This is a genomic window from uncultured Lutibacter sp. (assembly GCF_947495725.1).
Classification (GTDB): Bacteria; Bacteroidota; Bacteroidia; order Flavobacteriales; family Flavobacteriaceae; genus Lutibacter.
Genome location: NZ_CANLZZ010000007.1, coordinates 1 through 57,671, shown reverse-complemented (window position 1 = coordinate 57,671; position 57,671 = coordinate 1). Strand labels below are relative to the sequence as shown.

Genomic DNA, 57,671 nt, shown 5'->3' with positions numbered 1-57,671 from the left:
TAAAAGTTATTGATCGTATTGAAGAACGAGTTGCTAAAGATAAATACTTAGGAACGGATGAATTAAATTCAATTTTAAGAGAAGAAATTGCTGGTTTATTAGCAGAAACAAACGTTGGTAACGATACAGAGTTTACGATACCTGAAGGTAAAAAGCCTTATGTTATAATGGTTGTTGGAGTAAATGGGGTTGGAAAAACAACTACTATTGGAAAATTAGCATCTCAGTTTTCAAAAAAAGGATTAAAGGTGGTATTGGGTGCTGCAGATACTTTTAGAGCGGCTGCAATTGATCAGCTTCAAGTTTGGGCCGATAGAGTTAATGTACCAATTGTGCGTCAGGAAATGGGAAGTGATCCTGCTTCTGTGGCATATGATACGTTAAAATCTGCTGTATCTCAAGATGCTGATGTTGTAATTATTGATACCGCGGGAAGATTGCACAATAAAGTTAATTTAATGAATGAGTTAACAAAAATTAAACGTGTAATGCAAAAAGTTGTTGAAGATGCACCGCACGACGTTTTATTAGTTTTAGATGGTTCAACAGGGCAAAATGCTTTTGAACAGGCTAAACAGTTTACTTTGGCAACAGAGGTTACTTCTTTAGCAGTAACTAAATTAGATGGTACGGCAAAGGGTGGAGTTGTTATTGGTATTTCGGATCAATTTCAAATTCCTGTAAAATATATTGGTGTTGGAGAAGGCATAGACGATTTACAAGTATTTAATAAAATTGAATTTGTAGATTCTTTTTTTAAATAAAGAATTTGTTTTGTCTTAAAAAATATTTTAAAAACCTCTTTTACTGTTTTAGTTTAGGAGGTTTTTTAATTTAAAACTTTGTTAATTTTCTCCCAAAGGTTGTTATCAAACGAAGAAAGTGCAAAGTTCGAATCTTCCGCGCTATCGCCCATTCTTATTATAACTAGTTTTTTGCTAGGAACTACATAAATTTTTTGATCATTTTTACCAAGTGCAGCAAACATATCATCAGGAGCATTTGGAATTAGTTTTCCAGAAAATTCAAATTGGGTTTGGGGTAAATGATAGCTTTCTTTGCCATTTAACCACCATAAGTAACCATAAGCTTTGTTAATTGATTGCGAAGTATTTGTGGCATCATTAAAAAAAGCGGAGTTTACAATTTGCGTGTCCATCCACTTTCCTTTATTTAAGGCTAATAAGCCAAACCGTGCCATGCTGCGAGTGTTACTCCAGTAAACGCTTAAATCACCCGTTTGTATCCAAGTGCCTGTCATTCCAATTTTATCCTTTAAATGAGTTTTAAAATACGTTGAAAAGTCTTCATTAGTAGCGTTTGTAATAATATCTTGTAATTTTACATACACGTTATGGTAAGCCCATCTTGAACCAGCATCTGCCTTATAGATTAAATTTGAAGAAGAAACATTATCACCGTTACCATCGTCTAAACCAGAAGTCATAGTTAGTAAATGACTAGAAGTAATTAAGTGTTCTTTAGAAAGCGGAGCGCTTGTCCAATTGTCTCCTAAATAATTAGAAACTTTGGTATTAATATTAATTATTCCATTTTGTTCGGCGATTCCAATTGTTGTGGCTGTTAGTGTTTTTCCTGCACTTGCCCAATACCAAGGTTTTGTTTCAGCGTGATTATTAAAGTATTTTTCAATGACAATTTGACCGTTATATAATACAATAAAACTTTTAGCATGTGTTTCTTCAAGATAATTTAATAATGGTTGAACTTCTTGCTCGTTCCAATTTAAATCATTTATTGAAATAGTTTCCCAATAATTATTATCAATAGGAGGAAAGTACATTTCTTGTTGATTAATTGGTTGCGAAATATCAGCGTCGGCTTTAGAACAAGCATAGAAAATAAAAATAAGTGTAAAAATGTAATAATAGGTTTTCATACTTTAACAAGGTTATATGTATTTAGACTCAATCTATTTAAAAAGGTTTGATTACTTTTGCAAAAAAATAATATTTAAAATAATTATTTGTGCGTACAAAAGAAAAAAAAGATAATAAAATTAATGTTGTAACACTGGGTTGTTCAAAAAATGTTTACGATAGTGAGGTATTAATGGGGCAATTAAAGGCGAATGACAAAAATGTAGTTCACGAAGATGAAAATGATGAAGGAAACATTGTTGTTATAAACACATGTGGTTTTATTGGTGATGCAAAAGAAGAATCTATAAATACCATTCTACATTATGTGAATAAGAAAGAGCAAGGTGAAGTTGATAGAGTGTATGTTTCGGGTTGTTTAAGTGAACGTTATAAGCCAGATTTAGAAAAAGAGATTCCTAATGTGGATGAGTTTTTTGGAACACACGATTTACCAAACTTGTTAAAAGTTTTAGATGCAGATTATAAACATGAATTGGTTGGTGAAAGATTAACAACTACACCAACACATTATGCTTATTTAAAAATAGCAGAAGGTTGTGATAGACCATGTTCATTTTGTGCAATTCCATTAATGAGAGGTAAACATGTTTCAACACCAATAGAAGATTTGGTAATTGAAGCAACTAAATTAGCCAAAAAAGGAATAAAAGAACTTATTTTAATTGCTCAGGACTTAACTTTTTATGGTTTAGATATTTATAAAAGAAGAGCTTTAGCCGAATTACTAAAAGAACTAGCAAAAATAGATGGAATAGAATGGATTCGATTGCATTATGCGTTTCCAACAGGATTTCCATTAGATGTATTGGAAGTAATTCATAACGAACCAAAAGTATGTAATTATTTAGATATTCCTTTACAGCATATAAATGATGACATTTTAAAATCAATGAGACGTGGAACTTCACATGAAAAAACCACAAACTTGATTAAGGAATTTAGAAAGTCGGTTCCAGATATGGCAATTAGAACTACATTAATTGTTGGTTATCCTGGTGAAACAGAAGAAGCTTTTCAAGAATTAAAGGATTGGGTTCAAGAAATGCGTTTTGAGCGTTTAGGAGCTTTTGCTTATTCACACGAAGAAAATACACACGCAGCAAATTTAGAAGATGATGTTCCTGAGGAAGTAAAACAACAGCGCGTAAATGAAATTATGGAAATTCAGAGCCAGATATCTTGGGATTTAAATCAAGAAAAAGTTGGTAAGGAATTTAAAGTAATTATAGATCGTAAAGATGGAAATGTTTTTGTTGGAAGAACTGAATTCGATTCGCCAGATGTTGATAATGAGGTGTTAATTGATGCCACAAAGCATTATGTACAAATAGGGAAATTTGCGAATATTAAAATTACAGAAGCAACAGAATTTGATTTATACGGAGTACCAGTGTAATTTCAAATATAAACTATAAAAAAAAGGCTGTTTAATTGATTTAAACAGCCTTTTTTGTTTTAATAAAAAGTTGAAAAACTATATTACTCTTGTACCTTTTTACCTTTTTTTTCTCCTTTTTTCTGATTGTTTCTTTTGTCGATCATAGTTTGTAACTCAGATTTAGAAATCTCACCATTTTTATCTGTGTCAATTTTGTCAAACCTTTTAAAAATACTTTGGTTTTTATTTGCTTCTGCTTCCGCTTTGTTAATTGAACCGTTTTTATCAGTATCAAAATTTTTCAATAATTTTTCAGGTGTTGGAGCCGGTTTTACTTTTTTAACAGCGTCTTGTGCGTTTACAGAAATAGCCATCGAGAAAACTCCTGCAAATAAAATTCCTTTAATTAAGTTTTTAGTCATCATATGTATCTTTTTTAATTTAGTTTTTTAATTCAAGTTATTTGAATCTGCATTTAGACTATTTAGAAATTAAAAGGTTTAAATTAGGTTTAAAAATATTTGAAAATAATTTATATAATTTTTATAAATGTTGATATTCAGGGTGTTAAATGTGAATTTTTTAATAAATAGAAGACGTTTTTCTAAAAGATTAAAACAATTGAACGAAAAAAATGCACTTAAAACGGTCTTTGTTTTACAAAAACTATAGTTTAGGTTTTATAATAAAAATAAAAAACCTATCAAGTTTTTAAAACTTGATAGGTATAAATAAATGTTTGAGTAAAAAGAAGAGATTTTTACTTCAAAATTCCTTCAATTTTATCTAATTCTGCTTTACTAAAATTAGTATTTTCTGTAGCTTTTAAACTATCCAAAATTTGTTCAGTTTTACTGGCTCCAATTAATACCGAAGTTATTCTTTCGTCTTTTAAAATCCAAGCTATTGCCATTTGCGCTAGGCTTTGACCTCTTTCCTTAGCAATTTCATTTAACGCTCTAATTTTATCTAATTGCGTATTAATTTGATCCGTTTTTAAATAACGACCATCTTTTACAGCTCTAGAATCTTCAGGAAAACCATTTAAATATTTATCAGTTAACATTCCTTGTCCTAATGGAGAAAACGGAATAGCACCAACACCTTCATTTCCTAATAAATCTAACAAGCCATCTTCAACCCAACGATCTAACATACTATATCTTGGTTGATGAATTAAACAAGGAGTTCCTAAATCTTTTAATATTTTAAATGCTTCAGCAGCTCTTTCTGGTCTGTAATTGGAAATACCAACATACAATGCTTTTCCTTGGCGTACAATTAAATCCAAAGCTCCCATAGTTTCCTCTAAAGGAGTATCGTTATCTGGTCTATGGTGATAAAAAATATCAACATAATCTAACCCCATACGTTTTAAACTTTGATCTAAACTAGCCATTAAATATTTCTTAGAACCTAAATCTCCATAAGGTCCAGGCCACATATCATAACCAGCTTTTGATGAAATAATTAATTCATCTCTATATTTTTTGAAATCTTTCTTCAATATTTTACCAAACGTAGTTTCAGCTGAACCGTAAGGAGGACCGTAATTGTTGGCTAAATCAAAATGTGTAATTCCATTGTCAAAAGCACATTTTAAAAGGTTTCTTGCGTTTTTAAAATCGTCGTTTCTTCCAAAGTTATGCCATAAACCTAGTGAAAGTTCAGGTAATAATAAGCCGCTATTACCAGTTCTACGGTAATTCATTTTCTCGTAACGAGCTTCGTTGGCGATGTATTTTTTCTTTTTACTCATATTCTATATGTTTTTATAAACGTCACTCTGAACTTGATTCAGAGTCTCATACTCACTAAAATTATAATGAGATGCTGAAACAAGTTCAGCATGACGATTTGATTGTTTTTTATTTCAAAGCCTCTCTTAACAATGTAATTGGGTGTTTGCTTTGTTTTTTTGTTCCATCCTTTATTTGATGTCTACAGCTTGTTCCTGCTGCTGAAATTTCAATTTCTTCTCCTAGATTTCTAATTTTTGGAAATAAGGTGTCTTCACCAACTTGCATTGAAACGTTATAATGCTCTTTTTCGTAACCAAAACTTCCAGCCATACCACAACAACCTGTATTTAAAATTGTTGGTTTGTAATTAGTTGGGATATTCAACATTGAAAAAGTCGCTTCGGTTGTGCTTAAAGATTTCTGATGGCAATGTACGTGAATTTTAATTTCTTTTGAATTATTAGTAAAATCAGAAGTATTAATTTTTCCATTTTCAAATTCAGCTTTTATAAACTCTTCAAAAGTAAAAGTGTTTTTAGAAATATTTTTTGCTGAATTTTTATCATCAGCTAAACGAATATATTCATCTCTAAAGCCTAAAATTGCTGAAGGTTCAATACCAATTAAAGGTTTTTCTTCAGAAATAAGATTTTTAAAAATCTCAATATTTTTATCAATTACTGCTTTGGCTTTATCTAAAAATCCTTTTGAAATAGCACTTCTACCACTTTCTTCGTGATTTACAATAATTACCTTGTAACCTAATTTTGTAAGTAATTCAATAGCATCAATTCCAATAGTTACATCGTAATAATTGGTGAATTCATCACAAAATAAATAAACTTCACCGTTTTTAAACTCTTTGGAATGCAATTGATTCACGTTGCTTTTATACCATTTTTTAAGAGTGGTTTTGTACAATTTAGGAATACTACGTTGTGTTGCAATTCCTAATACTTTTTTTGTAATTACATTATTTAATGCAATGTTAGTTATAAACGGAACAATGCTTCCTAGTTTGTTATACTTTACGTTATCTGCGAACAATTTAGTTCTTAAAGTTGGCTTATTAGTTTTGTAATATTGATGTAGAAATTCAGCTTTTAAAGCTGCAATATCTACATTACTTGGACATTCGCTGGCACAAGCTTTGCAACTTAAGCACAAGTCGAAAACATCTTTCAACTCTTCGTAATCAAACTTATTTATTTTGTCCGAATTGGTTAAAAACTCGCGTAAAGCATTTGCTCTTGCACGTGTGGTATCTTTTTCATCTTTTGTTGCTCTGTAGCTAGGACACATAGTTCCTCCAGCAGAAACAGGTTTTCTGCAATCTCCAGAACCATTACATTTTTCGGCTACACGTAAAATCCCTTCACTTTCAGAAAAATCTTGAATGGTTTCAATTTCAGGTTCAATTCTATCAACTTTATAACGTAAACTTTTATCCATTGGAAAAGCATCAACTATTTTTCCTTGGTTAAAAATATTGTTTGGATCAAAAGCTGTTTTTATATGTTTTAGGATCTCATAATTTTTTTCTCCAATCATTAATGGAATAAATTCAGCGCGTACAATTCCATCACCGTGTTCGCCACTAAAACTACCTTTATACTTTTTAACCAATTTTGCAACTTCAGTAGTTATGGTTCTAAAAAGTTCAACGTCTTCATTCTTTTTTAGATTCAAAATAGGGCGTAGGTGAATTTCTCCAGCTCCAGCGTGTGCATAATACACCGCATTTTGACCGTATTTTTTCATCATTTCAGTAAATTCTGAAATGTAATTTGGTAAATCTGTTACTTCAACTGCTGTATCTTCAATACAAGCAACAGCTTTTTTGTCGCCAATAATATTACCTAATAAACCTAAACCTGCTTTACGAAGATTTACAGCTTTTTGAATTTCATTTCCTTTTAAAATAGGAAAAGCATAGCCGAAATTGTTGTTTTTTAAATCTTCAATTAGTTTTTGAGCAAGTTCTTCAACTTCGTTTTTTGTGTTAGCCTTTAATTCTAACATTAGAATTGCTGCGGGATCACCTTCAACAAAATCTCTATTTTTCAGTTGTTCTCGGTTATTTTTTGTGCAATCTAAAATGGTTTTATCCATTAACTCGCACATATAAAGGTTGTGTTGCATTGTAACAACCACAGCTCTCATACTTTCTTCAATACTAGTAAAATGTGCTGCAACCAACATACTTTCAGTAGGAGGTAAGTCATCAAGTTTTAGCGTGATTTCAGTAGTAAATGCAAGTGTTCCTTCGCTTCCACATAATAGTTTACCAAGATTAATATTATCTTCAGAATTGCTAAAAACATTGGTTTCAATTAATTCGTCAATAGCGTAACCTGTATTTCTTCTGTGAATTTCTGGTTTTGGAAATTGGTTTTTTATTTCTTGTTGAATTTCTTCCGAAGAAAGTTCATTATAAAGAGATTTATAAATGTTGCTTTCCAATGAATTTCCAATCTTTTTAGAATTGAATTCATCTTTTGAAATTTCATTAAATATAGCTTCAGAACCATCACTTAAAATGGTTTTAAGTTCAATAATTTTATCTCGTGTAACTCCATATTGAATTGAAGTTGTACCTGATGAATTATTACCAACCATTCCACCAATCATACATCTATTACTGGTTGAAGTGTTTGGGCTAAAAAATAAGCCATAAGGTTTTAGAAAAAGATTTAATTCATCTCTAATTATTCCTGGCTGAACAGTGATTGTTTTATTTTTTTCATCAAAAGATAAAATATTTGTGAAGTGTTTTGAAACATCAACTACAATACCTTCTCCCACACATTGCCCAGCTAATGATGTTCCTGCAGCTCTTGGAATAAGCGTGATTTTGTTTTCAGAAGCAAATTGAATTAGCCTTTTTAAGTCTTCGTTATTTTTAGGAAAAGCTACTGCTAACGGAATTTTTCTGTATACAGAAGCATCTGTAGCATAAATACTTTTATGCAAATTATCGAAAACGAACTCACCGTTTAGCTTATTAGAAAGTATGTTTAAATTTTGTTGAATCACAATAATTTCTTTTGAAAATCAAATATAGAAATTCGCGATTAGAAAAGTGTGTATTTATGACCCTAATTATGTAACCTGTATTCCTTTTTTAATATGTTTTATTGAAATTTACAATTGGAATAGTTGTTGAGGTTTAATCTAAGAAAGGAGGTAAATGCACACCAAATTTATGGTTTCACCATACCAAAAAGTCAACCAAGTTGTTTAAATTTAATGTTTAAAAAACATAAATATTTAAAAATAATTTTATCACTATGAAAAGATTAAAAAACCACCGAAAAACAACCGAAAAACAACCGAAAAACAAACGAAAAACTATTTAGAATTGGAGTTTTATTATTCTCAATTTTAATGTTTACAACAAATTGCGATAAAGAATTAGTCATTTCCGATGAAATTATTGAACAAATAATAAACCAAACTGATACTGAAGTTAAATTCGTTTCATTTGAAGATGCTCCTAAAGCTATAAATGCAATAATATCAATTACTGGTGTTGCTTCTTCAAAAAATGGATTTCAAAGCAAGAGTGTAGATTATAAAAAAGGATTTATTAACCTAAACTCTATTTTAAAAATTAGAAATTATGAAGGTATTACAAATTACTCATTTCAAGTAACGGTAGACAACGCTCCCATAAATGAGTTTTATAATGTTGTTGTAAGTGAATCTAAAAATGGAAAAGTAAAAGATCCTTATATTACTAAATATGTGATTGATGAAGATGCGGTAGCTACTTTTTTAGAAAATAATAGAGATTTTCGTTATTTTAAGGGTAAAAAGCACATAATTCCTTTTAAACGTTTTTTTGATGACCTAGATGGATTATCAAATAAATCAGGAGATATAGACCCTTGTCCTCCTGTTGAAACAACTATCGACAACACATTGTCTACAGGGTTAAATGGAAGTATTCATAATTTATCTCCTACCAATTTTTTACAAATGAATCCTTTAGATTATAATTATGATTATGAGCTTCAACAAGGTGAGAATTTTGAAATTTTTCTAAACAGCTATGATACAAATACAGGAGATCCAACATCACACACCGATATAATAGCAAATCCACAAGTAAATATTGCTTCTTTGGCTCCTACGCTACCTCCAATGACGGTAAGTACGCCTATTCAACTTAACTATACAGGTGTAACATTTGTAAGTGTTACCCGATATACTGAATTTTCTTATGGCAATTCTTCTGGTAGTTGTTATGTTATAATAAATAAAATATATAACAATGGAGCTACTAGTTCAGAAAAAATAGTATTTGAATGTCCTCCAATGGAGCAAAATCTTCATCAAGATAAACCTAGTAAATCATCAAAAGTAACTGTAGATACTGATCCTTGCCCTGACGAAGAAGGAGAAGTTGGAGTGAACCTTCCTTTACCAAATAGATGTCTAAATGGTGGAGTTATGGTTAATGGAGAGTGTGTGGATGCACCTGACAAAATAACCAATTACCTAACTGGAAAAGCTGATTGTGTTTATGGGAAAATGGTCGATAATAACAATAATATTAACTGGATATTAGAAAATTTTGAAGATGGAGACAACCCATCTGATTTTGATTTAATATTTAAAATGTCAAATTCACTTGGAAGCCTTACAAATGCTGCAACGGTTAAGATAGGTAATACTTTTACTATCAAAATTAATGAAAATAGAGCTGAGAATGTAAATACAACTTTAACTATTGCTAGAACAATTATTCATGAAGGTGTACACGCTAGATTAAGAGAATTTGCTTCAAGAGATGAGAGTAATGAAACTAGTTTCCCTGGGGTTTACGACTATTTTAGAAGATTTAAAAAAAATTGGGATCATGAACAAATGGCAGAGCACTATAGAAATACTATTGCAATTGGATTAAAACAGTTTGATAATGGTCAACATTCGGATGAATTCTATAATGCATTAGCTTGGGAAGGATTAGCTACAGAACTGATAGATGAAAATGATCCTACAGGAAATTCAACATTCATTACAGAAGCTTGGGCAGCTGTTCAAAATAAAGATGAAATTTTGAACATTATCAAAGAGCATAAAAAAAATGGAAATAAAAATTGTCAATAATGAAAGTTTATATATTCTTAATTGTAGCATTAATTTATTCTAATACTTTTTCTCAAAAAGTTGATACGCAGTATTTCATGATTAATGAAAAGGATTCTCTTGTAACTAAACTTATTGATTCATCTGATGGGAAAATAAGCGGTTACAAAATAATAAATGAAAAAAAAATTATAAAAAAGGTGAGAAAACCTTCAAATTTGACAGGTGATAATATTGAATATGATGCTTTTGAGGAACTTTTTTTCAGTTTTAACAGAAAAAACGACACAATTGTAAATAAGCATTATATTGATGAGTTAAAAATACTTAAAACAAGTAGAGAATTTTTAAATTTAAATAAAAACTTTGATGAAACAAATACAGAATTTATTTTTATTGAGCCAAAAAAATGCAAAAATTTTATTTTAAGAAAAGTTCGACCAATTATATTTGAATAAAAAATATACCACAACCACGTTTATTAAAAATGCGATTAAATACGAGAAGTTTCATTATTCTAATTTCAATATTGTTATTTGTTTCTTGCGCTACAAAGACAAGAGTTAATCATAAAAATGAAGATGCTTATAATATTATCAATAACGAATTGAGTTTTTTAACAACATCTATTGAGGAAGGAAAGGTTTTTTTAGAAAAACGATTTACCGATTATTTGTTATGGGATTTTGAAGATTTAGAATTTACAAATGATAATTATGAATATCATTTTTTAACTACTTTTTATTCCTTATCAAAAGAAGAATTTGAAAATATTTTTAATGAAGTTCAAATTAATCAATACAAAAAACAGGTTAAGAGAGTGAAATTTATTGATTCTTCTAAATTATCTTTTGAAAATTTAACAATCATTAATTTAGAGGTAAAGACTCACAGAGTTGATTTCTATAATAACAAAAGTCTAATAGTTTTATCTTATCCGGTTTTCACAAAAGACAAAAAATATTCACTTATAAGGCACTATTTAGGCGATTTTCACAGAAATTCGGGGAATGAAGTATTATCAATCTATAAAAAAGTTAATGAAAAGTGGGTAATATTTAAAAGAATAAGTTTAGGAATAGGATAACATGAACCAAAAGCACAAATTTAATAATTTGTGCTTTTCTGTTAAAAAAATAAACTAATAATTTTGTTGCTTTAAGTATTCTAATATTAACATTCAAAAAAAAGCTTTAATTCCAAAACAATCAGATAGAGATAAAATAAAAAATATATTAATAAATGAACAAGGTGGTAACTATAATTCAAAAGGTACAAATTGTAATTAAACCATTTATAATTATTTTGGTAGGAATGCTTTGTTGCAATTCAAATGCTCAAACTAATCTAATTGGAACTTTCTGTATTGATTATACAATGAAAGATTTCTTTAATTGTTTAACATTTCAAAAAGAAAAAAATTTCAAATATAAATATGGTGGTGATACAGGAATGTTTGAATATGGACAGGGTAAATATAAATTTAAAGGAAACAAATTAATCTTAAATTATAATAAAACAGAACCTATTAAAATAGGTTATCATCTTTCGAAAATCTGGACAAATAGTAAAGATTCTATTAATTTAAAGATTAATATTTTTAATTTTGACAGCATTCCACTACCTTCTGTAAGCATAGTTTATAAAGATAGTTTATCGAAATATGGTTATGGTGGGGTTTCAGCAAATGAAAAGGGAATTGCTTCTGTAGATTTAAAAAGAGATAGAACTACTTTACGGTTAACAGTATCACACATTGGCTATAGACAATATGAATTTGAAATAGATAAAAATTATATTTACGATATTTCTATTTTTCTACAAAAAGAGGGTTATGGGTTGCCAATTCTAAATAAAATAGATACTTTGATTATATATAAAAAAAGACCAAAATATTTTTCTGTTAAAAATAGAGATGGGACAATTTCTATTTGGAAAAAATTAATTGATTAATTTCGAACCATAACCAAGGTTCTAAAAAATAGAAAAAAAAGCACAAATTATTAAATTTGTGCTTTTTTATTTAAATAAAGGAAGAATTAAGTTAGTTACTTTTTGTATTCTAGTTTAAGTTACAACACCTGTTCTCCGTTTTTAATGTTATGTTTTGAAGATTTTAATAAAACTACTTCATTTTTAGAATTGTAAATACCTAACACTAAACATTCACTAAAAAAATTAGCAATTTGTTTCTTTTTGAAATTTACAACAGCTGTAACTTGTATACCAATTAATTCCTCTTTTGAATAAAGAGCAGTTATTTGAGCACTTGAATTTTTAATGCCAAGTGCTCCAAAGTCTATTTTAAGTTTATAGGCAGGAATTCTAGCTTTTGGAAAATCATTAACTTCTATAATAGTTCCTATTCGAATATCTACTTTTTGAAAATCTTCAAAAGTTATCGTTTCCTTCATTATTCTTCAATTACAATAAACTCGGTTCTTCTATTTGCTCTATGTTCTGCCTCAGTACATTTAATCCCGTTAGAACATTTATTTAAGAGCTGTGTTTCTCCATAACCTTTACCTATTACTTTGCTAGCATCTATTCCTTTAGAGATAATATAATTTGCAACAGATTTTGCTCTGTTTTCCGATAGTTCTAGGTTGTAATTATCAGAAGCTCTGCTATCTGTATGCGATTTTACTTCAATTTTTAAATTTGGATATTTCTTTAAAGTAGCAACTACTTTTTCCAATTCTGGAATGGCATTTTGGGATACACTAGATTTATCTAAATCAAAATAAATTGGTTTAGTTTTTATCGATTTTTTGCTTTGTACTGTTTCAAAAACTTCTTCTTCAGATAAATAGAATGTTTGGTTTATTGAATTGTTGTAACCAGATGTTGTAGGGATTTCCCAAAGATTATTTTGATAATTTGGAGCCGAAAAAATAAACGAATAAGCTTCTTTACAATCTAATTCAATTAAAAAACTAGCATTATTGCTTAGATCAAGTTCTTTAAAATTAAGCTCACCTTTTAATATGTTTACTTTTACATTGGGAACAGGTAACTTAGTTATTTTATCTAAAATACTTCCTCTCACTATGTATTTGCATTCAAGTGGTTCTAAATTTATTGTTTTTTCAATGTTAGAATTACGTACGTCAGTTGTATTTATTTCAATTTCCGAATTTTTGTAGTTGGTTTTTTCAACTACTAATTTATAAGAAGTATCGCAATCTAGCTGAAATTCAAACTTCAAGTTTCTTAATGTAATTGTTTTAAGTTTTACATTATTTTGAAACAAGGAAATCTGTAAATTGTTTAATTGCTCCTTCGTATGCTCGTCAATAACAACTCCAGAAATAAGCTGATTGCATACAAGTGGCGTTAACGATATGTTTTTGGTAGTGATTGCCTCGTTTTTACCATTTGTTTGAAGCGTTAATTCAAAAGGTTCAAAACCATCTTTTTCTGCAATAAGTTTATAATTTTCATCGCATTTAACATCAAAATTATAGTTGGCATCATTTTCGGTGATTTGAGAATCAATAATTTCATTGTTTTTATACAAGGAAATTTTCACATTGGTTAAAGTGTCTTCATTGTTTTTATTTGAAATAATCCCGGTAATTGATTGGTTACATTCAATAGGTGTTAATTCAAAAGTTTTTGAAAATTCTAAATCGCGTTCGTTAGAAGTGTTTAGTTTTGTTTCAACAGATTCAAAACCAGTTTTTTCTGCGATAATAGTATAATTTTTATCGCAAGTTAATTGGAAACTGATTTGTTTGTCGCTACCAATATTTTGAGTTTGAATGGTTTTACCGTTTAAAACAAGACTTACTTTTACGTTATATAATTGTTCTTTGGTCAATTTATTATTAGCTGAAACAATAACTAATTGATTGCAAACAAGTTGCGTTAACGATATGTTTTTAGTAATAATTGCATCGTTTTTTTCATTCGTTTGAAGCGTCAATTCAAAAGGTTCAAAACCATCTTTCTCTGCAACAATTTTGTAATTCTCATCGCATTTAACATCAAAATTATAGTTTGCATCATTTTCGGTGATTTGAGAATCAATAATTTCATTGTTTTTAAATAAAGTAACTTTTACATTAGTTAAAGCATCTCCGTTGTTTTTATTTGAAATAATTCCAGTAATTGATTGATTACATTCAATAGGAGTTAATTCAAAAGTTTTTGAAAATTCTAAATCACGTTCGGTAGAAGTGTTAAAATCAATTTGGGCAGTTTCGAAACCATCTTTTTCAATTTTTACAGTGTAATTTTTATCGCAATTAAGTTCGAATTTAAAATTGAAATTACTATTTAATTTTTCAGATGCAATAGTTTTATTGTTTTCTAATAATAATATTGAGGTACTTATAACAGGTTCTCCGTTTAGTTTATTTACAATTGTTCCTGATAATAATTGTTGACATTCAGTAGGTGTTAATTCAATATTTTCAATATTTTCAAAATCGAATTCACTTGTTGTTTTTAATTTTATTTCGGTAGGTAAAAAGCCTTCTCTTTTAGTAATTATCACATAATTACTGTTACAATTAGCATCTAAACGAAATGAACTATTTTCATTAGTAGTTACCGAGTCTATAATTTCATTATCTTTAAACAAATTAATAGTTACATCAGTTAATGGTTCTTTGGTTTGTTTATTATAAACAAGTCCAGCTATAGTTTGAGAACACTCAATTTCTTCCAGTTCAATTTTATTCTTAATTTCAAAATCTAGAGTGTCGTTGGTCTCAAATTCAATTTCTGTAGTTATATAGTTTTCTTTTTCAACAGTTATTTTATAGTTTTCGTTGCAATTTAAATTAAAAGTATAGTTTGCATTTTTATCAGAAATTACAGCTTCAATAAGCTCATTTTCATTATTAAACAATGAGAGTGTAGCGCCTTTAAGAATTTTTTTTGTTTTTTTATTTAAAACAATTCCGCTAATTAATTGGTTGCATTGTATTTCCTTTTCGGATAATTTAAATCCATAAATATCTACATCTCCTTTTCCTTTTTTTCTATTAGAGGTAAAAAAACCAGTGTTGTTTGAGCTGTTAACAACAAAGGCAAAATCATCATTTTTTGAGTTTATTGGTTCTGGCAAAGCGGTGGCTTTTTGAAATTCACCATTTTTAAAATCACTTTTAAAAATATCTAAACCTCCTTTAGCATTATGTCCATAAGACGAAAAGTATAGGGTATTATCCTTATCAATAAAAGGGTACGATTCGGATTGAGATGTATTTACATTTGGACCTAAATTTTTAGGTTTTCCATAAGTTCCATCATCGTTTATATCAACTACGTAAATGTCGGTATTTCCATATCCATTAGGCATATCTGAAATAAAGTATAGTTTTTTACCATCTTTACTTAACTCTGGTTGCATTATTGAGTATTCTTTGCTATAAAAAGGTAGTTTAACAAAATTTGATACTTCTAAATTATTGTTAACGTTTGCTTTTACAATATGCAATTTTTTCCACTCTGCAGAGTCTTTTCTACCTGTAGTATTGTAAAAATTATTCCAAGTAAAATAGGTTGTTTTTAAATCCGAAGTAAAAGTGATATCCGAAACATAAAACATATTATTTATATCGTTGGTAAATCTATTTGTTTGTATTAAATCACCTTCGTCATTAATTACTGCTCTATATAAATCAACAAACATTTGTCTATTGTTTACTCTTCGGTCTTTTTTAAAGTTTTTATCATTACTTGTTTTTTTTGATGATGCAAATAAAACTTCGTTTGCATTTAAATATGTAACGCCCAATTCGGCGTATTTCGAATTTATAGACGTATTAATTATTTCGTATTTAAATTCCTGAGAAAATAGTTGAAATGATAAAAATAAAAAGACGAATAAGGTTGTTTTTTTCATAGTATAATTAACTATTTTTTTAAAAGTTTTTCAAACACCCAAGCAGGGCCAATTAATAAAAATTGTAAATCCTTAAAAAAGGAAGGTTTTTTTCCTTCTAATTTATGTCCATAAAATTGACCAATCCAGGCAATTACAAATATGAATAATGAGGTGTAAAATAACGGTAATACATTGGATAAGAAATAGTTTCCTACCAAACATATTATTGAGAAAGTTAACATTCTTACAAAAACAGAAAACGATAGCTGTATATAAAAAAACATTGTAATAAGTAATACTAAAGCTGCCCAATTTTCAATAAAAGGATTGTTTATATTTAATAAATTAGAAATTCCATTTGAAGGAATACTCATTAACAAACCTACAATACTAAAAAATATTGCTGGTACACATATATAATGAATCAATTGGTTTGTTTCGTTTAGATGACTTTCAGAATATTCTGTAAACCATTGGTCTTTAGTTCTCATAATTTTGTTGTTAACACTCGTTAACAATTGTTAACGTTTTTTTAAGTTCTTTTAGTATTATTTATAGCATTTTTGTGTTGATAAATTAATAAAAGTAATACTACCTAACAAAGCTAAAAACAAACCAATATATGTTAAACATTTTTAATAAAAAAAGATTTTTAATACAATTAATAATGCTTGTGTTTATTATGCAAGCTTCCTATTCACAAAGTATAAAAGGCATTGTTTTAGATGAAGATAAGTTACCTCTAGAATTTGTTTCAGTTGCATTATTGCAACCTCAAGATTCTTTGTTGGTAAAATATACCTCAACAAATAGCGATGGAAAATTTGAAATGTCGGGATTTAAAGAGGGGAAATACTTAGTTCAAATTTATCTTATGACATATCAAGCAGATCAAAGAATTGTATCTATTAATAATACGGAATTGGATTTAGGTATTGTTTCTTTAAAAAGAGAAGTTAATCAATTAAATGAGGTTACAATAAATGCAATTGTTCCAATTAAAATAAAACAAGATACTGTTGCTTTTAATGCTAAAGCATTTAAAGTAAAGCAAGATGATAATGTTGAAGATTTAATTAAAAAACTACCAGGAGTGCAAATTGATACGGATGGTACCGTAAATGCTCAGGGTGAAGATGTGCAGAAAATTTTAGTTGATGGTAAAGAATTTTTTAGTAATGATATGTCTATTGCTTTAAAAAACCTAAATGCCGATGCTATTAAAAGTGTACAAATTATAGATGAAGAAAGTGATGAAACAAGAACTACAGGAGTAAAAGATGGCGAGAAAACGAAAATTATTAACCTTGTTTTAAAAGAAGGGAAAAAATCGGGTTATTTTGGTAAAGCGGGAGCAGGTATTGGTACTAACGATAGGTATCAAACTAATTTTGATTTAAATAGGTTTACAAAAAACTCTCAGCTAGCATTATTTGGAAAGTTAAACAATATAAATAATACCGGAGCAACTGTTTTTAGAAGAGATGGAAGTATTGGAGGAAGTAATAGCGGTTTTTTAACCACTGGAACAGCAGGAGCAAATTATAACTATGAGTTTAAAAAAGATTTAAATTTTAATATAGATTACTATTACGGTTATTCAAATAGGGAAGAGGACGAGTCTTCAAACAGAACCGAATTTACCGAAGATTTATTTTTCACTTCCAAAAGAGATAATACCAATGAAAACATATCCAATAATCATAATATTAATTTTAGCCTAAGAGATAGAACCAAAGAAGGTGAGTATATGGAATTTAGGGGGAAATTTAAAAATGATGTAAGAGAATCGGACACTAATAATTCTACCGTATATTTTGATGAATATAATAATGAAGAAACAACTAGTGAAAGAATAACAAGAAGTGATGATGATAGAAATAATGGGAGCTTAAATTTTAATTTGTCTAAGAAGTTAAATGACAAAGGAAGAAATTTACGAGTTAGAAGTGGTATTTCGTTTAATGATAACAGTGATATGAATTTTCAGGATTCGTCAAATAAATTTAATATAACAGATAGTGAAAATTTTTCTGAAACTGAAGAAATTACAACAAGAAATGAGAATAATAAAGCGCTAAATTATAATGTTTCTGTAAGATTTATGGAGCCAATTATTCAACATCATTTTATTAGTTTTTCTACAAGTGTAAATAATAATAATAATGACGAAGATGTTGAGCAAAACAAATCAATAAATGAAATTGAACAAGATCCCTTTAAATTTCAAATAGATTATGATAAAAATATATTTCGAAATCAATTAGGATATGTGTTTAGTAAGGATAAAATTCAGTTATATGTTTCTGGAGCTATAGAAAATCTAAAGCAAAATTTAGATTTAGACAATAGCGTTGTAATAGATAATAAATATTCTAATTTTTTACCAAAAGCAATGTTTAATTACGAATATAAGAAAGGTAAACGAATTAGAATTAGATATGAGAAAGATGTTGTTTTACCAAATTTAAATCAGGTTACTCCAGTAATTAACGATTTTAATCCATTATTTATATCGGTTGGAAATACAAATATAACTCCGGAGAAAGAAGATGATTTCACTGTTATGTTTATTTCTCACGATTTTCAAAAAGCAACCAGTTTATTTTCATTTATTGGATACACAAAAACTACAAATGCAATTGTTTCGACCCGAACAATTTTTGATAATTTTAAAAGAGAATCATCCTTTGAAAATTTTGGAGAAAAATCAACTCTTCGAGGACGATTAAGCTTAAGTAAAAGAATTAATAAAATAGGACTAAGGTACTCTTTGCGTGGAGGAGCAAATTTTTCGGAATATACAACTGTAATTAACAATTCGTATAATGATACCGATAGCAAAAGTTGGGATATGGGAATTAGCCTTAGTAACGAAAATAAAAATAAGGTTGATTTAACGGTTGGTGCAAATTATAATTTTAATAAAACATCATATTCGTTACAAGATCAAGATAGAGATTATGTTAAGCAAAATTATTATACAAAATTAGATTGGGATTTAACAAACAGTATAACATTTGATACTCAATTTGATTATTCATTATATACCGATAATAATTTTGATTCACAAACAATTCCTATTTGGAATATGGGAGTAGAATATGCATTTTTAAAAGGAAAAAGAGGAAACTTAAAACTTCAAGTATTTGATATTTTAGATAAAAATTTAGGAATAGAAAGAACAAGTTCTGATAACTATTTTGAAGAAACGTTTCAAACTAATTTAGGAACTTACGCTATGCTAAGCTTTTCTTATAGTATTAAACCTCCAACTGGAAAAAGTAGTAAAAGAGGAGGAGACTCGGGCAGAAGAAGATATCACGGAAGACGACATTCTTAGTTTTTAATCCACTGTTTTGCTTGCATTAAATTGTAAATGTGAGCAAAATGGTGATTACAGTGCCAAGCATAAATTCCAATATTTGTTTTTAAATTAACAGCATTATTCCCCTCTGGATGAATGAATTCTCTTTTTAATTCTTCTTCAGATAATCCTTTTAGTAAATAAACCCATTTTGCGTGTAAACTCGCTAATAAAATTAGTGATGGTTCAATTGGTCCTGATTTACTATCGAATATTTCTCCCCATTTTTCTTCAAAATAAGCTTTAATAATAGGTTTATCTTCAGTTAGTGTCCATTTAAATCGAATATAACTATTTATATGGCTATCTACACAATGATGAATTACTTGACGGATAGTCCAACCGTTTTTTCTATAACAAGTATCTAATTGATTATTTGATAAGCTTTTTACCAACAATTCTAATTTGGATGGAAACTCCTCTAATACAGCAATCCACTCCTTTATTTGTTTGCTTGAAATGTGTTTAGGAATTTTGGGTTGCCCAATAGGATATTTTAGTTTTTCAATCATTTTATAGTTTTGTCGTATTTTTTAATAAACTTTTTAGCACTTTTATTTCCAGAATCTAACGACAAGGATTTTTTATAAAATTCAATTGCTTGTAAGGTGTCACCACTAACTTTTAAGGCATCTCCATAACTATCATAAACATTGGAACTGTTTGGGTATAATTCTATATTTATTTTGAAAATATTTTTTGCCATTTCAATTTTTTTATTCCTTAGCGCTTTATAGCCAAGTGAATTAAAGTTTTTTTCATTTAAAGATTTATCTAAAGAATCCTTTTTTTGTATTGCCAAATAACCTTCTAATGCTTTTTCAAAATTGTTTTCATTTAAATATTCACTAGGTATTTTCTCAAATTTACTTAGCTTTCTAAATCTATGTTTAACGGTGTCAATATCACTTTTTGGTACAAATTCTAAATATTGAATTGATGTTTCTGAGTTTTTAGCAAAGCTAATTTTTTCATTTATTTCCTTAACAAAGAATGTGTTTTTATCAAGTTTCAATGGAGAAATTTTAGTGGCTCCACGCCATTTTAAAAACATTTCAGAATCCTCAAAATAAACTTCAATAATTTCATCAGAATTGTATAAATATTTTCCAGTTGTGGTTTTTATAAACTCAGGACTATTTGTTAAATTAGTACACGAAGTTAAGTGTAGAATAACAATTACTAGTAATATTAGTTTAAATTTCATAGGATTATTATTAAAAATGTAAATATAAATAAAACGTCTAAAAGATATCTTTTAGACGTTTTTAAATGGTATATGTAACAGTTAATTAACCTAATTTACTAATTTGTTGAAGCTTTTTAGGGTCTAATATTTCAATATTTCGATCGGAAACTTTAATTATTTTTTCTTTGTTGAACTTTGAAAGGGTATTTATTACACTTTCTTTAGAATAGCCTAACATATTAGCAAGTTCTTTTCTAACCATTGGGATTACAAAAGAATTTGATTTATAGATTTTGGCAAAATCGAGTAAAATAATTGAAAGTGCACCATCAATATTTTTTTGTGAAAGAGTTGTAATTCTATGAAAAATTCCATTTGAAACTCCTGACATATGTTTAATTAAATTTAGGGCAAAATCACCATTGTTTTTAATAAAACCTTCAAATATGTTTTTATTAATAAAACTAACTTTAGTTTTTTCTAAGGCAGTTGCAGTAAAATCAAAATTTTCAAAAGCGAAGCAACATATAATCCCTATAAATGAATGTGATTCTACTAAACCAACAGTGTAAGGCTCACCATCATTTATTATTTCTAATTTAACCAGCCCTTCATTTAAATATAAAATATTGTTTACTTCTAAACCACGTTTAATAATTGTTTCTCCAGGTTCAAATTCAACATCGACTTTATTTTTAACTAATTCGTTTTTCTCATCATTAGTTAATTTATTTAGACAGCCTTTTGCGTCTAAAAATGTATATTTAAAATCATTCTCTTTTTTCAAAAAATCGGGCATAGCATTAAATTTATTATAAAATTACATCTACAATAATGTAAAATTACATCATTAAGTATAAAAAATACCCATTAGGAATCTTTTTTTTCACAGAGCTTAGTAACTAATTTTATACAAAGATTAAAGTTGATTTATACTTAAAGAAATAAGATGGATAAGGTTTAATTTTAGTAAAGGTTTGTTTAACTTTATTTTGTTGATTATGAGAGATATAGCTTTAAAATCGTTAATTATACTTCCAGTAATAGCATTTGTTGATTACATTTTAATGATTGTTGTTGGTTGTACAAGTTGTTTGTTTGGGTTGTCAAATAGTTTTTATCAATGTACATTTTGTACTATAGGTAAAATTGTACTTATTTCTTCTATTTTGGGATTTATTATTTATCTATTTTCTGATATTTGGAGATTATATACAAGTAAATTACAAAATTCTTAATTCGGATTATTTATTAAAATTATCCATTAAACTTCTTTAGATACTTTTTTAAGTATTTTATTGTTTATCAAAAAAAAGCATTGATATATATCAATGCTTTTTTACTTGTTTTATGTAATAATAATATTATTTCACTCCAACTAATTCTACATCAAAAATAAGTGTAGCATCTGGAGGAATAACACCACCTGCACCTTGACTACCGTAAGCCAGGTTTGAAGGTATCACTAATCTTGCTTTATCTCCAACTTTTAATAATTGAATTCCTTCATCCCAACCAGGAATTACTTGTCCAACACCAATTGTAAAATCTATTGGTTGTTTACGTTGGTATGATGAATCAAAAACTTGTCCGTCTATTAATTGTCCTTTATAATGAACCGAAACCATACTACCTTTAGTAGCTGGTTTTCCATCACCATTTTGTAATATTTTATAACGTAAACCGCTTGGAGTTTCATCGTAACCTGCAGCAATTTTATCCATTGCTTCTTTAACTGCTTTTTTTGCTTCCTCTTCTCTTTTTGCTCTAGATCCTTCAAAAACTCTAAACGCTTCAACAGCGTTAAATTTTTCCGCAGCCTCACCAATTCTTATTATTTCTAAAGATTCTAAAACATCATTTTGAGCAATTGCATCAACAACATCTTGTCCTTCAACAACATTTCCAAATACTGTATGTTTGTTATCTAACCAAGGTGTTGCAACGTGAGTAATAAAAAATTGACTTCCATTTGATGCAGGACCAGAATTTGCCATAGATAAAATTCCAGGACCACTATGTTTTAATTCAGGATGAAATTCATCGTCAAAACTGTAACCAGGAGATCCAGTTCCTGTTCCAAGTGGACATCCACCTTGAATCATAAAATCGGCAATTACTCTATGAAATTTTAAACCATCATAATAAGGAGTTCCTTGTGGTTTAGATCCGTTTTCTAAATTTCCTTCTGCTAAAGCAACAAAGTTACCAACTGTTCCAGGAGTTTTTTCAAATTCTAAGTTTACTAAAATAGCACCTTTTGAAGTGTTAAATTTTGCGTATAATCCGTTATTCATTTTCTTAAATTTTATTGAACGCAAATATACATGCTTTCATTTGAAAAAAAGAATAATAACCGTTTTATGTGGTAATTGATAACTGTTAAAAAACAGATTTTTAATTATTTAGAAATAATTAATTTTATTTAGTTTCGGCAACAATAATTGTAGAATTAGTAATATTGTCTATTTTAGAAGCATCGCTAGTTAATCCGCAGCCTTTGGTAGATTTACATGATGTACTTAATAGCACAGTAAATGTAATTGCAGCGATATAAATTGTTAATTTTTTCATCTCTAATGGGGTTTTGTTAGGGTTTAAATATACTAAAAAATTATGAAGATAATTTGTTTAACGTGTATATAATTAGTTCTTCTATAGGTTTGTATGGGTTTTTACTAAAAGTTCCATTGGCTCTATTTGCAATAATAGCATTCATAGAACAAGCGTTATGACCTAATAATTTTGACAAACCATATATAGCTGAAGTTTCCATTTCTAGATTTGTAATTTTTACTCCATTATACTCAAAATTGTCTATTTTACTATTTAATTTTGGATCTTGGAGCGGTAATCTTAAAACCCTTCCTTGAGGTCCATAAAAACCAACTGCAGTTGCTGTTACACCTACAAAAACTTCATCACTAACTAGTTTTTTTTCTAAGGTTTCACTATTTTTTACAATGTATGGGCGGGCTTTTCTTGGGCTCCAATTTGTGTGTTTTATAAAAGCATCTTCAAAATCAGCTTCTAAAATATGTTCACAATCATAAGAATGTAACATTCCATCAAAACCTAAACCATATTTTGCTAACACAAAACTATCAACATCAATATCATTTTGTAATGAACCAGAAGTACCAATTCGAACTATATTTAATGAAGTATGCTCTTTTTTTAGTTGTCTTGTTTCTAAATCAATATTAAACAAGGCATCTAATTCATTCATTACTATATCAATATTGTCGGGTCCAATTCCTGTAGAAATTACCGAGATTCTTTTGCCTTTAAATAATCCGGTTATAGTTCTAAATTCTCTTTTCTGCGTTTCAAATTCAACAGAATCGAAATGTTTGGATATTTTTGGAACTCTATTTTGATCACCCACAAAAATAATATCTTGGGCAATGTTTTCAGGTTTTAAATTTAAGTGGTATACACTACCATCAGGGTTTAAAATAAGCTCTGAAGCTGCAATTTTTCTCATAACTAACCGCCTACGCGTTTTATATTATAGCCATCCTTTTTTAGGATTTCCATTATTTTGTCTCTAAATTTTCCTTGTATAATAATTTCCCCATCTTTTACACTACCACCAACTCCACATTTTTGTTTTAACATTTTACCTAGAGTTTTTAAATCAACTTCAGATCCTTGAAAACCCGTAATTACTGTTACTGTTTTACCGCCTCTTCCTTTATTAGAAAAATGCGCTTCTAAATGTTGCTGATTAGGTTCTAGTGTTTCCTCATTTTCATTCTTGTCATATTCAAAATCATTGTTAGTGGAAAAAACAAATCCACCCAAATCTTCTAAACTATTTAACTTTTTTTTACCCATTTTATTATTATATAACGTTTAGTAAAATTAATTAATTTGAAACTATTTTTTAATTTTATTCCAAATAAATATTAATGCGGCTAAAAGTTCAAAAACCAATCCTATTGCCATAATTAAGTTAGCTTGAGGGTTATTCGCAATTTTTAAAATTGCACCTGCGATTATTAAAAACACTCCAAATGTAAATACTGAAATTACTTTTTTTGAAATCATTTTATAAGTCCTAGTTCTTTTAAACGTTCATTTAAAAATTCACCAGCGGTTATATCTTCATAAACTTTTGGATGCGTATCATCAATGCATTCAGGTAAACAATTTAACGACATTTCGCTAATTGGATGTGTAAAAAACGGGATTGAATATCGTGGTTTGTCCCATTCTTCTCTTGGTGGGTTTACAACTCTATGTATTGTTGATCTTAATTTGTTATTTGTTAACCTTTCGAGCATATCACCAACATTTACTACTAACTGTTCGGGTAAAGCGGTAACAGCAATCCATTCTCCTTGTTTGTTTTGCACTTCTAAGCCCGATGCCGATGCACCCATTAAAAGTGTAATTAAATTTATGTCACCGTGTGCCGCAGCTCTAACCGCTCCTTTTGGCTCGCCTTTAATTGGAGGGTAATGGATTGGACGTAAAATACTGTTTCCGTTAATTACATACTTATCAAAATAAGTTTCTTCCAAACCAATGTAAATAGCTAGAGCACGCAAAACATAAATTGCTGTTTTTTCTAAATTTTTGTAGGCGTCCATTCCTACATTATTAAAATTTGAAACCTCTTTTACAAATACATTTTTAGGGTATTCAGCTTTTAGTTTCTCATTTCCTGCTACTTCCTGACCAAAATGCCAGAATTCTTTTAAATCACCTTCTTTTTTTCCTTTAGCACTTTCTTTTCCAAAAGAGGTATATCCACGTTGGCCTCCAATTCCTTCTATTTCATAAGATTCTTTAATTTTTTGAGGTAAATTGAAAAAATCTTTAACTTTTGCATATAAATTATTTGTTAAATCATCTGATAAAAAATGACCTTTTAAAGCTACAAAGCCAATTTCTTCGTAGGCTTGCCCAAGTTCTTTAATAAATTTTTGCTTTTTTTGTGGGTTTTCAGATAAAAAATCTGATAAATCAACACTTGGTATATTTTTCATAATTTATAATTTGATTATTAAAAATAACAAAAATTATTTGAATTTATTTATTATTGGAATGTTGTAACTTAATGTATAAATAAAACCTATACCTAAATCATTGGAAAATACACGATTAAAACCTGGAACATATAAGTTTTTAAAGTTATTAGGTTCTTTTGTACTTATCATTTTATTAATACTTATTTGTACGCCTAAATACAAATTGTTTAATGTTTCAACTTTCATTCCGGTAACAAATTCGATCCAATGCGCATTTAAATCTTTAAATTCAGTTCCAGATTCAATAGGTGAAGCTAAAAAATAATCCCCGTAAGCATTTGGAGTGTAATTGTTTAATGTTTGGTCGAAAAAGCTAAAAGCATAACGAGCTCCAATGAAAATTTCATTTTCCATTCCTTTCCAATTATCATAAGCATTATAATTAATACCTAGTTTAATAAAGGAACCTTTGGTTGAAAAATTCATATAGTCTTCCTCAGTTGTTACATCGTCAAAACCTAATTCTACAGCAGCATAGTAATTGGTAGCAACTTTAATGTCTCCAACTATTGCAAATCCTTTAGAATCTTCATCTAAATACGATTTAAGAGGTTTACTTAAATCAACTCCAACTCTAATTCCGTAACTAACTTTTGTTTTAACAGTGTCCTGCACTTTTTCTTCTTGGGAAAATGCAGTAAAACTAATTAAAAGACTAATGGAAAATATTAATATGCGATAAGGTATCATTGTCTATAATTGTATTAGTAATTGCAAACCCTTTTATCCAATGGTTTGTAGTGCTTTCTATTTCTAAATTTTCAAAAATTGTTTTGTAACCACAAGATCTTGATACAAAAATATCTTTTCTTTCGTAAGTAAAACTAATAGTATCTGAAGTTCCGCCTGAAGAAATTTCATATTTGGTGAAATTTTCATTAAAATCTAATGGTAAACTTATGGAGTCTTTTGAAGTTGAAGTAAATGATGTAATTAAGGCTTTATTTAAAGCTTTTATACTGTCAATTTCTAAAGTTTTTATGATTGTATCATTTTGAAAATCAATAAACTTTAATACTAAATTGGGTGTTGTATCTTCTAAGCAAATATCGTCTTTTTCACAGCTAATGGAAAAAAGTATACTAATAACAACTAAAAAAACTAATTTTCTCATACCTATTTTAATTCTAAAAGTACCACATTTTCAACGTGATGTGTTTGTGGAAACATATCAACGGCTTGTGTTTTAATAATATTATAATTGTCTTTCATTAAAGCTAAATCTCTTGCTTGTGTTGCCGAATTACAACTTACATAAACTATTCGTTTTGGTGAAATTTCTAATATTTTTGCAACAACATTTTTATGCATACCATCTCTTGGCGGATCTGTAATAATTACATCTGGTTGCCCGTGTTTAGCAATAAATTGATCATTAAAAACGTCTTTCATATCACCAGCATAAAACTCAACGTTTTTAATGTTATTAAATTGTGCATTTAATTTTGCATCGGCAATTGCTTCTGGAACCGATTCTACACCAATTACTTTTTTTGCTTGTTTAGAAACAAATTGAGCAATAGTTCCTGTTCCAGTATAAAAATCGTAAACAACTTCATTTCCCGATAAATTAGCAAAATCACGTGTTATTTTATACAACTCATATGCTTGCGTAGAATTTGTTTGATAAAATGATTTAGGACCAATTTTAAATTTTAATCCTTCCATTTCTTCAAAAATATGATCTTTACCTTTAAATAATATTATATTTTGATCGTATAAAGTATCGTTTCCTTTACTGTTTATTACATATTGTAAAGAAGTAATTTCAGGAAATTTTTCAGATAAAGCATTTAATAATCCTTCGCGTTTTTCCTTGTCTTCCTTAAAAAACTGAATAACAACCATTATTTCTCCTGTTGAAGAAATTCGAAGCATAATAGTTCGTAATAAACCATCTTGGTCTCTAGGGTTATAAAATTCTAAATCATTTTCAATCCCGTAATTTTTAATAAAATTTCTTATGTCATTTGAAGGGTCTTCTTGTAAATGACATTTTTTAACATCTAAAATTTTGTCCCACATTCCCGAAATATGAAACCCGCAAGCATTTCTATTGTCAATTTCTTCTTCAGAATTGATTTCATCTAAAGTAAGCCATCTACTATTTGAAAAAGAAAATTCCATTTTATTTCTATAAAAATAAGTTTTTTCACAACCTAAAATAGGAGTAACTTCTGGTAATTCTAAATGACCAATTCTTACCAAGTTGTTTATTACTTCATTTTCTTTGTAAGCCAATTGATGTTCATATGCCATATTCTGCCATTTACAACCACCACAATGTTCGAAATGTTCGCAAACGGGCTCTGTTCTTTTTTTAGAATATGTATGAAATTTAATTGCCTGACCTTCATAATATGCTTTTCGCTTTTTACCTGTTTTTATATCTACAACATCCCCAGGAACTGCGTTAGATAAAAAAATTACACGACCATCAGGTGCTTTAGCAACGGTTTTACCACGTGCCCCAGCATCAATAACTTCAATATTCTCAAAAATAAGTTGTTTTTTTCTTCTCGCCATTTTGCAAATGTACCATTTTACAACAAAAAATCACATCTTAAATTCAGCACCTTTTTTATTTTATGTTATACCAATAAAAATTACCTTTGCTGCACTTAAATTTAGATATGGCATTAATAAAATCAATCTCGGGAATACGAGGTACAATAGGAGGTAAAGTTTCAACAAATTTAACCCCAATTGATACTGTTAAATTTGCTGCAGCTTATGGGATGTGGCTAAAAGCACAAACAAGTAAAAAAGAGTTAACTGTTGTAATTGGTCGCGATGCTCGTATATCGGGTAAAATGGTTAGTAGTTTGGTAAGTAATACATTGGTTGGATTAGGTATAAACGTAAATGATGTTGGTTTATCAACAACACCAACTGTTGAACTTGCCGTAACTTTAGATAAAGCGGATGGAGGAATAATAATTACCGCTAGTCATAACCCAAAACAATGGAACGCGTTAAAATTACTCAATGGAAAAGGTGAGTTTTTAAATGCAAATGATGGAGAAAAAGTATTGGAAATTGCAGAAAACGATGCGTTTGATTTTTCTGAAGTTGATGATTTGGGTAAGTATAGAAAAAAGCAAGGTTATATAAATAAACATATTAGGGAGGTTTTAAACTTAAGCTTGGTTGATGTTGAGGCAATTAAAAAAGCCAAATTTAAAGTGGTAGTTGATGCTGTCAATTCTACAGGAGGAATTGCGATTCCGGCTTTATTAGAAAAATTAGGAGTTGAATGTGTAGAACTTTATTGTGAGCCAAATGGACACTTTCCTCACAACCCAGAACCTTTAAAAGAACATTTAACAGATATTTCAGAACTTGTAGTAAAGGAAAATGCCGATTTTGGAATTGTTGTTGATCCTGATGTAGATAGGTTAGCAATTGTGAATGAAGATGGATCTATGTTTGGAGAGGAATACACATTAGTTGCCTGTGCAGATTATGTACTAGGTAAAACAAAAGGAAATACAGTTTCTAACTTATCATCTTCAAGGGCTTTAAGAGATATTACTGAAAAACATGGCGGAACCTATAAAGCAAGTGCCGTTGGAGAGGTAAATGTTGTAGAGCTTATGAAAGCTACCAATGCCATAATAGGAGGAGAAGGTAATGGTGGAATTATTTACCCAGAATCTCATTATGGAAGAGATTCTTTAGTAGGTGTTGCATTATTCTTATCGCATTTGGCAAATTTAAAAATGAGCTGTAAAGAGTTAAGAGATAGTTATCCTAGCTATTTTATGAGTAAAAATAAAATTGAATTAACTCCGGAAATTGATGTTGATGCTATTTTAGAGCAAATGGCTACAAAATATTCTAAAGAAGATGTAATTACAATTGATGGTGTTAAAATTAATTTTGAAACCGAGTGGGTACATCTTAGAAAATCAAATACAGAACCTATAATAAGAATTTATACAGAAAGTACATCGCAATTAAGTGCAGACGAATTGGCTGTTAGAATAATTAATGAAATAAAAGAGATTTCAAAATAAAAGTTATGAAAAAAGTTATTGCAGTATTTTTTATGCTGTTTTCTGTTGTGTTTTATTCGCAAAATGAAACTGAAGAAATAAAAAAGATTGATTACCACGATTCAAAATCAAATAAAGGGAAAATGTTTGTGTATTGGGGATGGAATAGAGGTCATTTTTCAAATTCAGACATCACTTTTAAAGGAGAGGATTATAATTTTACATTAAAGGATGTGGTAAGTGATGATAAACCAAAACCATTTGGTATTTACTATTTTAAACCTGATGAAATTACCATTCCACAAACAAATTTTAGAATTGGATATTTCTTTAAAGAAAATTATACTGTGGCATTAGGCGTAGATCATATGAAATATGTAATGCGCAACAATCAAACAGTTAATTATAGTGGAAGTTTACCTGCTGGAAGTGAAATTTATACTTCAACAGGAAATGTTATCAATTTGTCGGAAGATTTCTTAACCTTTGAACACACCGATGGCTTAAACTATGTTAATGTTGAAGTTAGTAGATTTGATAATTTAGATAATTGGTTAAAATTCCCTATAAAAAATATAGATATAAATTTAACTGAAGGTGTTGGAGTAGGTGTATTGTACCCAAAAACTAATACAAAATTACTGGGTAAAGAACGTTATGACCAATTTCATGTATCGGGTTATGGAGTTTCGGCTCACGTTGGTTTAAATATTACTTTTTTTAAATGCTTTTTTATTCAGTCTAATATAAAAGCTGGATATATAAACATGGGAGATATTAGAACTACAGCAAGTACTTCTGATAGTGCAAAGCAACATTTTACATTTTTTGAAAATATGTATGTTTTTGGAGCTAGATTTAATATTTTAAAATAGGGGTGTTAATTGGTGTAATTCTCAATAATAAAGAATGATTTAAACTTATATGGATTTGTTTTTAGGAGCTTTATCTTTATGTTTAAAGCGTCTATGAGTCCAAAAATAGTATTCGGGTTGTTTGGAAATATGAGCTTCTAATTTGTCTAAATAAATATCTGTTAATTCATAATCTTTATAAGATTTTGCATCATTTGTGATTAAACTAAAAGTGGTTTCATAATATCCTCGTTTTAATTTTTTTGTTTCAAACAAAATAATATTTAAGTCAAACCTTTTAGCTAGCATTTCTGTACCTGTATGGATTGGAACTTTTACTCCGAAAAATTCCCTCCAATAAAAAGTTTTTTTCAATTGAGGAGATTGATCACTTAATAAACCATAAATGGCTTGGATGTTATTTTTATGGTTGTAATTTATTTCAGAAATTGTTTTAGAAGTTGATATTAAATTTACACCAAAACGTGATCTAGATTTTAATATTTTATTATTAAAATAAGGGTTGCTTATTTTAGTAAATGCGCCATAAGTTTTGTAATTAACAGAAGAATCTAAGCCTAAAATCCATTCCCAATTAGCATAATGCGAACCTGTTAAAATGGCACTTTTTCCATCTTTAAAAACCTCATTTAACAATTCGGCATTTGTATAAGTGTAATGTTTGTCTAATGTTTTTTTTGAAATGGTAAAAGATTTAATCATTTCCATAAAAATATCAACAAAATGACTCATCGATTTTCTTCTAATTTGTTTTATTTCTTTATCCGTTTTCTCTGGAAATGCAAGTTTTATATTGTCATAAACTACTTTTTTTCTGTAACCTACTACGTAATATAGCAGTAGAAAAATGAAATCGGAAATAATATATAGTAAACGAAATGGTAGTATTGATAACAACCAAATTAGTGGGTAAACAAGTATGTAAGTTATAAAATTCATAATATAAGGATGCAAATATCGTATTTAATTTCTTAATCAGTAAATAACTTTAAAACCATTATCATCATTTTTTTTATACATTCGCTAATATTAAAATTAAGATTAAATGAATATTGATAAAATACTGTTGCTTTTAATTGCCATTAATGTAATTGCTTCAATAAAAGGATTTGGTGATCGACTTTTTTTTGAAAAATTTAAATTTCAAATAGGAGCGATAAATAGAGGTGAAAAAATAAGGATGTTAACTTCTGGTTTTTTACATGTAGATTATATACACCTTATTTTAAACATGTATGTATTATATATTTTTGCTCCAATTATTATTATAAAATTGGGAATTATAAAGTTTTTAATACTGTATTTTGGAAGTTTAATTGCAGGAAGTGTACTAACTTTAACCTACCATAAAAATGAATTATATTATAGTGCTGTTGGAGCTTCAGGAGCAGTAGCCGGAATTATCTATGCTTCAATATTATTAAACCCTAATATGAGTTTAATGATGTTTCCATTACCAATTCCTATTCCTGGTTATATTTTTGGTATTGGGTATTTGTTATATTCTATTTATGGAATGAAAAAGCAACTTGGAAATGTAGGCCATTCGGCACATTTAGGAGGTGCAATAGGAGGTTATGCTTTAATGTTATTGGTGTATCCTCAAGTTTTTTCAATAAGTTTATCAACTGTAATAATTTTAGGTGTACCAATTGTTTTACTATTGTTATTTGGGAACAGATTGAAGTAAATTTAATGCATAAAAAAAGCCAAACATTTGTTTGGCTTTTTTTTTGAGCGAGAGACCGGGCTCGAACCGGCGACAGTCAGCTTGGAAGGCTGAAGCTCTACCAACTGAGCTACTCTCGCAATTGGTGATGCAAATATACAATCCTTTTTTACTTCTGCAAACCTTTTTTTAATAAAATTAAAATATTTTTAAGTAGTGGAATCCTAACTTTTTATATCCTTCATTTTCATAGAAAGCATGGGACTTTACGTTATGAATGTACGTGTTTAATTCAGTTGCTTCAAAACCAATACTTTGGCCGTAATTATATATCCATTTAAATAGAATTTTACCCAATCCTTTGTTTCTATATTGCTCTGTAATTATAACGTGATCGGGTTCAATAACTTTTCCACAATAATGCCTGGTTAAAAACCAAAGCCCCGAAATTCCAACTAATTTATTAAAATGGAACATTCCAACACATTTATAATGTTGTGTTGCCATATCTAGTAATCTTATTTTTAGAATCTGTTTCTCAATATTAGGGTTTAGTTCTTCTACTAAAGGAAGGGCAATTTCAATTTGCTCTTTTGGAATTAATTTAATTTCAATGTTTTCCATTTAAATAGTAAATTAGCATTGTATTGATCAATTATAGGAAAATATTTTTGAATATGCCATAGCCTATTTCGGAATATTTTTTTTATTAATTTATTATACAAGTATAAAAAAAATTAAAATGATTGAAATAAGAAAAATAGAACCTCAAGATACTTACCAAATCAGAAAAAAAGTGTTAAGGGAAGGTATTCCATTACCTTTTGAATTTAATGGCGATTTAGACAAGGATACCTTTCATTTGGGTGCTTTTAAAGATGCTAAAATAATTGCGGTTTCGAGTTATATGAAAGCTAAAAACAATAACTTTCGAGGAACTCAATACCAGTTAAGAGGAATGGCAACTTTAAAGGAATTTCAAGGTTTAGGTGCAGGGAAAATAATGATGCATAAAGCATATGAAATTTTAAAAGATTTACACATTGATTGCTTGTGGTGTAATGCGCGTAAAATTGCTGTTGAGTTTTATCAAAAGCAAGGAATGAGTACTTTTGGAGAGAAATTTGATGTAGAGTATATTGGCGAACATTATGTAATGTTTAAATATTTAAATGAATGATAAAAAACTTGTTACTTTTTTTACATATACTACTAATTTCTAATTTGTTTTCACAAGAAAAATATTCTTTGGAAGCATTAACTGGTCTTGGAGGTATTGAACTTGTAGGTGATGTAATTAAGTTACAAAAAGATACTTATGAAGCATTTCAAAAAATGCAAAATGCTGCAAGAAAAGATGGTATTGAAATAAAAATTGTTTCGGGTTATAGAAGTTTTAAAAGTCAGAAAAGTATTTGGAATAGAAAGTATAATAAGTATATTTCTCAAGGATTATCACCAAGACAAGCAATAGAAAAAATTATAGAATATTCAACAATACCAGGAACTTCACGCCATCATTGGGGAACAGATATTGATGTTATTGATGGTTTGGTTCCTATTCCTAAATCAATTTTATATGAGAAAAATTATGCTGAAAACGGGATTTATTCAAAATTAAAAAAATGGATGGATAAAAATTCTGAGCGTTATGGATTTTATTTGGTTTATAATTCTAATATTGAAAGAAAAGGATTTAAATACGAGCCTTGGCATTATAGTTACAAACCGCTTTCTGGAATAATGCTAAAGGAATATAAAGAAATAGATTTAAAAAAGTTTTATGCCAAGTTTAAACCTAAAGGTTTTTTGTATTTTAACGCTGGCTTTCTTAATAAATACTTTCAAGAGAACATAATGGATATAAATCCAAGTTTACAATAGCTAAATTTAATAGTTTATCCAAAAAATATATTAAATTTGTACATGGTTGATAAATAGGACTTAGTCTAATTTGTCAATATAGCTAACCCCAATCTTAATTTATGTTTAAGAATATTGTTTTTTTATTTTTGCTTCTTATAGCAATAAGAGGTAATTCTCAATCATTGGGATCGGGAATAGATAATAACCATATTTCCAAAACATTTGTATTAGACTCCATAAATATTTCAAAGTTATTAAATTTAGGAAGCTCTTTTTATAGTAAAAAAAAGCTCGATTCTTCTTATATATATTATAAAGAAGCGTTGGAAAAGGCTAAAAAAATTAAATCTAGTGAGCAAATTGCTGAAAGTTTATATTGGATTGCGATTTATTTTGAATTAACAAATGATTATAAAAATGCAATACTAAATTATAACAAGGCATTAGAAGAGTATTTGGCTTTGGGAAACTTAAAATCTGTAGCTAATATTGAAAATTATATAGGATATAATTATTATAATTTAAATCAGGAGGATAAAGCTATAGAGTATTATTTTAAATCATTAAAAACATATCAAAAAATTGGAAATAAAAGTGGAGTAGCGGCAAACTTTGTTGATATTGGAAATTTGTACTATGGTTTTGAGAATTACAATTTTGCAAGGAAATATTTAGAAGACGCCTTAAAGATATATAAAGATTTAGAAGATAATTATGGATTATCTGCTTGCTATACAAATCTTGGAAATGTAAGTTCCGATAGTGGAAATTATAAGGAAGGAATAGATTACTACAACCAATCAATTGAAATTGAAAAATTATTGAATGAGGCTGATTCTTTCGCAACAAACTTTAATAATATTGGAGATTGTTATTTGGCTATGGGTAATTTTAAAAAAGCTGAAAATTATTTCTTAAAAGCATTAGAAATTGCATTAGAAAAAAAGGATAAAGGTTTATTGGAAATAATTTATTTAAACCTTTCTGAATTAAATAATTTGACAAAAGATTATAGCAAGGCTATTTTTTATGGTAATAAAGGGCTTGAAATAATAAAAAAAACAAAATCGTCTGAGGTTGAATTAAAAATTTTAAATAATTTATCCTTGGCATTTGAAAATTCGGGAAATAAATTAAAATCTTTAGAACTATTAAAAAAACACAAAGTAATAAGTGATAGTCTTAAAAAAATTGAAAGAAGTAAAAAAGTTCAATTATTTCAAGCATTAAATGAATTAGAAAAATCGAGTTTTAAAATTGATGAACTTTCGGAATTAAGTAAATTAACTCAAATTAGACTTGAAAATGAGAAAAAAGTTACTTACGGATTAATTATCTCAATGTTAATATTTGCGTTTTTAATTGTTATTCTTATTTACCAGCAAACTTCATTAAAAAAAGCATACAACTTATTAGAATTCAGAAATCATCAAATTAGTAAGATGAATGAAGAGATTAAATCTCAAGCCAATAATTTAAAACAATTAAATAAAACTAAAAATAGGTTTTTTTCTATTATAGCACACGATTTAAAAAATCCATTTAATTCAATTAAGGGTTTTGCGGTATTATTAATTGAAAATATAAATATTTATGATGAAGAAAAAAGGTTAAAATTTTTAAAAATTATAAAAGGATCTGCAATAAAAGCTTCTGATTTATTGGATAACCTATTAATTTGGGCAAACTCGCAATCTGGAAAATTAAAATTTGAACCTGAAACAATAGAAATTGTTAAACAGGTTGCAGATGTGGTTACATTATTAGAAGTACAAGCAATTAATAAGGAAATTTCAATTTATAATAACGTACATCATAATCTATATGTTTATGCCGACAAAAACATGTTGAACACTATTTTAAGAAATTTGCTATCGAATGCTATTAAATTTACTAATAAAGGAGGGTGTGTTAAAATAGATTCTGTTTTAGAAGAAAACAAGGTGTTAATTTCAGTAAAGGATAATGGGTTAGGAATGTCTTCTGATGCTGTGAAAAATTTATTTAATGTTGATAATATAGGCTCAAAAACCGGAACAGCAAACGAACAAGGATCTGGTCTTGGTTTGGTTTTATGTAAAGAATTTATAGCAAAGCATGACGGTGAAATTTCTATTTCATCTAAAATAAATGAAGGAAGCACCTTTACGTTTACATTGCCAATTTGTACATCTAACGGTAGTTTAAGCTAGTTTTTTTTGATCTTTTAAGCGCATTACACCTTCAACAATATCAAATATTTGTAATTTCAAATTTTTATAATCTTTAAGAGTTATATTTATTTCTTTCCCAATTTTTTCGTGTGTTGCTAAATAATTTGTATTACCAACAATAGCGTTTTGATTAATTAAGTTAGAAAGTGTTTTCTCATGCTCTAATACAAGTTCTTTTAGATCTGTAAAATCTTTTTTCTTATTAAAAATAGCCGAACTAAACTCGCTAATTTTTTTGAATAATCCAGAATCTAAATAATCGATATATTTTGAGCTAAGTAAGTGTGATAAAAATTGAATTTCATATTTGGTGAATTCAATTTCAGATAGCCATTTTTTTGAATTATTGTGCAGTTCATTAATTCCTTTGATTTTTCCAGGCCATTCTTTTTTTATTTTAGTTTTCATAGGATATAATTTTAATATTATTACTATTTAAAAGTACTTCTAGAAATGGTATTATAAAATGAGAATGGTCAATTTCTAAAATAAAAAACAGGGAAGTGAATAACTTCCCTGTTTCCCTAAGAGATTAGTGTTTAATTTTCTAACAACTTACAATTTAGATTGTATTTCCAACCAAAATTCTCATCTAATCATTAAGCCACCTAATACTCTCAATTAAAGAATTTAACTAACATATAATTTTTGTTGTTCTAATTATTAAGTTTTATTTAATAACTAAAACCTAATTAATACTGCCCACTTAAACTCTTTATAACTCTTTCAATGTAATTTTTTTAACTCAATTATAAGTTTTAAATTATAACACAATAAAAGTATTATGAAATTTTAAAAAAATATATGATCATCATCAATTTACAATATGATTGTTATCACCCTTTTGTGTTTAATAATACACAATTCTATAAGCTACATTTAACAAATAAATTCCAATAAAAAATAATAGAATATAAATTATCTGTACAAATTTAATATTTACATAGTTTATGTTTTTTGTTGTTTTCTTTGGAAAAATAAAAAGTGAAAGACCGAAAATAAAACAAAACCAACCTAATAATGTAATTACTAGTTTATAGTTACTTTCCCACATATTATGGAACAATATATTTAAAAGTCCAAAAATTATGGTAATAAAGGAAATAAGGATTGCGAATTTTTGATCTTCTAAATCCTTAATAATTTGAATGTTTCTTTTTGGATTTAAACTTAAAATAAAAAAGAATATTATTAGTAACCAACCCCAAAATTCAGCCAAAAAAAGTGAACTATTTTCCATAATAAATTTGTTTTATTCGTGTAAAACTAAAAATGGTATTTCTACATGGTAACTTATTTCTTCAACAGTAGGTTTAAATAATATTCGTTGAAATAGATTTAAGTTTTTTGCTACCATAATTATTAAATTAGTGTCTCGGCTTTCAACAAAACATTGAATTCCGTTTTCAATTTTATTATTTGTTAATCTATGAAAGCTGTGTTTTTCATCTAAAAAATAATCATTTAAAAATTCTTTATTATCTAGTTGAAAATCGGTAAGATGTTCATTCTTTTTGGTTATATGTAAAATTCTAATAGCAGAATCGTAAAGTTTGGTAAATTCGGATATAGTTTTTAAAACTTTTGTTTGATAGTAAATATTATAATCTGTAGGGAATGCTATTTCTTTAGGAGTTTTAAAAACTGCATTTTCTGGAATAATTAAAACAGGACAATGAACCTGGGTAATTAAGTCTCCTGTATTGCTTCCAACAATTACTTCACTTAAACCAGAAGCTCCTTTGGTACCCATTATAATAAGTTCAATTTTTTTATCTTCTATAACACTTCTAATTGCATCAATAAAAAAATCGTATTTATATATTTTATAAAAATTATGATTAGTATTTGAGAAGGATTTTTTTATTTTTTTTACTAAGGTTTTTAGTGCGGTTTTAGATTGTTGTAATAATTTGTTTTCAACTAAAGTGTTAGATAAAATAATAGCGCTATCTCCAACAGGATAATTTGAAATTAGCGAAACATTTAATAAATAAAAATTACAAGGAATATTTTTATAAAAATTTAATGCATATTCAATAGCATTCCACGAATTATCTGAAAAGTCAGTAGGAATTAAAATATTTTTCATTGGTCAACAAATTTTAGTTATTACTTAAAGTTAAAGCCAAATATTTTTTTTCAAAATGATTTATATCAACTATTATTTTATTTTTTCTAATTTTTCAATGTCTACTATTTTAATATTTCTTCCTTCTATATCAATAATTCCTTCCTTTTTAAAATCAGATAGTGTTCTAATAAATGTTTCAGTTGCTATACCGGCAATACTTGCTAAATCACTTCTAGATATTTTTGGCTGATTGTTGTAATGTGTTTTTATTTTTTCGTAAAAAAGTAAAATGGTATTTGCTGTTTTTTTTCTTACAGAACAATAAGCCATTTCTAATAAATGTTCTTTAATTTCTGAAACATCTTCAGATAAATAATCAATTAGTTCTAAGTTTGAGTTATGGTTGTTTTCTAATAATGTTTGAAATTCATTTTTCGAAATACGAAAAGCTTTTGTTTTTTCTATTGCCGAAGCTGATTCTTGATATGGTATATTTTGTGAAAATGATGTTAACCCAAAAAAATCATCTTTTTTTCTTAAAGAAGTTATTAACTCTTTACCATATTCATCAATTTTAAAGGTTTTAACAACACCCGAAATTAATAAGTAAATAAAATTTGAATTTTCGCCTTCTTTAAAAATTATTTCATTTGGATTAAATAAGTACTCTTTTAAATTTTCTGTAAAATAATCTTTTAGTTTTACAATGGTTTTAATTTTGTCTTGGTTAAAACTGGTTTTTTGTTTTATTTTCTTGTTTTTAAGTTCTTTATACAAAGCTACTTTTGCAAATCTACTTTCAATGGCGCTAAATATTTCCGATTCATCAAATGGTTTGGTAATATAATCATCGGCTCCTAAATCCATTCCCTTTCGTATATCTTTGTGCTCCGTTTTTGCAGAAAGAAAAATAAATGGTATTTGGTTGGTAGAACTATCTTTTGATAAAATTTGAAGCACACCATAACCATTTAGTTCAGGCATCATAATATCGCATATAATTAGGTCGGGTAGTTCTTTTTGTGCTTTAGCAATACCAATTTTACCATTACTTGCTGTAATAACTTTATAATTTGCTAATTCTAAAAGCTCGGCGGTGTTATCTCTAACAACAATATCATCTTCTATTAATAATATTTTTTTCATAGCTTATTATTTATTGGAAGTTTAACAGTAAATGTAGAGCCAAAGTTTTCAACGCTTTTAAATTGAATTGACCCTCCTAAATTTTGAATATGTGTTTGTACTATGTTTAAACCAATTCCAGTACCTTGGGTGTTTAAAACATTTTCAGCTCTAAAATATCTATTAAAAATATATTTTTGATCATTCTTAGGAATACCAATTCCTTCGTCTATAATACTTAGTTGTAAATGATTTTTGGTTGAAGATATTGTTAATTTAATTTTTGAATTTTCAGGTGAATACTTTATGGCATTATATAATAAATTTGTTAAAATAAGTTCAACAATTTTTTCGTCTTGAAATAAAATATACTCTTCTACATTATTAGGAATAGTAATATGTTGTCCATTTTTTAGTAATGTATTAGCATTATAAACAACCTCGTTAACAATTTTGCTTAAATTAAATTTTTTAAATTTATAATTAACCTTGCTCGATTCGAGTTGCTCAATTGAAAGAAAATCGTTTAAAATATTATTTAAATAATGAACCTTACTAGTAATAGTTTTAATATGTCTATTGCGTTTTTCTTGTTGTTCAGTTAATTGATATTTATCTAAAAGTATGGTTGATGTTAAAATTCCGCTTAAAGGTGTTTTAAATTCATGAGAAACTAACGAGAGAAATTTTGTTTTAAGATTGTTTAATTCTTGTTCTTTTTTTAAGGATTTTTTTAATTGTTTCTCCGCTACTTTACGTTTTTCAATTTCTTTTAGATAATCTAAATTTAGGTGTTTTAGCTTTTTTATAGTTTTATTTAATTCCGTGGTTCGTTGAGAAATTTTTTTCTCTAGATCTAAGTTTAATTCTTCAATTTTTTGTTCATTTTCTTTTCTAGAAGTAATATCAATTATTAAGGCAATAATATAATAATCATCATTTATTTTAAAAGGGTTTAGGCCAATTTCAACAGGAAATTCATCCTTGTTTTGTTTTACACCAATTAAATTCGAATTGTGATTAATTTTGCTAATGTTATTTTTTTGAATAAAATTTGAAAAGTTTTTATTGTGATTTAAATGGTGTTTTTCGGGAATTAGAATGTTTAAATTCTTATTGGTAAGTTCCCCTTTTTTGTAGCCAAACATATTTTCAACTGAACTGTTTGCCACAATAATTGTTCTATTTTTATCAACAATAATTACGCCTTCAGGTATGGCTTCAAAAAGAATATTGAAAATATTTCGATTTTGAAAAAACATAAATTTGCGTTTTTTATCAATTGTACCTTAAATTTCGTAAAAAAAAAGTTAAAAACCTTATTTTTAAGTTATTAATTATAAGGTTTAATTCTAAAACACTGTTCTATACCTAAATACTTTTGGTTAGCGTGTTTTTCACTCCAAAACCCATCTAAAATATCTTTTGTTAAAAAGTGATAAACAACAACACCTTTATATTTTTTATTGTTTTCGTCTAAGTAGTAAAAATTAATAACTAATATGTTGTTTTTAAAAAAGCCTATTCCATATTGTTTTTGAACATTATTAATAGTCCATTCAGCAATAATTTTAGAATTTTCATTTAAACTTAGCTTAAGAATACCTTTGTATTTAGTAGCTTCAGAATCCTGATTTGTTCCAGTAAGAGTATATTCACCAATTAAGTCTGTAACATCCATTTATTAAAAATAAATTTTGATCAAAGATAGTTTTTCTAAAACTATTCTTAATAATGTTATTAATTAACCTAAAGTGTTTTGAAAGGTGTAAATTCTCAAATCGAAAGGTTAATATAGTGTATTTTATTGTTAAAATTATAAACAAAAGCTTGTTTACTTAACAATATTGTATATATTTGGTGAACCAAACTGGTAAACCAATTAAGTTGAGATAAATATTTACTCATTTTGTTACTAGTTTCAATTGAAATTTCATTTTAATAAATAAACAATGAGAATAAAAAACTTACTAGTATTCAAAGTTGTAATAATTATCATTTTTTTGGTAGCTGTATCTTGTGAAAACAAATCAGAGGTTGTTACAGAAGCCAAAACAACATCCGAACATCCTAAATTAATTTTAACTAAACAAGGAGTAAAAGATATTAGAGCCAATATAGGGCAAATACCGATTTTCGATAAAACCTTAGCTTCAACTAAAAAAGTGGTTGATGCAGAAATTTCAAAAGGATTTGATGTTCCAGTTCCAAAAGATTATTCGGGAGGATATACACACGAAACGCATAAAAAAAATTATGTAGTAATGCAGAAAGCAGGTGTATTGTATCAAATTCTTGATGATGCTAAATATGCTAAATATGTTAAAGACATGTTGTTTGAGTATGCAAAACAGTATCCAACATGGCCTATACATCCTAAGCCTCGATCATATGCAAGAGGTAAAGTATTTTGGCAATGTTTAAACGATTCTAATTGGTTGGTATATACAAGTCAAGCTTATGATTGTATTTATAATTATTTATCAGAAGAAGAACGTAAAACGTTAGAAACAGATTTATTTAAGCCTTTTGCCGATTATATATCTAAAGATAATCCACAGTTTTTTAACAGAGTACATAATCATGCCACTTGGGGAAATGCAGCTGTTGGGATGATTGCATTGGCTATGGATGATGATGAGCTTTTAGATAGAGCCTTAAATGGTGTTAAAGTAGATAATTTTAATCCAGATGAAAAGGATAATGATGGAGGTTACATTAGAAAAGATGGTCAAAAAATTGGTTTTTTCGCCAATGTAGACGAGCCATTTTCACCAGATGGGTATTTTACTGAAGGACCATATTATCAGCGTTATGCTTCATATCCATTTTTAATTTTTGCACAAGCATATCAAAATATAAAACCTGAACAAAAAGTGTTTTCATATAAAGATAGTGTGTTATTAAAAAGTGTTAATGCCTTACTAAATTTAACGAATGCTAAAGGTGAGTTTTTTTTATTAAATGATGCTCAAAAAGGCATGTCATATTTTAATGCTTCTTTAGTATCAACTGTTGATATAGGGTATCATTTTGGAGGGAATAATCCAGAATTATTAAGTATTGCAAAAATGCAAAATGAAGTTACACTTGATGATGCAGGCTTAGCTGTTGCTCTTGGAATAAAAGAAGGTAAAGAAAAACCTTTTGTTAAAAAATCTATTGAATTATCAGATGGTGCAAATGGAGACGAAGGCGCCGTAGGAATTTTGCGCAGTGGTAATATAGAGTTGGTTTTTAAATATACAGCCCATGGTTTAAGTCATGGCCATTTCGATAAATTATCTTTTGCATTATTTGAAGATGGCACTGAAGTGATACAAGATTACGGAATGAGTCGTTTTGTAAATATTGAGCAAAAAGGAGGAGGAAATTATCTTAAAGAGAATACAACTTGGTCTAAACAAAGTATAGCGCATAATACATTGGTTCAAAATGAAAAATCTCAATTTAAAGGGAAATATGATATTGGAAGTAAGCATCATTCCAATACATATATATTTAATGTAGAAAATGAAAATTTACAAGTTGCTAGTGCTAAAGAAGAAAATGCATATCCAGGAACTAAGATTCATAGAACCATGGTAACTATTAAGGATGAAGATTACGTTAACCCTTATGTGTTGGATATTATGCAAGTAAATTCTAATAGTTCAAATCAATATGACTTACCATTTTATTTCAAAGGTCATATTATGCAAACTAATTTTGACTATAATAAATTAATTACACCAGAAATTTTAGGGAATTCTGATGGATATCAGCATTTGTACAAAGAGGCTAGTTCCGTTGTAAATGGAGAGAATATAAAATTAAACTGGTTGTTAAACAATAAGTTTTATACGTATTCGGCTGTAACTTTTAATAAAGACGAAGCTATTTTGGGTAGAATTGGAGCTAATGACCCAGATTATAATTTACGAAATGAACAAACATTAATTTTAAGAAAAAAGAATGTAAAGGATGCGTTGTTTGTTTCTACAATAGAATCACACGGAACTTATTCTCCTGTGTCCGAATTAGCTGTAAATTCATATAGTAATATAGATCAAATAGCGGTTGTTTATAATTCAAAAGAATACACAGCAGTTCAAATTAATACAAAAAAAGGCAAACAAAGTATTTTCATTATTTCAAATGAAAATGCATCAAAAAAAGGCAAGCATTCAATAGAAATAAACAAAAATACCTATCAATGGATAGGGCCATATTATTACTCAGTTATTAATTAAAATCAATTAAATTATAAAATTATGAAACGATTTAGTGAAAAGTACATCATAGCAAAAGAAATGGAATGGGAAGAACTTGGAGGAGGAGTAGCAAGAAAGTTCTTGGGTTATGATAATCAAATTATGATGGTACAGGTAAAATTTGATAAAGGTGCATTGGGTTCACCACATCAACATTTTCACACGCAAGCTACCTATTGTGTTTCAGGTAAATTCGAATTTGAAATTGATGGAGAAAAGAAAATTGTAGAAGCAGGTGATGGAGTATATATTGAGCCTAATTTATTACATAGTGCAGTTTGTTTGGAAGAAGGTATTCTAATAGACACATTTAGTCCCGTAAGAGAAGATTTCTTAAGTGGTGATGGGGTATCTTATTTTGGAGATAAAGAGTCGTAGAAAATATTTTAACTCTATTCGAGAATTTATCAAATACTAGTTTAAGACCATATTAGTACTTTAAATAGTAAGTTAAATAAAATTTAAACGGATTATGCTGATTAATTTTGTAAATAAAGAAGTTAATTTAAAATATTTTTGATTTTATTTTTTTTTAACTACAATTTAACTTATCTTTGGTTATCCAGATTGGTTAACCAGTTTGAAAAACCAAATTATTCATTACGCTAATAGGTAAATAAAGTTTTAATTAAAATATAAAAACTAATTATTTTTAAGATTTTTTTTAAGTGAAAGATTTATAAAGTGTAAATCGTAGACATTAACTTATCTTAAAAATAAATTAAATCAAACACTTAACATAAAAAAATAAATTATGAGTTTAAAAATTCGGCTAACTCTAATGCTAATTTTGGCAATCAATATTGGTGTTTTTGCTCAAAGTGACTATACAGTTACGGGGACAGTAGTATCTCAAACCGATAATTTGCCAGTTCCAGGAGTTAATATTATAATTAAAGGAACAACAAATGGAACGTCTACAGATTTTGACGGGAATTTTGCTTTAAAAGTGAAACAAGGAGACGTATTGGAAGTTTCCTTTCTTGGGTTTAAAACTATGTTATTTCCTATTGTGGATCAAAAAGTATTGTCTATAATACTAGAAGAGTCTGCGAGTGTACTAGATGAGGTTGTTATAGTTGCGTATGGTGATCAAAAACAAAAAAACGTTACAAGTGCCTTAACTAAAGTTTCTGGAGAAGACCTGCAGGATGTTGCTGTATCTCGTGTAGAGAGTGCTCTTCAAGGAAAAGTAGCAGGTTTAAGAATTCAAGTAGTGGATTCGGAAGCAGGGGGAGATCCTAAAATTACGTTGAGAGGGCCAGGTTCTATTACAGGATCTTCGGCACCATTAATTGTTGTTGATGGAGTTGTTTTGGGAACAGAATCTGATATTTTAGGTTCAATTGATAATAATAATATTGAGTCAATAAGTGTTCTTAAAGATGCTTCTTCTGTTGCAATTTATGGTTCTCGTGGTGCTAATGGTGTAATATTGGTTAACCTTAAACAAGGTATTGTTGGTAAAACAAGATTTTCATACAATACGTTTATGGGGTATAAATATGCTACAAATAACGACAACTTTAATACTTCAATTTCTCAAGAAAGAGCAAGATTAGATGGATTACAGGATGTGGTTAGTGCAATTTCAGTTGATAGCGGTAATTATGATAGAGTAAATAGAAATTATAATACTGCTTATGCAGAGTTGGAAGCTATGGAATTTTTAGCTTCATTATCTGGTGGTGAAAAAAACTTGCAAGATGAAGTTTTTGATGGCGGTATGATAAAGAATCACTCTTTTGGAGTAAGTGGAGGAACTGAGTTAACTAGTTATTCTGCTTCTTTAGGTTTTCTTGAAGATGAAGGTATTGCATTAACAGATAATTTTAAGAAATACAATGCAAGAATTAAAGTTGATAGTAAATCAAAAAACAAAAAAATAAAGTATGGAGTTAATCTTAGTGCAAATTATAATGACCAAGATAAATTACCAGCTAGATTTACAGATCCGTTAAGGCAATATGGACATGTACCGTTATATTTAACAGAAGAACATTTAAAATATGTAACACCTTTTTCTACAGAAGTTGGTGCTTCAACAGATGCAGGTAAATTATTTGAAAATTTAGGTGTAGGAAGTTATGGGTTTTCAAGAGCTTTTGATCATGTATTTACAGTAGATCCAGATAATCCTAGAGCAATAGCTAGAGATCCTAGCACAGGGTTACCATTGGTAAGTGGTTTAACTTCAGGAGGACTAACATTGTCAACTACAAAAAATGTTCATCCTTTAGTACATTTTTTAGAAAGATCTAGAAAAAGACAGAAATTTAGTTTAAATGCATCTTCTTATGTTGATTTTGAATTAGCAAAAGGGCTTAACTTTAGGCAGTCTATTTCAGGAGTATTTAGACATCAAAAGGCAAACGATAATGATTATTTATATGGTCAAGAAAATAGAGATCAAGAAGCATATCGATTGGAAAGTAGAGATGAATTAAATCAATATGCATTTGAATCAATTTTAAAATATAAGAAAAGTTTTGGAAAACATAATTTAAACTCAGTATTAGGTTTTGAATTTACGCAAAGAGATTTTTATACACAAGAATCGGAAGCTGTTGGTTATACGGATGATTTTAATAACAATATTGCTCTTGCAGATGGAGGAACTACATTTACTAATAATGGAACTGATAAGTTAGTATCATATTTTGGGAGATTAGATTATAATTATGACGAAAAATATTTAGTTCAATTATCTGCTCGTACAGATGGGAGTACAAGATTTGGAGCAAATACAAGATTTGGATTTTTTCCAGCAGCTTCTGTTGGTTGGGTATTGTCTAACGAAGATTTTTTATCAGAAAGTGATTTAATATCATTTTTAAAAGTTAGAGCAAGTTATGGTATTTCAGGTTCTAATCAAATATCAAACGATGTATTTCAATCACTATATAGATTTGAAGAAACATTTAGTACCATTGGTTATAATGGAGAAACGGGTGTTAAAGGAGTTACATTAGCAAATCAAAATTTAGGTTGGGAAAAATTAATAGAATTTAACCCTGGAATTGATGTAATATTTGGTAGAGGTATTTTAAATTTAACAGCAGATTTCTATACAAGAACAAGTGAAGATTTAATTCTTTTTGCACCAGCATCGGCCACTTATGGTACAGATAATTGGTTACAAAATATAGGTGAAGTTAAAAATGAAGGTATTGAGCTAGAATTAAGTTCCAGAATAATATCTAATGAAAACTTTAGATGGGTAGCTTCAGGTCAATTTACTTTAAATAGAAACGAAGTAGTAAGTTTAGGAAATAACGAACAAATTATTTCAAGAATTGATCAAGATACTAGACCTACAGAATTTATAGCAAGAGTTGGGCAGCCAATAACTTCATTTTATGGTTGGGTTTATGATAAAGAAATTCCATTAGAATGGGTAGATAGTCCGTTTAACAGGTTTAATAATGATTTTGCTGATGTATATGTGAAAGATTTGAATAATGATGGAATTATTGATGATGAAGATAGAACAGAGTTAGGTAGTCCTTATCCTGATTTTACTTATGGATTCAATTCCGATTTTACTTTACATGATTTTGATTTCTCATTTCAATGGCAAGGATCTCACGGTGCTGAAGTTAGAGTAGCCGATTTAGACCAATTGTATTACGCAAGTGAATCATCTGTTAATGAGATGGCTAATTTTCCTGATAGAGATTTAACAGTTCATAGAAGATTTACAGATGATCATATACAAGACGCTTCATATTTAGCTTTAAGAAGTTTAACTTTCGGATATTCATTCCCTGAATCGTTTACTTCTAAGTATAATATCAATAGATTAAGATTCTATGTAACAGGTGAAAATTTACTTTTCTTTACCGCTGCTGGTTATGAAGGATTTAACCCAGATGCGGCTGGTCAAACTTCAGATAACGCTAATACACCATTAACGGCAGGTTATCAAAGAGGTGATGGTCCAGTAGTTAGAACAATTTCAGCAGGGATTAACTTTCAATTTTAATTAATTATGAAAAAAATATATAAACATATAATAGTTTGTTTTTCTTTTGTGGCTTTATTTACAAGTTGTGAGGAAGAATTTGACCTAAGTAACCCTACTGCACTTTCGATAGAGGAGTTATTGCAAACGGACAACGGATTTGAATTATTATCTAACGGAGTTTTAGATGCTTATCAAAAAATTCCTGCAAATGAATTCTTATTAACCGAATTAAGATCAGATAATGTTAGAGCTAATTCAGAAAATGGAAATTTCCCAGCTTTTAATGCATATAATGTAGACCCTAATAATGGAGATGTAGCTACTTATTATTCTAATAATATGGCTACCATAAAACATGCTAATACAATTATTGATAATAGGTTTTTAGTGCCAGAATCTCAACAATACACCGTTGGAGAGGCTTATTTTATGAGAGCTTTATGTCATTTTAACTTGGTGAGAGCATATCAAAATGTTCCTTATGTAGATAAAGTTTTAGACATTACTAAAAATGAGGCTTTAGATTATCCACAGCTACCAGAAGCAATAGTGTATGAAAAGATTATTAGTGATTTTAAAACATCAATTGCTTATTTAAATGGAGGAGTTCAAAATAGATATAGACCTTCTGAAGGTGCTGCTATTTGTTTAGCTGCAAAAGCATATTTAAGTCAGCCTAATCCTAATTATGCTGAAGCAGAACTTTTGTTAGCATCTGTTATAGAAAATAGTGGCACTTATAATTACGATTTAATTTTTACAGAAAGAGATGATGCAGATCAGTTTGAATTTAATGCAGATCCGTTAGATGTTAATGTCGACATTTTAACAGATGCCGAATATTATGCAAATTTAGTAATGGATTATGGACATGTATTTGGAAATGATATATCTGATGGATATACAGATGGAGTGCTTGACGGTTCTTGGTCAAATAGTCCAGCTTTAGAAATTAATGATGAAGTAATTTTTGCTATTGCTTATGATTTAGTAAGTAGTGATAACTATACAACAAGTGATAGTGGTTTAGATGACCAAGTAGAAACGGATTCAGAATCTCATAGTTTTGCCATGACCCTACAAGGACCATCTAACGGTATAAATATTGCCACACTTGACTTTTTAAAAGTTATGACTCCAGAGTTGCAACCTGTAAGATTTTATGCTAGTATAGATGCGCTGTCATATAATCCAACACTTGAAACAAACGATACATTTAACGCTAAATTCCCAACTGAAGGTGAAATTGGAGATAATGACTGGATAGTTTTAAGATATGCAGATGTGTTGTTATTGTATTGTGAAGCAATCTTAAATGGTGGTGATAGTACTACGGATTCTAGAGCTATTGATGCTTTTAATAAAGTTAGAAAAAGAGCAGGTCTTGAAGAAGTTGCTAATTTAACAAAGCAAGCTTTATTAGATGAAAGAAGAGTTGAATTTGTATATGAAAATCAACGTTTGTATGATTTAGTAAGATTTAATGTTGCAGATGAAGTTTTACAAGAGTTTTCAAATCAAAACAGTTTGTTTTATACAGCAGAAAAAAAATATCTTCCTTTCCCTCAAAGAGAAATAGATAATTTACCTAATTTTTATAAACAAAATGATGGATACTAAAAATCTTATAATTATGAAAAAACAAGTGTTCAATATAATAATAGTTTTAGGTACAATTGTATCTCTAACTTCTTGTGTCAGCAACGATTTAGCTGAGGTTGGTGATTTGGAAGATATAACAGGGCCAACACCATTTTATAACGTAACTGATGTTACTTCTTCAGAATTTAACTGTGACGATGTTGAATTGTGGGCTAAATATGAATATAATTATAAAGCAGGCTCAAATTTAGCAGTAAATGGTATATACTATGAATGGACAGTTTCTCCATCAGATGGTGTAACTTTAATTAATAAAGATTTACCAATCTTGGAACAAACAATTGAAGCAGAGTTGGCTTCTGTTAGAGCATTAGAAGGTCAAATTGCTAAACTAGAATTTAAATTACCTTGTGAATCTAATCAAGATAAAATTGATATAATAGAAGATGAAATAGAGGCTCTTAATATTCAATTAGCTGGGGCAGAGGCGGCACTTTCTGAAGAAACATTGCAAAATGTTACTAATATAGAAAGTCAAATTGCTAATCTAGGACCTGCAACATTACAAGATCAAGAATTAATTATTTCTTTTCCTGGACCAGGCGAGTATACTGTTGGTTTAACCGTAACGGATAACCTTGGAAAATCAGATTATACTGAAAAATTAATTACCGTAAATCAAGCTGTACCAACTATTCCAGTTCCCGAAATTGGTGAACCAGGTTTTGATGATGGTACCTTATTTGATGGTACTGGTGACGGTAGAGACTCTTGGAGAGCTCCTAGTAGTAGTGCATGGGGTAGTGTATTTCAAATAAATACGAAATCTGTATTAGGTATACTTCCAGATGGTTATCAAGCTGCAAAATTTCCGGCAGATGGAACAAGAGTAGGATATCAAGAAATTGAAGTAACTCCTGGTGCAACTTATGTGTTAACATACTTTAGTGCTTTAGATACTAGTACTTTTGGAGATATTACAGTTTCTATAATAAATACCAATGCTACAACACTAGAAGAAGCGAAGTTAGAAGCAAATATTATCGCTTCTAGAACAGATAATAATGTTGGAAGAGTAAATGATGTTTTCAAAAAACATGCGCTAACATTTGAAGCTGGTGAGAATGAAACAGTAATCATTTTACTAACTAATTCGGGTGTTGAAGGTAGATTAGATGCATTTGATATAGTAGTTAAACAATAAAAAAGCTTTAAAATTTATTATTATGATTTATAAATTAATTAAAAAATTCAATAAAAGTGTTTTAGCTCTATTTTTTATATTTTTAGGTTTTATATCATGTTATGATAATGGTTACGAAGAGTTCGTTCCTCCAACCGGAAATGTAAATAATATTCAGCCAAATACATTATTTACTACAAGTACAAGTGCAGATAATAATTTATCACTTGTGTTTAGAAGTTATTCAACAGATGCCGCATCTTATTTATGGGATTTTGGAGATGACAATACTTCAAACGAAGCAAATCCTGATTACACCTATTCTAAAGGTGGTTTATATACTGTAAAATTAACAACAACAAGTTCGGATGGTTTAATAGCTGTTGATTCATCATATGTAGCGCCAATATCTGTAGATTTTAATTTCAGTTCTATAGATACAGAAGTAACTTTTGAGAATTTAACAACTGGTGCAAGTAAACTAGTTTGGAATTTTGGTGATGGCGAAATTGTAGAATGGAATGTTGAGGATACAGAGGATGATGCAGATTTTAATCCAGTATATATCTATAAATCAGATGAAACGGTTGAAGCAACACTTACTGCAACTAATTTTTTGGGAGTTGAAGTTAGCGTTAGTAAAAATATCGAAGGATTAGTTTTATCTACAGTTCCAGATTTTGATTTTAAAGCTAGAGGATTTGATGTAGAATTTACAGACAGTTCAATTTTAGCCGTATCGCATAGTTGGGATTTTGGAGATGGAAATACCTCAACAGATATTAACCCAACCCATACATTTGGCGCAGAAGGTACATATGATGTTGTGTTAACCACAACCAATGCTGCAGGTGTATCAAGAAGTATTACAAAAACAGTTCCAGTTGGGGCTGTACAAGCTACGTTTAAGGCTATGGTTCAAAATAGTACTTGTAACGATTGGACAAAAGAAACAAATGATAATGCAGATGCTTGGGATATGACACCTAATTCTACTGTTAAGGATAATGATGGAAATACTATAGATAGTCCTTACAGAGCGATTTGGTATAATTCAGATTTAGCGGATTGGCTTGCGAGTAATTGTGGTGATGCTGATGAACAACCAGGATCTTCAGGTGATGGAAACAAATTTGGGCCTCTTGCTGGAGGTGGTAGAGGAGTAAAACTTAATGAGTCTTGTCGTCGTCTTTATCAGGTAGTAGCGGTAGAACCTGGAGTACCATATACCTTTACAATAGATACACGATCTGAGTCAGTGGGGGTTAATACAGAAGTATTTATTTTAAATACTGAAATTACTTCAGAAGATAATATTATGGATTTTGCCGATGCATATTATTTAATTGATAATGATTACAACAAAGATAAATCTAGTTCAACTAAAGATACATTTACAACAAGTACATTTAATTTTGAAGCAACTTCAGATAAGATTGTAATTTATGTTAGATCACAGAACGCTGTTGATAGTAGTAATGAGGTGTTTATTGATAATATAGATATTATTACCCCAGGATTTAATTCAGATGGCTCACCATCAGGAGTTACTGCAACTTTTGCTGCGGTTATTCAAAATGGTACTATTGATGATTATGATCCGGCTGTAAATCATAAAGATGATAATAATGATGCCTGGGAGCCAGTTCCTCCAAGTACTTTAAAAGATGGTTCTGCAAGTCCTTATACTTGGAGTAATTCAGCTCTTAAATCAAGTGCAGGTGTTAAAGCTGCTGGTATCACTACAACGGAGAATTCGGGTGCACATGCTTTAAAATTTAGTGGACCAGAGCGTAGAGCTTATCAACCTTTTGATGTTGAAGTTGGAGTAGAATATACAATTAAGATGTTTGTAAGAACGGAAACACCAGATGATTTTACTATTTACATTCTTAATAATGAAGTTGCGGATGAAAGTGACTTAACAGGTAATAGTGACGAAGTATATGTTGTTTCAGGTAATGATAATTCATATAAAGAATATAGTTTTTCATTTATTGCAACTACTTCTACAGCTGTATTCTATGCAGTTCCATTTAGTGGGGTGAGTGGAGATAGTGAAGTATATTTAGATGATATTTCAATTGAAACACCAGGATTTTAAATTTTAATCAAACACATAAATAAAACAAAATAATTAAAAATAAAAAATGAATAACTTCCGAAAAGAAATATTATATATTCTAGTTATAGCATTTCTATCTGTTAACGCTACTTGTCAAACAAAGAAGGGTAGCGTTACAGATGCGGATGTTAAAGTTGAAAAACGAACTAAAAAGAAAAAAAAGAAAAAGGTTAAATTACCAAAAATAGATTTAAGTCATTGGAAAGTAACGTTACCAGTTGCAAATGAAGATGGTAAACCTATTGAAATTAGTCCTCCAGAGATATTAAATTTCGCAAAAATGGAAGTTGCGAAACCTTATATGTATATAGATTCTACAAGGGGAGCAATTGTATTTCATGCAATGCCAACGGATTCAAAAACCAAAAACACAAAATATACACGTTCAGAATTAAGGGAGCAAATGGTACCTGGTGATAATAATGTCAATTGGACATTTAAACAAGGCGCTAATATGAAAGGGAAATTAGCAATAGATGCTACAACTAAGGACTCTAACGGTAAATATCATAGAACTATTATTATGCAAATTCATGGTAGATTAACTAATGAACAGCGAGATTTAATAGGTGAAGATGATAATAATGCACCTCCAATATTGAAAATATATTGGGATAATGGTAAAATTAGAGTTAAAACAAAATTGTTGAAAAATATAAATGCAACAATACCTGAAATATTGCATGAAGATGCTTGGGATGATGATGAAGGTTTTAATTTTGAACAAAAAGTTGGTTTTTCAAAATTCACATTAGAAGTTAAAGTCTCAGAAGGAAAAATGGTAATTGTTTTAAATAATAATGAATTTAAGGTATATGAGAATATTCATATGGAAAAATGGGGTGTTTTTGAAAACTACTTTAAAGCTGGTAATTATTTTCAAACAAGGGATGAAGGAGCTTTTTCAAAAGTAAGGTATTACGAATTAAGTGTTTCTCACTAATAGATATGGTAAAAATGCATTTTTATAGAATTACTTTGTCAATTAAATTACTAGTGCTTGTTTTAATGAGTATGGTTAGTTGCTCAAATAATGAAACAATTGCGCCTATAGTAAATGAGGAGATCGAATTAGAAGAAGAGATTGTTGAAGAGGTTATTGAAGAGGAGGTCGAAGAAGAAGAGGTCGAAGAAGATAAAGATTATGTTCTTTCAAATATTGATTTAAGTCATTGGAAAGTAACGCTTCCTATTGGTAACCCAACAGAAGTATTACCTCCAGAGATTTTAAACTATGCAACAAATGAAACGTTGAAGCCTTTTATGTACAATGATTCAATTAATGGAGCTTTGGTATTTTATACGTATCCCAATGCATCTACAGCAAATTCCTCTTACTCAAGAACCGAATTGAGAGAATTAATAAATCCTGAGGATAGAGGGAAAACAAATTGGACATTCGCACAAGGTGGAAGAATGAAAGGTACCTTGTCGGTTCCTGAAGCTTCTAAAGATGAAGATGGTAAGTTTCATAGAACTATTATAATGCAAATCCATGGTCGTTTAACAGATAATCAACGAGATTTGATAGGTGAAAATGATAATAATGCACCTCCAATGTTAAAGATATATTGGACATATGGTTATGTTAGAGTTAAAACAAAGGTTTTAAAAAATTTAAATGCTACTGATAAAGAAATTTTATCTACTGATGCTTGGGGAGATGATGACGGATATACATTCTCAAAATACGTAGGACATGAAAAATTTACGTTAGAAGTGATAGTTTCAGAAGGAAGAATGGAAGTAATTTTAAACGAATCAGAATCCAGAGTATATGATGATATTCATATTAAGAAATGGGGTGTTTTTGAAAATTATTTTAAAGCAGGAAATTATTTGGTATCAAAAGATAAAGATGCTTATACAAAAGTGAATTATTACAGTTTAGAAGTAAACCATTAAAAATAAAGTTTGAGTGAGTTAAGTTAAATAATAATTGAGTTTAGGTTTCTACCGGTAGGCTAAAAATTATCGGTAGAATTTAAAAACTTTTAATACTAATAGTTTTTAGTATTTTTACCCCTTAAACTGGTTTACCAATATTATAGAAATATGAAAATAGAAATTTTAACAAAAAATGACAATAGAGAGGTTCAAAACTCAATTATTTCTCAAATTAGAGATTTAATTAATTATAAAAATTTAGAACCTGGAGACAAATTACCGTCAGAAAGGATGTTGTCAGAAAAATTTGGAGTAAGTAGAAGTAATATTCGAGAAACAATTCAAAAACTAGAATTTTATGGACTGTTAAAATCGATGCCCCAAAGTGGTACTTTCGTTGCAAACATTGGAGGTGTAGCTTTAAATGGAATGATAGATGATATTTTAAGATTAGAAGATCCTGATTTTAAATCATTAGTTGAAACAAGAATATTATTAGAGTTGAAAATTTCGGCATTAGCAGCAGTTAGAAGAAGCGAAAGTGATTTAAAACAAATTGAAGAAGCCTTACAAGCGTATTCCGAAAAAGTATTAAATGGTCAAGATGCCGTTCAAGAGGACTTGTTATTTCATTTAGCAATTGCGAAAGCAGCAGGTAATAGTACGTTAAATACTTTAATGTTGATGATTACCCCAGAAATTATAACAAACTTTGAAACTTATCACGTTTGTGATAAAAATCAAGCACGAGCTGGAATACAAGAACACACAGATATTTTTGAAGCTATTAAAGAGCAAGATCCTATTAAGGTGAAAGAAAAAATGAATATACATTTTAATATATTATATCAGTATTGTAACGCGGAAGAATAGTAATAAGTTTTAAAAAAGGAACCGAATATTCAATATCTATTTTTAACAATAGTTGAAAATAATTAATACTAGAAATTTTGTATTGATAATACGCATTAATCTTTTTTTAATAGAAAATAAATATAAATGAATTTAAATTTAAAATAAATGAAAGTAAAAGGATTAAGATGGTGGGTAATTGCTTTGATAGCTTTGGCTACAGTTATTAATTATATCGATAGACAAGCTTTAGTTGTTTTATGGCCAAGTATATCGGAAGATTTATACCCCGATAAATCAATGACAGAAAGAAAAGAAATTTATGCTTTGATTTCGGTAGTATTTATGTTTTCATATGCATTTGGGCAGTCAATATTTGGTAAAATATTTGACAAAGTAGGTACACGAATTGGTTTTGTTTTGTCAATTGGATTTTGGTCCTTATCTACTGCACTTCATGCATTCGCAAAAGGTGTTTTAAGTTTTTCTATTTTTAGATCTTTGTTAGGAATTTCTGAAGCAGGAAACTGGCCAGGTGCAGCAAAAGGAAATGCAGAATGGTTCCCAGCTAGTGAAAGAGCTTTTGCTCAGGGATTATTTAATTCTGGAGCAGCTATTGGTGGGATTGTTGCCATACCAACAATTGCTTATCTAACAGTACACTTTAGTTGGCAAATGATTTTTATTATAATTGGTCTTATTGGACTACTTTGGTTGGTTCCTTGGATGGTACTAGTTAAGGCGCCACCTAAAAGTCATCCTTGGCTTACAGAGGAAGAAAAGAATTATATTCTAGGTGGGCAAGAAGAAGTTAAGGAAGAATCAATTGAAGATGTTGATGAATATAACCCTCCGGTTGGAGAATTGCTTTCTCGTAAACAAAGTTGGGGAGTTATTATTGCATCCGCCGCAATTGATCCTATTTGGTGGCTATTTGTATTTTGGATTCCTTTATACCTTTCAGAAGTGTATAATATGGATGTTAAATCAATTGGATTATATGGATGGGTTCCTTATGTAGGAGCAATGTTAGGTGCTTGGTTTGGTGGACTATTAGCTCAAAATAGATTAAAAAGTGGGTGGAATGTAAATAAAACTCGTAAAATGGTAATAACCCTTGGATGTTTTATAATGCTTCCTTCTTTATTAGCTTTATCTAATCCAGGTTCTCCTGTTGCAGCAGTTTTAATTATGGCCGCAGTGCTTTTTGGTTTTCAAACTGCAATTGGAAATGTACAAACACTACCAAGTGATTTATATGGGAAAAAAACAGTAGGAACGCTTTCTGGTTTTGCAGGAACCGCTGCCAAATTAACAGGAGCAGGTTTAGTGGCTTTAGTTCCAATGTTAACAGCGGGAGGTAATTATTCACCTGCATTTATAATTGGAGCGGTATTAGCTTTTATTGTATTAGCAAGTGTTTGGATTTTAATTCCTAAAGTAGAAGCTTTAAAAGGAAAAAATTAAAAATAATAGAATTAAGTAGAAAATAAGTATATAAAATCAAAAATATAAAAACAAGAAAATGAGTAATTTAACAGGAAAAGTAGCAGTAATTACTGGAGCTACAGGAGGAATCGGATTTGAAGTAGCAAAAAGATTAGGTAAAGACGGATACACTGTAGTTTTAAACGGTATCGAAGATGAACAAGGAGCTAAAAGAGTAGCTGAACTTGCTGCTGAAGGAATTCCAGCGGAATATTATGGATTTGACGTTACCAGTGATGAAGCTGTATCATCTAATATTAAAGCAATTGGTGAAAAATATGGTAGAATTGATGTACTAGTAAATAATGCTGGTGGATTAGGTGGAAGATCTAGGTTTGAAGAAATGACAACTGAATTTTACAGATTTGTAATGGCCTTAAACCTTGATTCAGTATTTTTTGCATCAAGAGCAGCAATTCCTTACCTTAAAAAGGGAGAAAATGCTTCAATTATTAATTATACTTCAAATGCAGGTTGGAATGCAGGTGGACCTGGAGCAGGAATCTATGGTACTTCAAAGGCTGGAGTTCATGCAATAACAAGAGCATTAGCAAAAGATTTAGCTGAATATGGAATTAGGGTTAATGCTGTATCTCCGGGTACTATTGATACTCCATTCCACGCACAAATTAAATCAACTAAACCAGAAGTTTTTGCATCTTGGAAAAATAACATTATGTTAGGAAGATTAGGTCAACCACAAGAAGTTGCTTCTGTTGTATCTTTTTTAGCTAGTGATGATGCATCTTTTATAACAGCTGAAACTATTCAAATAGGTGGAGGTCAAGCTTTAGGAATATAAAAATTAATATCATTATATGAAATTGACGTAGTTTACTGCGTCAATTTTAGAATATAACTATAAACTAAATGAAAAAAGTAGTAACATTTGGAGAAATCATGTTAAGATTGGCTCCACACGGATTTTTAAGATTTTCTCAG

Annotated in this window: 52 protein-coding genes and 1 tRNA gene (1 of these 53 running past the window's edge); 25 read left to right on the top strand and 28 right to left on the bottom strand. The window is 28.8% G+C overall.

All coding sequences use genetic code 11. The features are described 5' to 3' along the window. Positions 1–764 carry the 3' portion of a signal recognition particle-docking protein FtsY gene (ftsY, locus tag Q0776_RS15260; RefSeq protein WP_298370115.1) on the top strand. Its footprint begins 190 nt before the window's first position, so only the last 764 of its 954 coding nucleotides appear in the window; its start codon lies beyond the left edge, outside the window; the stop codon is at positions 762–764. Positions 765–829: 65 nt separating this feature from the next. Here the strand turns inward: ftsY and Q0776_RS15255 are convergent, their stop codons facing one another. Continuing rightward, the gene (locus tag Q0776_RS15255) at positions 830–1,900 is read right to left on the bottom strand and encodes a serine hydrolase (RefSeq protein WP_298370113.1); all 1,071 of its coding nucleotides are present in this window, start codon (positions 1,898–1,900) and stop codon (positions 830–832) included. A gap of 89 nt (positions 1,901–1,989) precedes the next feature. Here Q0776_RS15255 and rimO point away from each other — a divergent pair, with 89 nt between their 5' ends. Continuing rightward, positions 1,990–3,300 (top strand): 30S ribosomal protein S12 methylthiotransferase RimO, encoded by a 1,311-nt coding sequence (gene rimO / locus Q0776_RS15250; RefSeq protein WP_298370110.1) that lies wholly within the window; start codon positions 1,990–1,992, stop codon positions 3,298–3,300. 83 nt (positions 3,301–3,383) lie between these two features. Here the strand turns inward: rimO and Q0776_RS15245 are convergent, their stop codons facing one another. From Q0776_RS15245 to Q0776_RS15235, 3 genes are all read right to left on the bottom strand, one after another. Beyond that, positions 3,384–3,707 (bottom strand): EF-hand domain-containing protein, encoded by a 324-nt coding sequence (locus Q0776_RS15245; protein WP_298370107.1) that lies wholly within the window; start codon positions 3,705–3,707, stop codon positions 3,384–3,386. 335 nt (positions 3,708–4,042) lie between these two features. Beyond that, positions 4,043–5,041, bottom strand: a complete 999-nt coding sequence (mgrA, locus tag Q0776_RS15240; RefSeq protein ID WP_298370103.1) for an L-glyceraldehyde 3-phosphate reductase — start codon at positions 5,039–5,041, stop codon at positions 4,043–4,045. A gap of 109 nt (positions 5,042–5,150) precedes the next feature. Further along, positions 5,151–8,063 carry an FAD-binding and (Fe-S)-binding domain-containing protein gene (locus Q0776_RS15235; protein WP_298370595.1) on the bottom strand — a complete coding sequence of 971 codons (2,913 nt, stop codon included), beginning with the start codon at positions 8,061–8,063 and terminating at the stop codon, positions 5,151–5,153. Positions 8,064–8,411: 348 nt separating this feature from the next. On the opposite strand from Q0776_RS15235, the gene Q0776_RS15230 reads away from it, so the two are divergent. The 4 genes from Q0776_RS15230 (at position 8,412) to Q0776_RS15215 (ending at position 12,071) form a co-directional block, all read left to right on the top strand. Next, positions 8,412–10,139 carry a hypothetical protein gene (locus tag Q0776_RS15230; protein WP_298370101.1) on the top strand — a complete coding sequence of 576 codons (1,728 nt, stop codon included), beginning with the start codon at positions 8,412–8,414 and terminating at the stop codon, positions 10,137–10,139. Further along, on the top strand, positions 10,139–10,576 hold the full coding sequence (locus Q0776_RS15225; RefSeq protein WP_298370098.1) for a hypothetical protein: 438 nt from the start codon (positions 10,139–10,141) through the stop codon (positions 10,574–10,576). Before Q0776_RS15230 ends, Q0776_RS15225 begins: the two co-directional genes overlap by 1 nt. Positions 10,577–10,605: 29 nt before the next feature. After that, on the top strand, positions 10,606–11,205 hold the full coding sequence (locus Q0776_RS15220; RefSeq protein ID WP_298370096.1) for a hypothetical protein: 600 nt from the start codon (positions 10,606–10,608) through the stop codon (positions 11,203–11,205). Between the two features lie 155 nt (positions 11,206–11,360). After that, positions 11,361–12,071 (top strand): hypothetical protein, encoded by a 711-nt coding sequence (locus Q0776_RS15215; RefSeq protein ID WP_298370093.1) that lies wholly within the window; start codon positions 11,361–11,363, stop codon positions 12,069–12,071. A 119-nt stretch (positions 12,072–12,190) separates the two neighbouring features. On the opposite strand, the gene Q0776_RS15210 is transcribed toward Q0776_RS15215, so the two are convergent. The 3 genes from Q0776_RS15210 to Q0776_RS15200 are packed head-to-tail and all read right to left on the bottom strand — an operon-like array spanning position 12,191 to position 16,448. Further along, on the bottom strand, positions 12,191–12,532 hold the full coding sequence (locus Q0776_RS15210; protein ID WP_298370091.1) for a tRNA-binding protein: 342 nt from the start codon (positions 12,530–12,532) through the stop codon (positions 12,191–12,193). Then, complete coding sequence (locus tag Q0776_RS15205; RefSeq protein ID WP_298370088.1) at positions 12,532–15,975, bottom strand: OmpA family protein; 3,444 nt, start codon at positions 15,973–15,975, stop codon at positions 12,532–12,534. Before Q0776_RS15205 ends, Q0776_RS15210 begins: the two co-directional genes overlap by 1 nt. Positions 15,976–15,986: 11 nt before the next feature. Then, positions 15,987–16,448, bottom strand: coding sequence for an Mpo1-like protein (locus tag Q0776_RS15200; RefSeq protein WP_298370085.1), 462 nt, complete (start codon positions 16,446–16,448; stop codon positions 15,987–15,989). Positions 16,449–16,624: 176 nt separating this feature from the next. On the opposite strand from Q0776_RS15200, the gene Q0776_RS15195 reads away from it, so the two are divergent. Beyond that, a complete protein-coding gene (locus Q0776_RS15195; protein WP_298370082.1) occupies positions 16,625–19,300 on the top strand; it encodes a TonB-dependent receptor in 2,676 nt (891 codons plus the stop codon). Here Q0776_RS15195 and Q0776_RS15190 read toward each other — a convergent pair. The 3 genes from Q0776_RS15190 to Q0776_RS15180 all read right to left on the bottom strand — a co-directional run bounded on the left by Q0776_RS15190 (position 19,297) and on the right by Q0776_RS15180 (position 21,312). Then, on the bottom strand, positions 19,297–19,836 hold the full coding sequence (locus Q0776_RS15190) for a YfiT family bacillithiol transferase (RefSeq protein WP_298370078.1): 540 nt from the start codon (positions 19,834–19,836) through the stop codon (positions 19,297–19,299). The genes Q0776_RS15195 and Q0776_RS15190 overlap by 4 nt on opposite strands. Further along, positions 19,833–20,531 carry a hypothetical protein gene (locus tag Q0776_RS15185; RefSeq protein WP_298370076.1) on the bottom strand — a complete coding sequence of 233 codons (699 nt, stop codon included), beginning with the start codon at positions 20,529–20,531 and terminating at the stop codon, positions 19,833–19,835. The genes Q0776_RS15190 and Q0776_RS15185 overlap by 4 nt, the downstream gene beginning before the upstream one ends. Before the next feature lie 85 nt (positions 20,532–20,616). Beyond that, positions 20,617–21,312, bottom strand: a complete 696-nt coding sequence (locus tag Q0776_RS15180; protein ID WP_298370073.1) for a Crp/Fnr family transcriptional regulator — start codon at positions 21,310–21,312, stop codon at positions 20,617–20,619. A 202-nt stretch (positions 21,313–21,514) separates the two neighbouring features. Here Q0776_RS15180 and Q0776_RS15175 point away from each other — a divergent pair, with 202 nt between their 5' ends. Next, the gene (locus tag Q0776_RS15175) at positions 21,515–21,751 is read left to right on the top strand and encodes a hypothetical protein (RefSeq protein WP_298370070.1); all 237 of its coding nucleotides are present in this window, start codon (positions 21,515–21,517) and stop codon (positions 21,749–21,751) included. Positions 21,752–21,877: 126 nt separating this feature from the next. On the opposite strand, the gene Q0776_RS15170 is transcribed toward Q0776_RS15175, so the two are convergent. From Q0776_RS15170 to rlmD, 9 genes are all read right to left on the bottom strand, one after another. After that, complete coding sequence (locus Q0776_RS15170; protein ID WP_298370067.1) at positions 21,878–22,810, bottom strand: peptidylprolyl isomerase; 933 nt, start codon at positions 22,808–22,810, stop codon at positions 21,878–21,880. Between the two features lie 124 nt (positions 22,811–22,934). Next, positions 22,935–23,087, bottom strand: a complete 153-nt coding sequence (locus Q0776_RS15165) for a hypothetical protein (protein WP_298370065.1) — start codon at positions 23,085–23,087, stop codon at positions 22,935–22,937. A 40-nt stretch (positions 23,088–23,127) separates the two neighbouring features. Then, positions 23,128–24,000, bottom strand: coding sequence for a nucleoside phosphorylase (locus Q0776_RS15160; RefSeq protein WP_298370062.1), 873 nt, complete (start codon positions 23,998–24,000; stop codon positions 23,128–23,130). A 2-nt stretch (positions 24,001–24,002) separates the two neighbouring features. Then, complete coding sequence (locus Q0776_RS15155; protein WP_298370060.1) at positions 24,003–24,353, bottom strand: translation initiation factor; 351 nt, start codon at positions 24,351–24,353, stop codon at positions 24,003–24,005. Positions 24,354–24,395: 42 nt separating this feature from the next. Next, positions 24,396–24,566, bottom strand: a complete 171-nt coding sequence (locus tag Q0776_RS15150; RefSeq protein ID WP_298370057.1) for a hypothetical protein — start codon at positions 24,564–24,566, stop codon at positions 24,396–24,398. Beyond that, the gene (locus Q0776_RS15145) at positions 24,563–25,510 is read right to left on the bottom strand and encodes a 2-oxoglutarate and iron-dependent oxygenase domain-containing protein (RefSeq protein WP_298370054.1); all 948 of its coding nucleotides are present in this window, start codon (positions 25,508–25,510) and stop codon (positions 24,563–24,565) included. The genes Q0776_RS15150 and Q0776_RS15145 overlap by 4 nt, the downstream gene beginning before the upstream one ends. A 33-nt stretch (positions 25,511–25,543) precedes the next feature. Further along, positions 25,544–26,242 (bottom strand): DUF6048 family protein, encoded by a 699-nt coding sequence (locus tag Q0776_RS15140; RefSeq protein WP_298370052.1) that lies wholly within the window; start codon positions 26,240–26,242, stop codon positions 25,544–25,546. Continuing rightward, positions 26,208–26,666: a DUF6452 family protein gene (locus tag Q0776_RS15135; RefSeq protein WP_298370049.1), complete on the bottom strand. Its 459-nt coding sequence runs from the start codon at positions 26,664–26,666 to the stop codon at positions 26,208–26,210. The genes Q0776_RS15140 and Q0776_RS15135 overlap by 35 nt, the downstream gene beginning before the upstream one ends. Positions 26,667–26,668: 2 nt before the next feature. Next, the gene (rlmD, locus tag Q0776_RS15130; protein ID WP_298370046.1) at positions 26,669–28,078 is read right to left on the bottom strand and encodes a 23S rRNA (uracil(1939)-C(5))-methyltransferase RlmD; all 1,410 of its coding nucleotides are present in this window, start codon (positions 28,076–28,078) and stop codon (positions 26,669–26,671) included. A 107-nt stretch (positions 28,079–28,185) separates the two neighbouring features. Here rlmD and glmM point away from each other — a divergent pair, with 107 nt between their 5' ends. Next, positions 28,186–29,571 carry a phosphoglucosamine mutase gene (gene glmM, locus Q0776_RS15125; RefSeq protein WP_298370043.1) on the top strand — a complete coding sequence of 462 codons (1,386 nt, stop codon included), beginning with the start codon at positions 28,186–28,188 and terminating at the stop codon, positions 29,569–29,571. Positions 29,572–29,576: 5 nt separating this feature from the next. Continuing rightward, positions 29,577–30,425, top strand: a complete 849-nt coding sequence (locus tag Q0776_RS15120; protein ID WP_298370040.1) for a hypothetical protein — start codon at positions 29,577–29,579, stop codon at positions 30,423–30,425. Positions 30,426–30,470: 45 nt separating this feature from the next. Here the strand turns inward: Q0776_RS15120 and Q0776_RS15115 are convergent, their stop codons facing one another. Continuing rightward, a complete protein-coding gene (locus Q0776_RS15115; RefSeq protein WP_298370037.1) occupies positions 30,471–31,364 on the bottom strand; it encodes a lysophospholipid acyltransferase family protein in 894 nt (297 codons plus the stop codon). A 106-nt stretch (positions 31,365–31,470) separates the two neighbouring features. On the opposite strand from Q0776_RS15115, the gene Q0776_RS15110 reads away from it, so the two are divergent. Next, positions 31,471–32,115, top strand: a complete 645-nt coding sequence (locus Q0776_RS15110) for a rhomboid family intramembrane serine protease (protein ID WP_298370034.1) — start codon at positions 31,471–31,473, stop codon at positions 32,113–32,115. Positions 32,116–32,161: 46 nt separating this feature from the next. Here the strand turns inward: Q0776_RS15110 and Q0776_RS15105 are convergent. Together Q0776_RS15105 and Q0776_RS15100 are read right to left on the bottom strand one after the other, a co-directional pair. Then, positions 32,162–32,234 (bottom strand) — tRNA-Gly (locus Q0776_RS15105). A 58-nt stretch (positions 32,235–32,292) separates the two neighbouring features. Further along, positions 32,293–32,718 (bottom strand): GNAT family N-acetyltransferase, encoded by a 426-nt coding sequence (locus Q0776_RS15100; RefSeq protein ID WP_298370030.1) that lies wholly within the window; start codon positions 32,716–32,718, stop codon positions 32,293–32,295. Positions 32,719–32,836: 118 nt separating this feature from the next. Here Q0776_RS15100 and Q0776_RS15095 point away from each other — a divergent pair, with 118 nt between their 5' ends. From Q0776_RS15095 to Q0776_RS15085, 3 genes are all read left to right on the top strand, one after another. After that, a complete protein-coding gene (locus Q0776_RS15095) occupies positions 32,837–33,274 on the top strand; it encodes a GNAT family N-acetyltransferase (RefSeq protein WP_298370028.1) in 438 nt (145 codons plus the stop codon). Next, entirely contained in the window at positions 33,271–33,978 is a 708-nt protein-coding gene (locus tag Q0776_RS15090; RefSeq protein ID WP_298370026.1) for a M15 family metallopeptidase, read from the top strand. Before Q0776_RS15095 ends, Q0776_RS15090 begins: the two co-directional genes overlap by 4 nt. 101 nt (positions 33,979–34,079) lie before the next feature. Then, positions 34,080–36,152 carry a tetratricopeptide repeat-containing sensor histidine kinase gene (locus Q0776_RS15085; RefSeq protein ID WP_298370024.1) on the top strand — a complete coding sequence of 691 codons (2,073 nt, stop codon included), beginning with the start codon at positions 34,080–34,082 and terminating at the stop codon, positions 36,150–36,152. Here the strand turns inward: Q0776_RS15085 and Q0776_RS15080 are convergent. The 6 genes from Q0776_RS15080 to Q0776_RS15055 form a co-directional block, all read right to left on the bottom strand. After that, complete coding sequence (locus Q0776_RS15080) at positions 36,144–36,581, bottom strand: hypothetical protein (protein WP_298370021.1); 438 nt, start codon at positions 36,579–36,581, stop codon at positions 36,144–36,146. The genes Q0776_RS15085 and Q0776_RS15080 overlap by 9 nt on opposite strands. A 442-nt stretch (positions 36,582–37,023) precedes the next feature. Further along, positions 37,024–37,413: a hypothetical protein gene (locus Q0776_RS15075; protein WP_298370018.1), complete on the bottom strand. Its 390-nt coding sequence runs from the start codon at positions 37,411–37,413 to the stop codon at positions 37,024–37,026. A gap of 12 nt (positions 37,414–37,425) precedes the next feature. After that, entirely contained in the window at positions 37,426–38,265 is an 840-nt protein-coding gene (locus Q0776_RS15070; RefSeq protein ID WP_298370016.1) for a universal stress protein, read from the bottom strand. Positions 38,266–38,337: 72 nt separating this feature from the next. Further along, positions 38,338–39,393, bottom strand: a complete 1,056-nt coding sequence (locus Q0776_RS15065) for a response regulator (RefSeq protein WP_298370013.1) — start codon at positions 39,391–39,393, stop codon at positions 38,338–38,340. Then, on the bottom strand, positions 39,390–40,634 hold the full coding sequence (locus tag Q0776_RS15060; RefSeq protein ID WP_298370011.1) for an ATP-binding protein: 1,245 nt from the start codon (positions 40,632–40,634) through the stop codon (positions 39,390–39,392). Before Q0776_RS15060 ends, Q0776_RS15065 begins: the two co-directional genes overlap by 4 nt. 71 nt (positions 40,635–40,705) lie before the next feature. Continuing rightward, positions 40,706–41,053: a hypothetical protein gene (locus Q0776_RS15055; RefSeq protein ID WP_298370008.1), complete on the bottom strand. Its 348-nt coding sequence runs from the start codon at positions 41,051–41,053 to the stop codon at positions 40,706–40,708. A 271-nt stretch (positions 41,054–41,324) separates the two neighbouring features. Here Q0776_RS15055 and Q0776_RS15050 point away from each other — a divergent pair, with 271 nt between their 5' ends. From Q0776_RS15050 to Q0776_RS15000, 11 genes are all read left to right on the top strand, one after another. Then, the gene (locus Q0776_RS15050; protein ID WP_298370006.1) at positions 41,325–43,604 is read left to right on the top strand and encodes an alginate lyase family protein; all 2,280 of its coding nucleotides are present in this window, start codon (positions 41,325–41,327) and stop codon (positions 43,602–43,604) included. Between the two features lie 21 nt (positions 43,605–43,625). After that, a complete protein-coding gene (locus Q0776_RS15045) occupies positions 43,626–44,003 on the top strand; it encodes a cupin domain-containing protein (protein ID WP_298370003.1) in 378 nt (125 codons plus the stop codon). Between the two features lie 376 nt (positions 44,004–44,379). Beyond that, positions 44,380–47,610 (top strand): TonB-dependent receptor, encoded by a 3,231-nt coding sequence (locus Q0776_RS15040; protein ID WP_298370000.1) that lies wholly within the window; start codon positions 44,380–44,382, stop codon positions 47,608–47,610. Positions 47,611–47,616: 6 nt separating this feature from the next. Continuing rightward, positions 47,617–49,212, top strand: coding sequence for a RagB/SusD family nutrient uptake outer membrane protein (locus Q0776_RS15035; RefSeq protein ID WP_298369997.1), 1,596 nt, complete (start codon positions 47,617–47,619; stop codon positions 49,210–49,212). A gap of 13 nt (positions 49,213–49,225) precedes the next feature. Continuing rightward, a complete protein-coding gene (locus Q0776_RS15030) occupies positions 49,226–50,398 on the top strand; it encodes a hypothetical protein (protein ID WP_298369994.1) in 1,173 nt (390 codons plus the stop codon). A 22-nt stretch (positions 50,399–50,420) separates the two neighbouring features. After that, positions 50,421–52,481 carry a PKD domain-containing protein gene (locus Q0776_RS15025; RefSeq protein WP_298369991.1) on the top strand — a complete coding sequence of 687 codons (2,061 nt, stop codon included), beginning with the start codon at positions 50,421–50,423 and terminating at the stop codon, positions 52,479–52,481. A gap of 46 nt (positions 52,482–52,527) precedes the next feature. After that, positions 52,528–53,445 (top strand): polysaccharide lyase family 7 protein, encoded by a 918-nt coding sequence (locus tag Q0776_RS15020; RefSeq protein ID WP_298369988.1) that lies wholly within the window; start codon positions 52,528–52,530, stop codon positions 53,443–53,445. Positions 53,446–53,459: 14 nt separating this feature from the next. Next, entirely contained in the window at positions 53,460–54,407 is a 948-nt protein-coding gene (locus Q0776_RS15015) for a polysaccharide lyase family 7 protein (protein ID WP_298369985.1), read from the top strand. A gap of 150 nt (positions 54,408–54,557) precedes the next feature. Then, entirely contained in the window at positions 54,558–55,262 is a 705-nt protein-coding gene (locus tag Q0776_RS15010) for a FadR/GntR family transcriptional regulator (protein ID WP_298369982.1), read from the top strand. A gap of 147 nt (positions 55,263–55,409) precedes the next feature. Further along, positions 55,410–56,708: an MFS transporter gene (locus Q0776_RS15005; RefSeq protein WP_298369980.1), complete on the top strand. Its 1,299-nt coding sequence runs from the start codon at positions 55,410–55,412 to the stop codon at positions 56,706–56,708. A 58-nt stretch (positions 56,709–56,766) separates the two neighbouring features. Then, a complete protein-coding gene (locus Q0776_RS15000; protein WP_298369978.1) occupies positions 56,767–57,531 on the top strand; it encodes an SDR family NAD(P)-dependent oxidoreductase in 765 nt (254 codons plus the stop codon). Positions 57,532–57,671 lie beyond the last annotated feature (140 nt).

Excerpts from the sequence above, each read along its gene's own strand:
- Q0776_RS15255 (WP_298370113.1), bottom strand. The coding sequence starts at position 1,900 with ATGAAAACCTATTATTACATTTTTACACTTATTTTTATTTTCTATGCT.
- Q0776_RS15245 (WP_298370107.1), bottom strand. The coding sequence starts at position 3,707 with ATGATGACTAAAAACTTAATTAAAGGAATTTTATTTGCAGGAGTTTTC.
- mgrA (WP_298370103.1), bottom strand. The coding sequence starts at position 5,041 with ATGAGTAAAAAGAAAAAATACATCGCCAACGAAGCTCGTTACGAGAAA.
- Q0776_RS15230 (WP_298370101.1), top strand. The coding sequence starts at position 8,412 with ATGTTTACAACAAATTGCGATAAAGAATTAGTCATTTCCGATGAAATT.
- Q0776_RS15225 (WP_298370098.1), top strand. The coding sequence starts at position 10,139 with ATGAAAGTTTATATATTCTTAATTGTAGCATTAATTTATTCTAATACT.
- Q0776_RS15220 (WP_298370096.1), top strand. The coding sequence starts at position 10,606 with ATGCGATTAAATACGAGAAGTTTCATTATTCTAATTTCAATATTGTTA.
- Q0776_RS15215 (WP_298370093.1), top strand. The coding sequence starts at position 11,361 with ATGAACAAGGTGGTAACTATAATTCAAAAGGTACAAATTGTAATTAAA.
- Q0776_RS15210 (WP_298370091.1), bottom strand. The coding sequence starts at position 12,532 with ATGAAGGAAACGATAACTTTTGAAGATTTTCAAAAAGTAGATATTCGA.
- Q0776_RS15205 (WP_298370088.1), bottom strand. The coding sequence starts at position 15,975 with ATGAAAAAAACAACCTTATTCGTCTTTTTATTTTTATCATTTCAACTA.
- Q0776_RS15200 (WP_298370085.1), bottom strand. The coding sequence starts at position 16,448 with ATGAGAACTAAAGACCAATGGTTTACAGAATATTCTGAAAGTCATCTA.
- Q0776_RS15195 (WP_298370082.1), top strand. The coding sequence starts at position 16,625 with ATGCTTGTGTTTATTATGCAAGCTTCCTATTCACAAAGTATAAAAGGC.
- Q0776_RS15190 (WP_298370078.1), bottom strand. The coding sequence starts at position 19,836 with ATGATTGAAAAACTAAAATATCCTATTGGGCAACCCAAAATTCCTAAA.
- Q0776_RS15185 (WP_298370076.1), bottom strand. The coding sequence starts at position 20,531 with ATGAAATTTAAACTAATATTACTAGTAATTGTTATTCTACACTTAACT.
- Q0776_RS15180 (WP_298370073.1), bottom strand. The coding sequence starts at position 21,312 with ATGCCCGATTTTTTGAAAAAAGAGAATGATTTTAAATATACATTTTTA.
- Q0776_RS15175 (WP_298370070.1), top strand. The coding sequence starts at position 21,515 with ATGAGAGATATAGCTTTAAAATCGTTAATTATACTTCCAGTAATAGCA.
- Q0776_RS15170 (WP_298370067.1), bottom strand. The coding sequence starts at position 22,810 with ATGAATAACGGATTATACGCAAAATTTAACACTTCAAAAGGTGCTATT.
- Q0776_RS15165 (WP_298370065.1), bottom strand. The coding sequence starts at position 23,087 with ATGAAAAAATTAACAATTTATATCGCTGCAATTACATTTACTGTGCTA.
- Q0776_RS15160 (WP_298370062.1), bottom strand. The coding sequence starts at position 24,000 with ATGAGAAAAATTGCAGCTTCAGAGCTTATTTTAAACCCTGATGGTAGT.
- Q0776_RS15155 (WP_298370060.1), bottom strand. The coding sequence starts at position 24,353 with ATGGGTAAAAAAAAGTTAAATAGTTTAGAAGATTTGGGTGGATTTGTT.
- Q0776_RS15150 (WP_298370057.1), bottom strand. The coding sequence starts at position 24,566 with ATGATTTCAAAAAAAGTAATTTCAGTATTTACATTTGGAGTGTTTTTA.
- Q0776_RS15145 (WP_298370054.1), bottom strand. The coding sequence starts at position 25,510 with ATGAAAAATATACCAAGTGTTGATTTATCAGATTTTTTATCTGAAAAC.
- Q0776_RS15140 (WP_298370052.1), bottom strand. The coding sequence starts at position 26,242 with ATGATACCTTATCGCATATTAATATTTTCCATTAGTCTTTTAATTAGT.
- Q0776_RS15135 (WP_298370049.1), bottom strand. The coding sequence starts at position 26,666 with ATGAGAAAATTAGTTTTTTTAGTTGTTATTAGTATACTTTTTTCCATT.
- rlmD (WP_298370046.1), bottom strand. The coding sequence starts at position 28,078 with ATGGCGAGAAGAAAAAAACAACTTATTTTTGAGAATATTGAAGTTATT.
- glmM (WP_298370043.1), top strand. The coding sequence starts at position 28,186 with ATGGCATTAATAAAATCAATCTCGGGAATACGAGGTACAATAGGAGGT.
- Q0776_RS15120 (WP_298370040.1), top strand. The coding sequence starts at position 29,577 with ATGAAAAAAGTTATTGCAGTATTTTTTATGCTGTTTTCTGTTGTGTTT.
- Q0776_RS15115 (WP_298370037.1), bottom strand. The coding sequence starts at position 31,364 with ATGAATTTTATAACTTACATACTTGTTTACCCACTAATTTGGTTGTTA.
- Q0776_RS15110 (WP_298370034.1), top strand. The coding sequence starts at position 31,471 with ATGAATATTGATAAAATACTGTTGCTTTTAATTGCCATTAATGTAATT.
- Q0776_RS15100 (WP_298370030.1), bottom strand. The coding sequence starts at position 32,718 with ATGGAAAACATTGAAATTAAATTAATTCCAAAAGAGCAAATTGAAATT.
- Q0776_RS15095 (WP_298370028.1), top strand. The coding sequence starts at position 32,837 with ATGATTGAAATAAGAAAAATAGAACCTCAAGATACTTACCAAATCAGA.
- Q0776_RS15090 (WP_298370026.1), top strand. The coding sequence starts at position 33,271 with ATGATAAAAAACTTGTTACTTTTTTTACATATACTACTAATTTCTAAT.
- Q0776_RS15085 (WP_298370024.1), top strand. The coding sequence starts at position 34,080 with ATGTTTAAGAATATTGTTTTTTTATTTTTGCTTCTTATAGCAATAAGA.
- Q0776_RS15080 (WP_298370021.1), bottom strand. The coding sequence starts at position 36,581 with ATGAAAACTAAAATAAAAAAAGAATGGCCTGGAAAAATCAAAGGAATT.
- Q0776_RS15075 (WP_298370018.1), bottom strand. The coding sequence starts at position 37,413 with ATGGAAAATAGTTCACTTTTTTTGGCTGAATTTTGGGGTTGGTTACTA.
- Q0776_RS15070 (WP_298370016.1), bottom strand. The coding sequence starts at position 38,265 with ATGAAAAATATTTTAATTCCTACTGACTTTTCAGATAATTCGTGGAAT.
- Q0776_RS15065 (WP_298370013.1), bottom strand. The coding sequence starts at position 39,393 with ATGAAAAAAATATTATTAATAGAAGATGATATTGTTGTTAGAGATAAC.
- Q0776_RS15060 (WP_298370011.1), bottom strand. The coding sequence starts at position 40,634 with ATGTTTTTTCAAAATCGAAATATTTTCAATATTCTTTTTGAAGCCATA.
- Q0776_RS15055 (WP_298370008.1), bottom strand. The coding sequence starts at position 41,053 with ATGGATGTTACAGACTTAATTGGTGAATATACTCTTACTGGAACAAAT.
- Q0776_RS15050 (WP_298370006.1), top strand. The coding sequence starts at position 41,325 with ATGAGAATAAAAAACTTACTAGTATTCAAAGTTGTAATAATTATCATT.
- Q0776_RS15045 (WP_298370003.1), top strand. The coding sequence starts at position 43,626 with ATGAAACGATTTAGTGAAAAGTACATCATAGCAAAAGAAATGGAATGG.
- Q0776_RS15040 (WP_298370000.1), top strand. The coding sequence starts at position 44,380 with ATGAGTTTAAAAATTCGGCTAACTCTAATGCTAATTTTGGCAATCAAT.
- Q0776_RS15035 (WP_298369997.1), top strand. The coding sequence starts at position 47,617 with ATGAAAAAAATATATAAACATATAATAGTTTGTTTTTCTTTTGTGGCT.
- Q0776_RS15030 (WP_298369994.1), top strand. The coding sequence starts at position 49,226 with ATGAAAAAACAAGTGTTCAATATAATAATAGTTTTAGGTACAATTGTA.
- Q0776_RS15025 (WP_298369991.1), top strand. The coding sequence starts at position 50,421 with ATGATTTATAAATTAATTAAAAAATTCAATAAAAGTGTTTTAGCTCTA.
- Q0776_RS15020 (WP_298369988.1), top strand. The coding sequence starts at position 52,528 with ATGAATAACTTCCGAAAAGAAATATTATATATTCTAGTTATAGCATTT.
- Q0776_RS15015 (WP_298369985.1), top strand. The coding sequence starts at position 53,460 with ATGCATTTTTATAGAATTACTTTGTCAATTAAATTACTAGTGCTTGTT.
- Q0776_RS15010 (WP_298369982.1), top strand. The coding sequence starts at position 54,558 with ATGAAAATAGAAATTTTAACAAAAAATGACAATAGAGAGGTTCAAAAC.
- Q0776_RS15005 (WP_298369980.1), top strand. The coding sequence starts at position 55,410 with ATGAAAGTAAAAGGATTAAGATGGTGGGTAATTGCTTTGATAGCTTTG.
- Q0776_RS15000 (WP_298369978.1), top strand. The coding sequence starts at position 56,767 with ATGAGTAATTTAACAGGAAAAGTAGCAGTAATTACTGGAGCTACAGGA.